General features: G+C 38.6%; 48 protein-coding genes and 2 pseudogenes (2 of these 50 cut by a window edge). 17 read left to right on the top strand and 33 right to left on the bottom strand.

Annotation, left to right across the window (positions count from 1 at the left end):
* Nucleotides 1–1071: the 5' portion of an S-layer homology domain-containing protein gene (locus tag J7I80_RS05740; protein WP_214736491.1), read on the bottom strand. It extends 264 nt beyond the left edge of the window; the window shows 1071 of its 1335 coding nt (coding positions 1–1071); the start codon lies at nucleotides 1069–1071; the stop codon falls past the left edge of the window.
* 420 nt (nucleotides 1072–1491) lie between these two features.
* On the opposite strand from J7I80_RS05740, the gene istA (J7I80_RS05745) reads away from it, so the two are divergent.
* Nucleotides 1492–2877 carry an IS21 family transposase gene (istA, locus tag J7I80_RS05745; protein WP_214736493.1) on the top strand — a complete coding sequence of 462 codons (1386 nt, stop codon included), beginning with the start codon at nucleotides 1492–1494 and terminating at the stop codon, nucleotides 2875–2877.
* A 1280-nt stretch (nucleotides 2878–4157) separates the two neighbouring features.
* On the opposite strand, the gene J7I80_RS05750 is transcribed toward istA (J7I80_RS05745), so the two are convergent.
* Both J7I80_RS05750 and J7I80_RS05755 read right to left on the bottom strand, forming a co-directional pair.
* A complete protein-coding gene (locus J7I80_RS05750) occupies nucleotides 4158–6728 on the bottom strand; it encodes an Ig-like domain-containing domain (protein WP_214736495.1) in 2571 nt (856 codons plus the stop codon).
* 1102 nt (nucleotides 6729–7830) lie between these two features.
* Nucleotides 7831–9300, bottom strand: a complete 1470-nt coding sequence (locus tag J7I80_RS05755) for an ATP-binding protein (protein WP_214736498.1) — start codon at nucleotides 9298–9300, stop codon at nucleotides 7831–7833.
* 350 nt (nucleotides 9301–9650) lie between these two features.
* Here J7I80_RS05755 and J7I80_RS05760 point away from each other — a divergent pair, with 350 nt between their 5' ends.
* The 3 genes from J7I80_RS05760 to J7I80_RS05770 all read left to right on the top strand — a co-directional run bounded on the left by J7I80_RS05760 (nucleotide 9651) and on the right by J7I80_RS05770 (nucleotide 13447).
* On the top strand, nucleotides 9651–11216 hold the full coding sequence (locus J7I80_RS05760) for a helix-turn-helix domain-containing protein (RefSeq protein ID WP_214736500.1): 1566 nt from the start codon (nucleotides 9651–9653) through the stop codon (nucleotides 11214–11216).
* Between the two features lie 238 nt (nucleotides 11217–11454).
* Nucleotides 11455–11979 (top strand): hypothetical protein, encoded by a 525-nt coding sequence (locus J7I80_RS05765; protein WP_214736502.1) that lies wholly within the window; start codon nucleotides 11455–11457, stop codon nucleotides 11977–11979.
* Nucleotides 11980–12098: 119 nt separating this feature from the next.
* A protein-coding gene (locus tag J7I80_RS05770) for an IS3 family transposase (protein WP_214736504.1) occupies nucleotides 12099–13447 on the top strand; the annotation gives its coding sequence in 2 pieces (ribosomal slippage) (nucleotides 12099–12543 and nucleotides 12543–13447; 1350 coding nt in all).
* 84 nt (nucleotides 13448–13531) lie between these two features.
* Here J7I80_RS05770 and J7I80_RS05775 read toward each other — a convergent pair.
* The 5 genes from J7I80_RS05775 to J7I80_RS05795 all read right to left on the bottom strand — a co-directional run bounded on the left by J7I80_RS05775 (nucleotide 13532) and on the right by J7I80_RS05795 (nucleotide 16784).
* Nucleotides 13532–14437 (bottom strand): tyrosine-type recombinase/integrase, encoded by a 906-nt coding sequence (locus J7I80_RS05775; RefSeq protein WP_214736506.1) that lies wholly within the window; start codon nucleotides 14435–14437, stop codon nucleotides 13532–13534.
* A gap of 162 nt (nucleotides 14438–14599) precedes the next feature.
* A complete protein-coding gene (locus J7I80_RS05780; protein WP_214736508.1) occupies nucleotides 14600–15361 on the bottom strand; it encodes a hypothetical protein in 762 nt (253 codons plus the stop codon).
* Nucleotides 15362–15378: 17 nt separating this feature from the next.
* On the bottom strand, nucleotides 15379–16239 hold the full coding sequence (locus tag J7I80_RS05785; RefSeq protein ID WP_214736510.1) for a tyrosine-type recombinase/integrase: 861 nt from the start codon (nucleotides 16237–16239) through the stop codon (nucleotides 15379–15381).
* 14 nt (nucleotides 16240–16253) lie between these two features.
* Nucleotides 16254–16565: a DUF6075 family protein gene (locus tag J7I80_RS05790; RefSeq protein ID WP_214736512.1), complete on the bottom strand. Its 312-nt coding sequence runs from the start codon at nucleotides 16563–16565 to the stop codon at nucleotides 16254–16256.
* A gap of 9 nt (nucleotides 16566–16574) precedes the next feature.
* A complete protein-coding gene (locus J7I80_RS05795; protein WP_214736514.1) occupies nucleotides 16575–16784 on the bottom strand; it encodes a helix-turn-helix transcriptional regulator in 210 nt (69 codons plus the stop codon).
* Between the two features lie 116 nt (nucleotides 16785–16900).
* Here J7I80_RS05795 and J7I80_RS05800 point away from each other — a divergent pair, with 116 nt between their 5' ends.
* Nucleotides 16901–17269: a helix-turn-helix domain-containing protein gene (locus J7I80_RS05800; RefSeq protein ID WP_214736516.1), complete on the top strand. Its 369-nt coding sequence runs from the start codon at nucleotides 16901–16903 to the stop codon at nucleotides 17267–17269.
* 347 nt (nucleotides 17270–17616) lie between these two features.
* Here the strand turns inward: J7I80_RS05800 and J7I80_RS05805 are convergent, their stop codons facing one another.
* From J7I80_RS05805 to J7I80_RS05820, 4 genes are all read right to left on the bottom strand, one after another.
* Nucleotides 17617–17979, bottom strand: a complete 363-nt coding sequence (locus J7I80_RS05805) for a P-loop NTPase family protein (protein WP_214736518.1) — start codon at nucleotides 17977–17979, stop codon at nucleotides 17617–17619.
* A 63-nt stretch (nucleotides 17980–18042) separates the two neighbouring features.
* On the bottom strand, nucleotides 18043–18333 hold the full coding sequence (locus tag J7I80_RS05810) for a hypothetical protein (protein WP_214736519.1): 291 nt from the start codon (nucleotides 18331–18333) through the stop codon (nucleotides 18043–18045).
* 256 nt (nucleotides 18334–18589) lie between these two features.
* Entirely contained in the window at nucleotides 18590–18898 is a 309-nt protein-coding gene (locus J7I80_RS05815) for a hypothetical protein (protein WP_214736522.1), read from the bottom strand.
* 4 nt (nucleotides 18899–18902) lie between these two features.
* On the bottom strand, nucleotides 18903–19070 hold the full coding sequence (locus tag J7I80_RS05820) for a hypothetical protein (protein WP_214736524.1): 168 nt from the start codon (nucleotides 19068–19070) through the stop codon (nucleotides 18903–18905).
* Nucleotides 19071–19528: 458 nt separating this feature from the next.
* Between J7I80_RS05820 and J7I80_RS05825 the strand changes: the two genes are divergently transcribed.
* Nucleotides 19529–20527, top strand: coding sequence for a replication-relaxation family protein (locus J7I80_RS05825; RefSeq protein WP_214736526.1), 999 nt, complete (start codon nucleotides 19529–19531; stop codon nucleotides 20525–20527).
* 301 nt (nucleotides 20528–20828) lie between these two features.
* On the opposite strand, the gene J7I80_RS05830 is transcribed toward J7I80_RS05825, so the two are convergent.
* Nucleotides 20829–21539 (bottom strand): hypothetical protein, encoded by a 711-nt coding sequence (locus tag J7I80_RS05830; RefSeq protein WP_214736528.1) that lies wholly within the window; start codon nucleotides 21537–21539, stop codon nucleotides 20829–20831.
* Nucleotides 21518–21706: a hypothetical protein gene (locus J7I80_RS05835; RefSeq protein ID WP_214736530.1), complete on the bottom strand. Its 189-nt coding sequence runs from the start codon at nucleotides 21704–21706 to the stop codon at nucleotides 21518–21520. Before J7I80_RS05835 ends, J7I80_RS05830 begins: the two co-directional genes overlap by 22 nt.
* A gap of 640 nt (nucleotides 21707–22346) precedes the next feature.
* Between J7I80_RS05835 and J7I80_RS05840 the strand changes: the two genes are divergently transcribed.
* From J7I80_RS05840 to J7I80_RS05850, 3 genes are read left to right on the top strand one after another with little or no spacing between them, the layout of a single operon-like run.
* Entirely contained in the window at nucleotides 22347–24128 is a 1782-nt protein-coding gene (locus tag J7I80_RS05840; RefSeq protein WP_214736532.1) for a YfjI family protein, read from the top strand.
* Between the two features lie 15 nt (nucleotides 24129–24143).
* Entirely contained in the window at nucleotides 24144–24563 is a 420-nt protein-coding gene (locus J7I80_RS05845) for a hypothetical protein (RefSeq protein ID WP_214736534.1), read from the top strand.
* A gap of 58 nt (nucleotides 24564–24621) precedes the next feature.
* Nucleotides 24622–25011 carry a hypothetical protein gene (locus J7I80_RS05850; RefSeq protein ID WP_214736536.1) on the top strand — a complete coding sequence of 130 codons (390 nt, stop codon included), beginning with the start codon at nucleotides 24622–24624 and terminating at the stop codon, nucleotides 25009–25011.
* A 58-nt stretch (nucleotides 25012–25069) separates the two neighbouring features.
* Here the strand turns inward: J7I80_RS05850 and J7I80_RS05855 are convergent, their stop codons facing one another.
* The 3 genes from J7I80_RS05855 to J7I80_RS05865 all read right to left on the bottom strand — a co-directional run bounded on the left by J7I80_RS05855 (nucleotide 25070) and on the right by J7I80_RS05865 (nucleotide 26905).
* Nucleotides 25070–25303: a hypothetical protein gene (locus J7I80_RS05855; protein ID WP_214736538.1), complete on the bottom strand. Its 234-nt coding sequence runs from the start codon at nucleotides 25301–25303 to the stop codon at nucleotides 25070–25072.
* 873 nt (nucleotides 25304–26176) lie between these two features.
* Nucleotides 26177–26680 (bottom strand): hypothetical protein, encoded by a 504-nt coding sequence (locus tag J7I80_RS05860; RefSeq protein ID WP_214736539.1) that lies wholly within the window; start codon nucleotides 26678–26680, stop codon nucleotides 26177–26179.
* A gap of 51 nt (nucleotides 26681–26731) precedes the next feature.
* Entirely contained in the window at nucleotides 26732–26905 is a 174-nt protein-coding gene (locus tag J7I80_RS05865; protein WP_214736540.1) for a hypothetical protein, read from the bottom strand.
* 161 nt (nucleotides 26906–27066) lie between these two features.
* On the opposite strand from J7I80_RS05865, the gene istA (J7I80_RS05870) reads away from it, so the two are divergent.
* Entirely contained in the window at nucleotides 27067–28452 is a 1386-nt protein-coding gene (gene istA, locus J7I80_RS05870; RefSeq protein WP_214736541.1) for an IS21 family transposase, read from the top strand.
* Nucleotides 28453–29019: 567 nt separating this feature from the next.
* Here the strand turns inward: istA (J7I80_RS05870) and J7I80_RS05875 are convergent.
* Nucleotides 29020–29370, bottom strand: coding sequence for a DUF3221 domain-containing protein (locus J7I80_RS05875; protein ID WP_214736542.1), 351 nt, complete (start codon nucleotides 29368–29370; stop codon nucleotides 29020–29022).
* 188 nt (nucleotides 29371–29558) lie between these two features.
* On the opposite strand from J7I80_RS05875, the pseudogene J7I80_RS05880 reads away from it, so the two are divergent.
* From J7I80_RS05880 to J7I80_RS23625, 3 genes and pseudogenes are all read left to right on the top strand, one after another.
* Nucleotides 29559–29843, top strand: a pseudogene (locus J7I80_RS05880) (sortase domain-containing protein); the annotation flags it as partial.
* A 252-nt stretch (nucleotides 29844–30095) separates the two neighbouring features.
* Nucleotides 30096–30896, top strand: coding sequence for a DDE-type integrase/transposase/recombinase (locus tag J7I80_RS05885; RefSeq protein WP_214736543.1), 801 nt, complete (start codon nucleotides 30096–30098; stop codon nucleotides 30894–30896).
* Nucleotides 30897–30962: 66 nt separating this feature from the next.
* Nucleotides 30963–31277 carry a Mu transposase domain-containing protein gene (locus J7I80_RS23625; protein WP_483297686.1) on the top strand — a complete coding sequence of 105 codons (315 nt, stop codon included), beginning with the start codon at nucleotides 30963–30965 and terminating at the stop codon, nucleotides 31275–31277.
* 463 nt (nucleotides 31278–31740) lie between these two features.
* Here J7I80_RS23625 and J7I80_RS05895 read toward each other — a convergent pair.
* From J7I80_RS05895 to J7I80_RS05920, 6 genes and pseudogenes are all read right to left on the bottom strand, one after another.
* Nucleotides 31741–32385 (bottom strand): annotated as a pseudogene (locus J7I80_RS05895) (right-handed parallel beta-helix repeat-containing protein); the annotation flags it as partial.
* 867 nt (nucleotides 32386–33252) lie between these two features.
* Entirely contained in the window at nucleotides 33253–36411 is a 3159-nt protein-coding gene (locus J7I80_RS05900) for an S-layer homology domain-containing protein (protein ID WP_214736546.1), read from the bottom strand.
* 551 nt (nucleotides 36412–36962) lie between these two features.
* Complete coding sequence (locus tag J7I80_RS05905) at nucleotides 36963–38051, bottom strand: glycosyltransferase family 4 protein (RefSeq protein ID WP_214736547.1); 1089 nt, start codon at nucleotides 38049–38051, stop codon at nucleotides 36963–36965.
* Entirely contained in the window at nucleotides 38029–39513 is a 1485-nt protein-coding gene (locus J7I80_RS05910) for an O-antigen ligase family protein (RefSeq protein WP_214736548.1), read from the bottom strand. Before J7I80_RS05910 ends, J7I80_RS05905 begins: the two co-directional genes overlap by 23 nt.
* 177 nt (nucleotides 39514–39690) lie before the next feature.
* Nucleotides 39691–40404 (bottom strand): WecB/TagA/CpsF family glycosyltransferase, encoded by a 714-nt coding sequence (locus J7I80_RS05915; protein WP_214736549.1) that lies wholly within the window; start codon nucleotides 40402–40404, stop codon nucleotides 39691–39693.
* Nucleotides 40405–40422: 18 nt separating this feature from the next.
* Nucleotides 40423–41700, bottom strand: a complete 1278-nt coding sequence (locus J7I80_RS05920; RefSeq protein WP_214736550.1) for a nucleotide sugar dehydrogenase — start codon at nucleotides 41698–41700, stop codon at nucleotides 40423–40425.
* 263 nt (nucleotides 41701–41963) lie between these two features.
* Between J7I80_RS05920 and csaB the strand changes: the two genes are divergently transcribed.
* The 4 genes from csaB to J7I80_RS05940 all read left to right on the top strand — a co-directional run bounded on the left by csaB (nucleotide 41964) and on the right by J7I80_RS05940 (nucleotide 46421).
* Nucleotides 41964–43073 carry a polysaccharide pyruvyl transferase CsaB gene (gene csaB, locus J7I80_RS05925; RefSeq protein WP_214736551.1) on the top strand — a complete coding sequence of 370 codons (1110 nt, stop codon included), beginning with the start codon at nucleotides 41964–41966 and terminating at the stop codon, nucleotides 43071–43073.
* Nucleotides 43074–43323: 250 nt separating this feature from the next.
* The gene (locus tag J7I80_RS05930) at nucleotides 43324–44499 is read left to right on the top strand and encodes a glycosyltransferase family 4 protein (RefSeq protein ID WP_214736553.1); all 1176 of its coding nucleotides are present in this window, start codon (nucleotides 43324–43326) and stop codon (nucleotides 44497–44499) included.
* A 144-nt stretch (nucleotides 44500–44643) separates the two neighbouring features.
* Nucleotides 44644–46164 carry a murein biosynthesis integral membrane protein MurJ gene (murJ, locus tag J7I80_RS05935; RefSeq protein WP_214736555.1) on the top strand — a complete coding sequence of 507 codons (1521 nt, stop codon included), beginning with the start codon at nucleotides 44644–44646 and terminating at the stop codon, nucleotides 46162–46164.
* Between the two features lie 83 nt (nucleotides 46165–46247).
* Nucleotides 46248–46421, top strand: a complete 174-nt coding sequence (locus tag J7I80_RS05940) for a hypothetical protein (RefSeq protein WP_214736558.1) — start codon at nucleotides 46248–46250, stop codon at nucleotides 46419–46421.
* A gap of 200 nt (nucleotides 46422–46621) precedes the next feature.
* Here J7I80_RS05940 and J7I80_RS05945 read toward each other — a convergent pair whose 3' ends face one another.
* The 9 genes from J7I80_RS05945 to J7I80_RS05985 form a co-directional block, all read right to left on the bottom strand.
* A complete protein-coding gene (locus J7I80_RS05945; RefSeq protein WP_214736560.1) occupies nucleotides 46622–48613 on the bottom strand; it encodes an S-layer homology domain-containing protein in 1992 nt (663 codons plus the stop codon).
* Nucleotides 48614–48843: 230 nt separating this feature from the next.
* Nucleotides 48844–49839 (bottom strand): C40 family peptidase, encoded by a 996-nt coding sequence (locus tag J7I80_RS05950; RefSeq protein ID WP_214736562.1) that lies wholly within the window; start codon nucleotides 49837–49839, stop codon nucleotides 48844–48846.
* A gap of 515 nt (nucleotides 49840–50354) precedes the next feature.
* A complete protein-coding gene (locus J7I80_RS05955) occupies nucleotides 50355–52274 on the bottom strand; it encodes a S8 family peptidase (RefSeq protein WP_214736564.1) in 1920 nt (639 codons plus the stop codon).
* Between the two features lie 132 nt (nucleotides 52275–52406).
* Entirely contained in the window at nucleotides 52407–53828 is a 1422-nt protein-coding gene (locus J7I80_RS05960) for an N-acetylmuramoyl-L-alanine amidase (protein WP_251027624.1), read from the bottom strand.
* Between the two features lie 350 nt (nucleotides 53829–54178).
* Nucleotides 54179–54535, bottom strand: a complete 357-nt coding sequence (locus J7I80_RS23260; protein ID WP_214736589.1) for a DUF3221 domain-containing protein — start codon at nucleotides 54533–54535, stop codon at nucleotides 54179–54181.
* Entirely contained in the window at nucleotides 54531–55046 is a 516-nt protein-coding gene (locus tag J7I80_RS05970; protein ID WP_214736566.1) for an immunoglobulin-like domain-containing protein, read from the bottom strand. The genes J7I80_RS23260 and J7I80_RS05970 overlap by 5 nt, the downstream gene beginning before the upstream one ends.
* Nucleotides 55047–55058: 12 nt before the next feature.
* The gene (locus J7I80_RS05975; protein WP_214736569.1) at nucleotides 55059–55559 is read right to left on the bottom strand and encodes an immunoglobulin-like domain-containing protein; all 501 of its coding nucleotides are present in this window, start codon (nucleotides 55557–55559) and stop codon (nucleotides 55059–55061) included.
* A gap of 109 nt (nucleotides 55560–55668) precedes the next feature.
* Nucleotides 55669–57369: a DUF4855 domain-containing protein gene (locus tag J7I80_RS05980; protein WP_214736571.1), complete on the bottom strand. Its 1701-nt coding sequence runs from the start codon at nucleotides 57367–57369 to the stop codon at nucleotides 55669–55671.
* A gap of 242 nt (nucleotides 57370–57611) precedes the next feature.
* On the bottom strand, nucleotides 57612–57671 hold the 3' end of the coding sequence (locus J7I80_RS05985) for a hypothetical protein (RefSeq protein WP_214736573.1). 315 nt of this gene lie beyond the right edge of the window; the window shows 60 of its 375 coding nt (coding positions 316–375); its start codon lies off the right edge, out of view — the gene reads right to left on this strand; it ends in the stop codon at nucleotides 57612–57614.

Consider the following 57671-nt stretch of genomic DNA (forward strand, 5'->3'; position numbering starts at 1 on the left):
TCTACCGTATCCTCCATCATAATAACCTTCCCACTTTGTAGGAGTTCCATAGTGATTCATAACATTTTCAACTCTTACATCGTCAACTGAAAATTCACAGCCATTTAAATATCCTTCACTTGCAAGTTCGATGAAGTGTTTATTCAATACGGACTTCGTAATATCTTCTTGTGCACCTACTAATATTTCATAATTATATGCTTCCTCCCAATCATAGCCATTAGGGATAATTTTAATATACCCTACGCCATTCTTAATTGGGACAATCGTGTTTTCATCTTCATATTCAAGGATTACACCATTGATTAAAATACGGTCCGAACCATTATTTAATTTATTTAGTTCAATTTTTTGACCTGTTTTTAAAACAAAAAGCTTACCATTATGATAATTAGATTCTACTTTTCCATTTGAAATACTGTAGTTAATTTCAATTGGATCTACATTTGGTATCGTAACTTTAAAATCCGGATTAAGTGCTCTAGCCAAAAATGCTGAGAATTCTGCTCTTGATAGTTCCTTATTGGGACGGAATGTCCAATCACTATAGCCCTGAGTAATCCCTGCAGCCACAATCTTCTGGATTGATGAATATGCAGCAATACTGGAAGAAACATCGGAAAATTGCACGTTTTTCTTTTCTGTAAGAGCAAAAGCTCTATCGATAAAGATAGCCATTTGACCGCGAGTTACCTCTTCATTTGGACGGAACGTTCCATCAGTAAAACCTCTTATTATTCCTTTGCTAACCGCAGAATCAATATACCCCGAAGCATAACTTTCCTTTGGAACATCCTTGAATGACCCTTTTCTTTGAGTGCCATCTAGATTCAGAGCACGACCGATCATCGTAGCCGCTGCTGCTCTTGTTACTTTTTCAGTTGGACGAAAAGAACCATCAGCGTACCCACTAATGATATTTTCTTCAACTAAATAAGAGACTTCCTGGTAAAAAGTTTGGCCAGCTTTCATATCTGAAAAAGAAGCTGCCTGTGTTATTTGACCTGGAATACTTACAAGTAAAAAAGATAATAAAAGCATAATAGATATGTAGTATTTTATCTTATGCAATTTTTTCCACCTCCTATTACTATTATAATATCATTTCCATTTGTTTTAAAAGTTGTTCTTTTGTATCAGTAGCATAGGGACGGTCTCCTGCTTACTTTTTCTGCTCTCCAGACCGTGAGAAGTGAGCACAAGAACCGTCCCTTTGCTTACGGGATTAGTCCCTGTGTCGTGACAGAACAATAAATTCGATGAGCAGCAAACGTAACCAAACGTACTTTGCTTCAAACTATTTCACTTTAGTAAAGCAAAACAGCAATCATCCGTTTTCCACAAATTTCGTAACCTGAAAGTACGTCCCCTTGCACCCATTCAACAATTAGCCACTAATAGATAAAGAAAAATCACACTTACTTGCCAATACATTCCATATACTATAACTTATTTACTAGTTTCATAAATTAGTAGATGGAGATGGTATAAATGGCATTATCACGTACGAAAGAATCACAAATTCTTGATCTCATTCTGGCAGGTCACTCTCAGCGAGCTATTGCTGCAAAAGTAGATGTTTGCTTGGCATCTGTTAATCATCGTGTTCAGTTATTCAAAGAAACAGGGTCTACAAAGCTTACCTCGTCAAAGCGTAAATCCAGATATGAGCCAATTGAAGAGTTGACTAGGCAACGCATTCGTTATTTTCTAGCAGTTGAAACCAAAAGGAACAAGTTCACAGTTGATCAATTACATGAAAAATTGCTTGATGATGGATTTCCTATTAAAAAGACAAAAGCAAAGGAATGGATTCGGTTAGAACGAAATCGACTAAAAGAAAGTTATCTAGATATCTTTCATGAGGCTGGCCATATGGTTCAGTTTGACTGGGGGACAAAAAAGATAAAGATCAACGGTAGGAGTCGTACAGTATGCTTTGCTGTGTTTGCTTTTCCTTATAGCAACTATCGCTATGTGCATGTAACAGAAAGAATGAATGGACGTAACTTTGTAGAAGCATTTATTGCTTTTACCAAACACATCGGTGGAGTCTATCCTGTTCTTCTGATTGATAATATGAAAATTGCGGCCCATCATAAAAAGTATCGCGATCAACAACCACAACTCACTGCATTATTTCAACAACTTGAACATCATTACAATTTGGAAGTGCGACTATGCACCCCATACCGCCCTAATCAGAAGGGAACTGTAGAAAATGCAGTCAAAACTTTAAAAACGCACTTATTTGCTTATCAAGCAGATTTTGTGTCTCTTAACAAATTACAAGAAGAAATACATAAAATCTTCAATCTTTTAAATGGAAAGAAACATCACGAAAAGAGTGATAGGATTATCAATCTACTTACACACGAAAATCGGTATAAATCGCCTGTTCCAAAGAAACATATGGCTTATTTCCAAGAAGAAATAAAATGTGTAAGAAATAATACGCTAGTTGCATTTGATGGTAACTACTACTCTGCCCCAGAGGAATACAAAAGTGAGAAAGTAATCGTCCGATATACAGATCGTATAGTCAGACTTGTTACGTCAGATGGGAAACAAGTCTTAGCTAAATATTCACGATGCTATGGAAAGAACCATAAGAAATATCGGGTATGGAATATCCTCAGTAAGTTGCAGCATAAATCAGACGGTTTTGACCAATCAAGAGAAAAAAGGCAAATGCCAAAATGGTTAAAAGTAATCTACGAAAAAGCATTCGAAAAACATGCGGATGAGTTCTTCGTCTTTATAGAGTTAATCCAAAACGTGAAAAAGAATACGGTCAAGCGAATGCTAAAATGGCATCATGTATTTAAGAAGGACTTAACCATTGATTCTGCTATTGAATTTGTTTCAAGGTGCTAACAACCTTCCTTGTTCTTTGACAACTCAATAATTTTTTAAAAAAATTCTTAATAACTCATCGCCCCCCCTTTTTACCCTCAATATTTTTCCTAATATTCCGTTACTTTAAAATAAAAAAAAGACTAGAAGAGTCTCAAATTTGACCTTTCTCGCCTTACTTTGTTCTACTTTTATTTGGACTAAGTGTTCTAGTTTTCTAAAAATTTGTCCAAGATATAAGAATCAACTTGTTTTCGCTTATTACCTATTGTCAGTGTGACGAGTACCGACATGTAACCATATATGGTTAAGATAATTTATTGGTTAAATTGGCAACTGATTCTTTTTTGTTTTCCCTATTACAAATGACTTGCACTTTCCGTTTAACCATAAACAGTAAAGAAAAAATTGAACATGCACGTACTAGTTAATTTTTATCTGAGCTATTCTATGCTGTTCATTATGTTCTGTTTCTTTCGTCTCCATGTACCGAAGATTATACAATCCCGGCATAATGACGATATGCTTTCTTATCATTTTTGCCACCTCCTTACTCCATAGATTAAAAACCTGGTGCTCTTTTTACATTCACACCATAAAAAAAGCATACGAATCCACTCAATTAATAGGGTGGTTTCGTATGCTAGTGTTTGTATTAAAACTAAATAAATATTCAGGAATAATTATTATTTTTAAGGGTATATTATACCATTTACCCATCAATCCATCCTGATTTTAAATCCTTTAGAAGTAGGAATTTAATACTGGTCAGGATAATCAAATAGAATTTTACCAGGGAAATCGATGGATAATAAGATCTTAAATATAGTTAATGAATTTATCATATAATCAACAAAACCTTTAACTAATACCACCTTTTTTCACCTTCTTCCTAATAATTATTCTTTGGTTGTTGATAAGTGGACAGCGGCTGCACCAACACTACTTATTACATCCGCCTCCCTTCCTCATAGAATTACTCCATATTACTATGAGACGCGAGAACCGTCCCGATGTCCTCCCTGGCCATCAGCAAACTACTTTACTTTATAAAGAAAGCAGAAGTCGTCCTTTTTACACAAATTTCGTAACCCAAAAGAAGCAAAAGGTACGTCCCCATGCTCTTAAAATCCTAGTAAAAGTAATCACGTCAACTAAAAGGATCACTTCATCGATTCCCCAAAATTTTTGAGAACTATCCCCGGTTACCACACAAAAAAGCTGCCCCTCAGTTTATCCGAAGGGCAGCTCAGGTTATCTAACCCTATAAGGGTAAGACCAGAATTTCAAGTAATTTTTGATTACTTAACAAATTGAATAGTAGTATCTTCAGCAATTGCTTTAAGGTTTAGATCCTCAACGCTTCCAGCTGAAGCATCGTATGTGATAGTAGTTAGTCCGCTATCTAGATCTGCACCAGTCATATCTAGAGTTAGTACAAGAACGTTGTCAGTACCAGTTTTAATAGCTACACTATCAACAGTTGGGTCAACATCTGCAAGATCAGTGTCACTATCAGCAATGCTCCAACCTAATGCTAATGCAGCTAAGTCGTCAGCATCACTAGCAGTGCCGTCTCCATCAATATCTAAGTTTAGAGCTTCGCTAAATGTAATTTCGATTGTACCATCTGCAGTTACATAACGAGCATCTAATAATGATGGTGCAGCATTTGTTTTTGAAGTTCCAGCAAATTGAGCTGTGATCGCATCAGATGCAACACCGTTCATATTTACTAAAGCATCATCAGCAACAACCAATGTATATACAGTTCCTGCTACAAATTTTTGTGTAGCTGCATCTGATGAATCAAAGAAGAAAGTTGCCTTTGTTCCAGTTGCATCAAGTTCAACAGATACCGGTGCTCTGTCAGCAGTTAAGTCAACTGCAAAGTCTGCAACATCAAGAGTTTGAACTTTCTTATCGAAAGTAACTTCCAAAGTATCTTGGTTAGTTGCCACTACCGCATTTACTTTTGGAGCTGTTGTTGTGCTTCCTACACCAGCAAATGAAACTGTTTTGTTGTAGTTTAATGTAGCAACACCAAGCTCATCATAGATGCCAGCTTGTAATTCTAATGAATAAATCTCACCAGATGTGACAGCGCCTGTTTGAAGGTATACAGTTAAAGTTCTTCCGTCTTCAGATAGTTCAAAAGTTGCGTCAGAAACATCTACTGCATTTCCGTCAGCATCTTCAATTACTAGATCATTTGCAACAACAAAGTCGTTAGCACCTGCATAGTCCTCTAGTTTAACTGCTTCACTGAAGTTAACTTTAATAGTTTTATTGTTGATTGCAACAGCAGCTGAAGCTTCAGGAGCAGCATTCGCAGCAGAAGAACCAGCAAATTGTACTTCATCGTAGTTAGCATCGACAGATACACCAGCTAAGTCATTGACACCAGCAACAACAATCTTGTAAATAGTACCTGAAGTGAATGACTCCGCATCATCCCACTGTAGAAGGACTGACATCTTATCTGCAGTACGCTTTACAGCAGTTGGGTTAGTCATACCAGCAACCGCACCACCAGCTGCAGTAGTTAATGTGAAATCACTAGCTGCTAATCCAGTTGTAGAAACTTGCTCGTTAAATGTAACACGAACTGTATTCTTGTTTACTGCTACAGCAGAAGTAACTCGTGGAGCAGTTGTATCAGTTGATCCTTGACCTGCAAATTTGATTTCATCAGCATCTTCGCTGATTGCATTTCCAGATTGATCTGTAACGCCAGTTACATCAACTGTGTAAACCTTTGCGTTTTGTTGTTTAGTTGTAAGCACTACAGTAACACCGTCAGCTTGTAACTCAGCTTTCAATGCATATCCTAATTCGGTACCAAGATTGTAGTTTTGAGGCATATTTGCAGTTTTAGCATCTAACTTTTCGCTGAATACGATAGATACTGATTTACCTGCATTTCCAGATGTTGCAGAAACTAGAGTTGGTTTTGTTGTATCTGCGCTTAGGCCACCAAATTGGAACTCATCCTTAGAAGAGTCGATAACGTTTCCGAATACATCAGTTACGTTAGCAACAGACAATTTGTAAATAGTTCCTTCTGTTTGTGCAGTTGTAGTTAATGTAACGCCAGTTCCAGCAGTGTTCAATTTCGCAGCAGTTACTGTCAATCCTGGAATTGAATAGTTTGCTACATTTTCAGCTACTGCTTTATCTAACTTTTCATTGAAAGTTAAAGATACTTTTGTGTTTGTTGTTGCTACAGCACCTAAAAGTTCAGGTTTAGAAGTATCAGCAGCAATACCACCGAATTGTGCTTCGTCATAATCAGTGTCAACAGTGTTACCATCTTCATCAGTAACATTTGTTACAGTTAACTTATAGATAGTACCTTCTGTTTGTGCTGAAGTTTTAAGTGTAACTTTTGTCTTATCATCTGCATCAAGTTCAGCAGATACAACAGTTAGTCCTGGAATGCTGTAGTTAGCAACATTCTCAGCAGAAAGTTCTGATACTTCTTCGTTGAATTTAACTTCAACGTGGATATTTGAAACTGCTACTGCGTGACCAACACGAGGTTTAACAGTATCTTTCGCAATTCCACCAAATAATGCTTCGTCTTTAGCAGAATCTACTACATTTCCGTTCAAGTCTTGAACGTTAGTAGCAATTAGCTTATAGATAGTACCTTCTGTTTGTGCTGCTGTAGTAAGGATCACTTCATTTTTAATGCTATTTCCATCAGCATCTTTTTTGTACTCAGCAGAAAGAACTTGAAGTCCTTCGATAGAGTAGTTAGCAATGTTCAATGCAGTTGCATTTACATCTTCGCTGAATGTAAGAGCAATTTTGTTGTTCTTAGTTGCTACAGCAGAAGTTAATTCTGGGTTTACAGAATCAGCTACCATACCAACAAACTTAAATTCTTTTCCATCAACAGTTAAAGTGTAAACTGCAGCAGGAGTTTGAGCAGCTGTTTTTAATTCAACAGTTTCACCATCTGCAGAAAGTTTAGCTTCTTTAACTTCCAGAACTGTACCAGCAGCATCTTTGATAGAGAATACATCTTTGCTTACTGATTCAACAGCTTCTTCAAGTGAAAGTTCTACAACTGTATTAGCAATCGCACTTACACACCATGAACATTACATTTTTTTACAGGCGTATTTTTCATTTGGCTCTAGGCGTTGCTACACCTGATTTTTTGCTGAGTTAATAAATTATCTAAGCTCATTCGACCTATGAAAATAATTATAATTGTAAGTAAGTAAAATAAAAGGTTGTTTTCCCTCTTTATTTGTAGACAAAAACTATTACTGTCCTTCACCTTTAAACCTTTTTTTAAAATAGGCCATTCAAAATGCATAATGTTTATCCCTACTCCACTTGATTTTAGTGTATGTATATCATGCCAGAACTAAGTTCCTGTTATACTGATGCAATTTATGTCAAACTACCGCTTCCTTGCGTCAAGTTGCACCCTATTCGCGTCAAGCTTCCACTAGTTCGCGTCATGTTGCATATTCTTCGCGTCAAGCTTATTCTATCCCACGCCATGCTCGTACAGGACTTGTCAGATGCTAAGCCCCTATATTACTGGTGCAGTTGGGTCAAGCTTTCACTAGTTCGCGTCATGTTACACCCTCTTCGCGTCAAGCTTATTCCATCCCACGTCATGCTCGTACAACTCCTGTAAGATGCTAAGCCCCTGTTCATAAATAATTCAGTTCGGGTCAAGCTTCCACTAGTTCGCGTCATGTTACACCCTCTTCGCGTCAAGCTTATTCCATCCCACGTCATGCTTGTACAGGTCCTGTCAGATGCTAATCCACTGTCCATAACTAATTCAGTTCGGGTCAAGCTTCCACTAATTCGCGTCAAGCTCCTACTAGTTCGCCTCATGCTAATCACTTTATATATGAATTAACTTAGCCCTCTCTTAATAACCATTACATACATACTCAAAAGAATTTTTAAAAAATAAAGAACCCTACAAATGATTGCAAGGTTCTAATCAGAGGATTCTTCTCCACTATTCAATATATAATGTAAATTTGGGTCCTTTTCAGATGAAGCTATTTTTTTTACGAACTTTTTTTCCTCTAATTTTTTAAGAATTTTACGTGCATATTGAGGGCTTTTTCCTAACGCCTCAGCAAGTTGTTTGGTTTTTAATTTATCTTTTCCATAAGCGATTTCCAAAGCTGTTTTTTCATCATCCGTTAAAGTTTTCCAACTTCTATTGATGATTGAAGAAATTCTCTCTTCTCTTCGCTGCCTTCTCATTATTATGTTGTTTTTTAATGTAAGAATCACTGAAGAATTTGTTTCCTTATAAATTGGCGGATCTAGGAAAAATTGCTCCATGTCACTATAAATCCTCTTTACACCTTCATTTAATTCTCGTACCCAGCCAAGTTCAGATAAAGCACGAGCAATCTTTGGGTTTCTTGAATATCTTGTGTATTTAATGTTTTCAACACTTACTATGTTCGGAAGTTGACCGGGACTGTGGATTTCTAACCTGTCGTCAAACATAAATACTTTAATATCATCACCATGAATGTTGTAGGCTCGATGTGTAATAGCATTAATAACACCTTCTTGCCATGCAAATGGAGGATATTCTGGGACAGTAATAAATTTACCTACATTTTTATCTAATGCAGTAAACTCCCTCAATTGTGTATCAATAAATTCCTTTGATTCATCAATTAATTTAGGAATAGGTGCTTCAAACAATTTTTGTTTTGAAATATTCATTGATGTGCCTACTTCAGCCTTTATTCCGTCATAACGGAAAAACCTTAATTTTGCACTTGGAACATATGCAGTTGGATACTTTGCAAACATTAGGACCCCAGCAACTGTTAACTTTAGTTCTCCATTTATATTACGTAAAAATCCTCTTGCTAGAAGAAGTTCCTCAATTGACCCTTTAAAATCAAGGGTGTCTTTATAATTCTCTAATACTTCCTTATCAAGATTATCTAAAGCACAGTTTTCAATAATCTGATCTTCATACAGACGACTACCTTTGTCATATTCTAAATCTACCCTTTGGTCAAAACTAAGTTTTTTGGTTTCGTCTCCGACCCTTAGAAAAACCTCATCTGCTTCAGTTTTATGAACTGTATCTATGCTTGGTTCTATATGTATTAATATTATTTCATCTCTTTTCCCATTATCTTTTATAACTTCAATTTTTTCATGTTTAAAGTTTACAGAAGGAAAACACTTTTCAAACCCACATTGAATAAGATCATTTACTTTTGTATTCCCCTGTGAAAGCACCCCTTGAATCTTTCTATCATCAATACCTACTGCGATTAATCCCCCATCTGCATTAGCAAAACCTACAATTGCTTCTGCAAGCTTTGGTATTTTTATACTTGCGGACTTTCTATCATAAAACTGGTTTTCGTTTGTTTCTAATAAAAACTCTAATGTTAATTTTGAATCATATTTCGAAAATCCCATGCTCTTTACCTCCTTCCTTCTTGAATAAGTTTTTATCTTAAAACGCATATTTTGCCTCATTATTTATAATTATATATTAAGCATTACCCTTTCATTATCCTTCATTAAAACAAAAACAGTCAAAAAAGGGCAGAAAACTACATTTTTTCCTCAATGGTACTAATGCTCTCCTGATGTATGTTTTTTATTACCTCTTTATAATTCCTATTATCTCTTACGTGATAGTAATTAAGCTACCAATTCACCGGTATTCTGATCGTTTCAAGTTAAAAATTCGAATCCTATATACATATCCTACATATCACTACACAAAATACACCTAAATATTTTGGAAAGTAGTGTTAATGTAGATGCTTAATATTAATTACTCTTCTTTAGAAAAATATTACATTTACCCTCAACATATTAACAAATATGGATTCAAAACGCATTTACACGATATAGATCACATTGTTAAAACAAATCCCGATCAGTTTTCCTTATCACTGACAAAAAAATATCTTTATTTTATTATGCCCATTTGTGGTCATCCTGAGAAAATCAGCTTATATGAGCTAAAAAAGAGAATCAAAAACAATCAAGATGAAAAGCTTTGTTGCCGGATTTGCAGACTGCTAATTGATTCAAAAACCAACTATTCTGCCTTAGCAACACTATATTCAGTTAATAATAGTAAGCCACTCAGCCAGATAAAATCCCGTAAAAATTCAATTACTTTTATATGTCCGATTTGTTATCAAGAAACAACATATAGTGAGTTCCGTTGGGTATTAAATGGATTAAGGGAAGGAAAATCCTTTAAGGAATTTTGTAAAAGAAAATGCTTTTCAATAGGAGAAAAACACCCGAAAATCGTTGATTTGTGGGACGAAGAAAAAAATAAGGTCAGTATATTTAAAATACCCGCCAATGATGAAAACTTATATCATCGTAAGTGGTATTTCAAGTGTTCAGTATGTCAAAAAACGACTGAATCCCCTACAACTGTTAATAACATTGTTAAAAACTCATCTAAGTGTTTAAAGCATAAAATTTCCAAAAGCAGCTCTTTCCCTGAACAATCGATTTTTTTGTCTTTTACCCGATGTCTATCAAAATTCTCTTATATTGAGGTTACCAATAAATATAAGTATTACCGTAACCATGAATTTGATATTTTTATACAGCTAAGGATTAATAATAATATTTATCTTTTCGCAATTGAATACGATGGTCCTCAACATATAAACAGAATACTAAACGACATAGATAAAAATACATATGCCGCCAACAATAATATTTATATAGTGCGAGTTAGAGATGCAAAATTAGCAAATATAACCTTAGAGAATTTCAACAATATTATTCAACGTAATAGTAATGACAAGGGTGAACTTAACGAGGTAATTCCTAAATTATTGGACAAATTTATTGAATGGTTGTCGTCATTAAGTATTGAGGTTAAGGCGTTTAATAAAGTTAAAAAATTAATTGAACAGGAAATGAAAAATGTAGATGTATTAAAAGATGAAAATATTATCTTTGAACAATCCAGTGATTCTTTTAAGAAATTACTTAAAGACGATCCCAAATTAAATATTATATTCAATCAACTTAGACAGGATATAAGGGCTGAATTGGCTGATGTTATTACAACTACCGAACAGGATATTAAAAGAACATTTGTTTGTCGAGACTGTGGGAATCAGTGGGATCAATATGTTTTCGTTGTAGTAAAAAATTTTCTTAATTCTAAGAATGGAGCTACTGGATGCCCCTTTTGCGCTAATAAAAGCGAATGGCAGCTCAGTGAATTAAAAAGAAAGGCATTATTATTAAAAGACGAAGGATTCACACAAAAGGCCATAGGAGCAATGCTCGGAAGAAGTCAATCGACTATTTCTAGTTGGCTAAGTAATAATGAGAAAATTTCTTAATAAATGGTATTTTTAAAAAATGGGGGATAGTATCGTTCAGTACTAGATACTATCCCCCATAGAACCTTATTCCTAAACCTACCCATCTTTTGGTCGATAGATATAATATACACTTATTGGTAAAATTACAAAAATAGCTGAATAACCTTATATCTATCCTATTCGATTATCAAACAATAGTGGATTTGAAAGGAATAGAAGATTAAAAGTGCAAAACAGCGAATACAGGGGGATTACAATGGGTTTTTTAAGTAGATTTACTACCATATTATTCGGATCCAAAGAAGACGAAATTGTTAGAGCCAAAAAAGAGGTTGCTTATGCCACAACTAAGCAGCTATATCCAAAGGAAGCAAAGGCTGTTGAGGACTTAGTTAAGGGACAATATGAAAAAGCACTTGAACAAATATTATATACGATTGGTAACGCAATCCGGCACCATGCCAGACTTTCTAATGCTGAACATATTAAAAACAGTGCTTTTATGGAAAGATTTATAGAGGATTATGGTTTTCAATATTTCATAAATGGAGTTTCGCTAGGTCACCAAACACAAGCAGGAACAGCTGATGTTAAATTCCAAAAGGAAATCAGTTTATTAATGGAGGAATTACATAAACGTATGATGGAGGATGCCTTAAAGTCCTTTTCCTCTCAAAAAATAGCTGATTGTTTTTCCGCAGGTGCAAAAACTGCAGCAGACTCCGGTTTTCAAACTGGTGTTTATACATATAATAATGGATATGTATTAGCTGAAAAGTAAAACAAAGGATTACTTATGAAATTTACAACCTTAATTTGTAAATGCACTAAAAAGACACCGCCACTGAACTGCACCGAAATTGTTAGACACAAAACTAACAATGGAGGTGCAGTTTTTATATGGCCAAATTTACGTTTGAGGATAAATTATGGGCAGTAAAGGAATATGAAAAGGGAATATTATCATTTCGGGATATCGGGAAACAGCTGGATACTGGTCATAAACCAATTCAGAAGTGGTTCAAATTATATCAGTCACATGGAGAAGATTCTTTAAGAAAAAGTTATACAAACTATTCGGCTGCGTATAAAATGGAGGTACTCAAATATATGGACGACCATTGGATATCTCTAAATGAGGCTGCAGCGAAGTTTAAAATACTCGATCCCTCCACCATCCTTGTCTGGAGGAAAGCCTTTGAAACAGGAGGAATGGACGCCCTATTACCAAAGAAAAAGGGGCGACCTGCCATGGCTAAAGAGAGAAAAAAGAATAAGTTGACCGATCAAACGAATGAATCGCTTATCCAAGAAGTTGAACGTTTACGGATGGAGAATGCTTATTTAAAAAAGTTGAATGCCTTGGTTCGGGAACAGGAAAAATTACCACGAAACTCAAAGCGCAAGTAATTTTTGAACTAAGGAATGAATATAAAGTCGCTGATTTAATTAAAGTTGCAGGCATTCCAAGAAGCACTTACTATTACTGGACTAAGCACAAAGACCGCCCAGATAAATACGCAAAGGCAAAAGAAGCAATAATAGAAATTTTTCATCAACATAAGGGCCGTTATGGCCACCGGAATATAAAAAAGGTGTTGGAGAAAAGAGGCTTTGTTCTTGACCCTAAGACTGTCCTCAAGCTAATGAATCAGATAGGAATCAAGTGCCAGGTTCGTATGAAGAAATATAAATCCTATCGAGGAAGTACAGGAAAAGTTGCCCCCAACGTTATTAATCGAAATTTCAAAGCTGACAAACCAAATGAGAAGTGGGTAACGGACGTAACCGAATTTAGTCTTTTCGGACAGAAACTCTATCTATCTCCTATTCTTGATTTGTACAACAGTGAGGTGATCACTTATACAGTTCAATCTCGTCCCTCTTTTAATTTAGTAGGTGACATGCTTGAACAGGCTTTGGAAGTTTTAAAACCAGAGGATGAGTTAATCCTCCACTCAGACCAGGGATGGCATTACCAGATGAGTAAGTACCAGAAGACGCTTAAGGAGAAAAACATTATACAAAGCATGTCCCGAAAGGGAAACTGTCTCGATAATGCAGTTATTGAGAACTTCTTTGGCATACTTAAGACAGAACTCCTATATCTACAGGAATTTGAAAGTATAAATCACTTCATAGAAGAACTACACGATTATATTTTTTACTACAATAATATTCGCATGAAGGAAAAATTAAATGACCTGAGTCCAGTAGAATACCGAACTCAGGTTCAACAAGTCGCATAATAAAGTTGTCTAACATTTTTGGTTCACTTCACAACGTTGGTGTCTTTATTTGATTGAATAGTATTTCTCCGAAATCTCACTTTTCTACATCTTCCTCAACGCTTCAACCTGTTCCTCCTGTGAAGATTCCACGTATATGGCTGTCGTCTGAATACTTTCGTGTCGGGCCAGTCGCCTAATAATCTCAATAGGTGTTCCAGCATTAGCCAAGTTCTTGCAAAAGCTATGGCGAAATCGGTGGGGAGTAATGTTTTCCATGTGGGCCAACTGAGCGTATTTTACCAGCATCTTTTGTATACCCCTCTCAGATAAAAATGGGGATCGTTCTGAAACAAATAGTTGAGAGGAATCTTTATGTACTTTCTTTTCTAGGCTTTTCCGATATTTTAACCATTTACGCAAATTGCGCGTATGTTTCTGGACAAGCAATACGGCCGCATACTTATTTCCTTTCCCTTCACGTATGATGACTTTAAAGTCTCTTTCTTTGGCTTGTATGTCGTTCACTTCCAATGAAGTAACTTCATGAACCCGAAGTCCTGAATACAGCAATAAATCAATAATTGCCAGATTGCGTAGCCGTTTAAACTCATTGCGCTCCAACTCTACATAGCTAAAAAAGCGGTTCTGTTCTTCTTTAGTTAGCCATTTTGTTTGTTCGGTACTGCTGTAAAAATCCACTTTTTCGATTTTAATCCGCGTCATCGGGTTATCTTTTATAGTGCCTTCAGCTAATAAAAAAGCAAAGAAAACCTTTAAGGCAGCAATATATTTATTGATTGTAGCGGGCTTTCGTTTACACTGATGTTTTAAATAACTTGAATATTCCTTAATGTCAATTGGACGAGTTTCTTCTATTGTATATTCTCCATCCCGCTGCTGTTTCCACTCTAAAAAATGGGCAGTTGTCGTTCGATAAGACGTAATGGTTTTATGGTCCTTTGCTTCCTCATATAAATAATGGACAAAGGGATTGAGATAGTCCTGCATAGCGGCCTCCTATATATAAAATAATTATGCGAACAATCCGTAATAGGCGATTAAATAATTCTACGACCAATAATAAAGCTATTTTAAACTGACTTATCATAGAATGGTTATTCTACGACCAATTTTTCTATGTAATCTAGAAGGGAGCATTCCCTTCTAAAGTTATCTACTCAATAAAGTATCAACTTCATGTTTGTATCCATACTTCCGGAAGAAATCAATTATAGCTGTTTCGAGAATCTGACGTTGAGTAATATTTTTTTCATAACTGAAGTCTTCCAATAGTTGATGCAATAAATGACTCAATTGTACCGATTTTGTTTTGGCAATTCCAGAAACTAAATAACGTGGTACTTGATCAACAATTGGATCTTCTGCTACTCCTATCTTTTCATATAGCGTTTTCACTAGAACAAGTAATTCATCGTCTTTCTTTAGTAACGGTCTGGCTTTCGTACTTTCATTATTTGCACCTTCATTAGATGATGAAGGCTTAGTTGGAAATTCCTCTATATTTTCAATTCCTGTTTTACGAACGTAATTACCTAAATCTTGATGCCATTCGTAACCTCTGTTTGTCATATACTCGGCTAATTCTCTATGATCTGCAAATCCGTATTCTTGTGCAATTGTTTTGGCATCACTGTTATCCTTAAACGCTTGGATGATTCGAGATGCTTTCCCTTTATGAATATCGTCTTGTTTTATTTCGCTCTTTTTAATACGTGTTGTTACTGGCTTATAATTCTTCTCTTCCGAATCCCACGTGAAATTCCGTCTACGCATATACATATCAAGGGATCGGTAGTCTCGGTGTTTATATTTTACTGCTAATTCGTCTCTTGTGATTCCGTCTGATAAACTTCTAATAATTTCATTGACTCGTTCATCATAAATTGGCATGTTTTCTGTTGCTGTACTCATGATTTTTCTTGTCCTCCTTATAATTTGTTAACTGCCTCTTGTAATTCGTTTTCATTTAACTGTAGGTATACAGTCGTTGTTTTGATAGATGCGTGGCCTAGTAATTTTGAGATGGCAAAAACATTTACACCTTTACGTAATAGGTTTGTCGCAAAGCTTCTACGTAGGGCGTGGCATGTGACGTTTTTGTCCCATCCTAATTCTTTCACTGCGCGGTGCAGCTCGTTATTGATATAGATGGCTGATAATTTTCCGGTTTTCTTCGTTGCCAGTAAATAGGGTGAATCATTTGACTCGCGAATTTCTGCAATATACTCTTCCAAGTATGGTTTGAACGATTGGGCAATGGGGATATAGCGTTGTTTTTTTCCTTTCCCATTTGCTAATAAACGATTTTGTTCGAAATCAATATCTGACAATATTAAAGTTCGTGCTTCCTTTACTCGCAATCCTGTAAAACTTAACAGCGCGACTGCGAAACGGATGATTGGATGTTCAATAGCGGATAACAGCTCTTCAATTTCTTCCTGAGTGAGTGCTACCTTCTTTTCATCCATCACTTTCACTGGATCAACCTCTGTTGCAGCGTTAAATTCAACCCAACGTTTTTTCACCGCATAATTTAAAAATGAGCGGAGGCTGAATAAATAACGATTTCTGCTTCGAGGGGCAAGTTCGCGTTCATCGAGCAAATAGTACATATACTCTTCTACATCGTCTGCCGTAACGTCCTCCACATAAATCGCTGTATTGTACACATCTGTCATATAGTGATTAAACAAACGTAAATCTTTTAAATAGCCTTTAATTGTTTCTTCGCTCATACCGTGCGTAATCATATATTTGTTAAATAGTTTTTGTCCTTCTGTAAAAAGCATAGGTGTACTCCTTTCTATATTACTTTGAATCGAATTTTTATCGCTTCCATGACGAGACATTTATTTTGTTGATCTAAATAATCAATATCGTTTAAATCTAGCTTATTTGGGATACCATATAGGTGAAATGCTAGCTTTAAAATGAATTTTTCGCTGGATGACCACTGTTTGGAAGCCTTTTTTAGTTTTTCCACTTCGAGAATGTGTTCCTTTAAATTTATATATTCATCTGTTAAATAATTTTGTAGTTTGCTATGATTAGAAAAGATGTATAAAAGAGAATCGAGATACGGATCGTTCATTGGTACGGTTTGATGCATCGTCATTGTTCCCCCTTATTGAATAATGAACAAGTCTTCAAATGTTAGTTCTAACTGTTCTGCAATCCGCTTAGCAACAATTGGACTTGGATTCTTTTTATTGTTAATAATCTGGTTGAAATAGTTTTCGCTCATTCCAACTGATTTTGAAAAGTTTCGTTGTGAAAACCCTTTTTGAATTAGGATCATGCGTAGTTGTATTGGATCTTTGACGACAACTTTCATTCTTTTGTCAGCTCCTTTTATAACAATAGTTATTTTTATTTAACTTTTGTAATTATTATATCTACCTTTGTTTGCTTATGCAATCAATAGTTCAATTCGAAATAGTTGGTGATTATATGGAATCAAAAGAATTTGGTGAATATCTTCGTTCCTTGCGTAAGCGTAAAGGACTCACCATTAATCAATTAGAAGAACTTTCTGGTATTAGTAATGCGTATATTTCACAGATTGAGACTGGGAAAAGACGCACCCCTTCGCCAGAGATTCTTCAAAAGCTTAGTAGCCATTTAGGTGTTTCTCATGAACATCTCATGCAAAAAGCGGGTTATATGCAAAATACTGTTGAACATCACTCTCCTTATGATTTGCTGCAAATTTTGCAACAGGATGAGGTGTACTTCAGTGGCATCAAGCTTTCGCCACAGCACTGTAAGCTATTGCGAGAAATACTTAAAGAATTTGTTAAAACTTCAAAGGATACATAAAAAGGGAAAACCACCAACAGAGGATCAGCATACCTAGTCAAAGGTGCTGCTACTCTTACTATTGGGGTTTTCCCTTGTATCGTTATATGAAATTTCTCAAGAATGCCTGTACACACAATACTTTAACAGCAACCAGTTCTCTTTTTAAGAGCATTGAACACTTTTTTCTCAAAAATTTTTTATGGTCAATTGCTTGTGTTTTGCTGTTGTTATTAAAACGATACCATCACATTTTTATATTTTAAGAGGTTTGGCAAACTTTTTTTTGAAAAGATTTTTACGTTCCTTTTCATTTGCTTCTCTTAATAAACACAACTTTATCACAACCTATTTTCTATTCGAATAGGTTATTCAAAAAACATTTCGGCAATTTGATCGTTTTCCTTTTTGGAGAGTAGTCTTCGAACGCTTTCTTCAGGCATTGATACAGGAAATGTCATTTTTTCGATTCGACTTTCGATTCTCCCGGCTGGATATTTTGTACTTAATTGAGCAGTGGGAATGTTAGATGTGATAATCGTTAGCCGCTTGTAATTCATTCGTTCTTCAAGTATTTCTATTAAAATTTCCTCTGACCACTCTGTCGCTTTTTCAACACCAAAATCATCAAGGACTAGTACTTCTGCTTCTTTAAAGGAGGCCAGTAAGTCGTAAGTTGTCGTCTTAGCGGTTGGATGGAATGTTTTCTTAATTTCACTTAACAGATTCACTGATGAAATATAGAGCGGCTGGATATTGTACTTTTGAATGAGTGCATTCGTAATACTAATAGCCTAATGGGTTTTTCCAGAGCCTTTCACATTACTATAAAAATATAAGCCTTTTCCCAGCTCTTGCAAGTCATGGTATTTTCCCACGAAACAAACCGCTACTTTTTTCGCATACTTTGCCTTATCGACATTGATCTCATCCGTATAAACGGTAGGATTGAATTCTTTCACTGTCGCCTTTGCATAGTCATCAGGGATTCGAGCCGATTGAATTTTACGCATGAGCTGTCTTTGTTCCAAACAAGGACAGATGATGCCAACTGTTGAATGGTCCTCCTTTACCACAACAATCAATCAGCTGCCGTCACACTCTTGAAAAGACATTTATCAGAAGTCGCAGTCAGTCTCCCAGTCGGTATTTTAATCACTACTCGTTTCAATTTTCTCGGCTGCATCATGTTCGCCTCTGTGCTTTTACTTCCTTGTTAAAATTTATTAACTATTGTTATATTAAGTATAAACGATTACACACTTTTTGCAAATGAGAGTTTGAAAATTAAAAAATCCCCAACTGTTAAGCTAGTAAACTAAAAACAGTTGGGGACTCGGCTTATTCATTTGCTGTTGATGATAATTTTACCTTTTCAATGATTGGTTCATACTTCTCTACAAATTCAAGAAGGGCAAGAGAATGTAATAGATGAATCGGTAATTTAGTTTCTGATGCAATCTGCTTGAAATTTGCATCAATCTTTTTGTCTGTCTTATAAGCACGTGTGACAGATTCGCTTTTTGGCATTTGCATAATGGCAGTAAAGAGATCCACACCTTGCTTGTTCACAGTAGCCACCTTTACTGTCTCCCTTTTCTTTTCTAGTCTACTCACTCTTCCTTTTCTCGTAATATCAATGTCAGTCACCTTTTTATTCGGATCCCCCTACATAATCCCAAATTCCGCTTGCATCCTGTCGGTAATCAAAATCTGCAAGTCGATTTTCTAATGTCCTTTTTGCTAATCCATACTGTATGCTAAGCTCCCTCACATCTATCTTCTCCGTGTTTAATTTTTCAACTAATTCTTCTGGTGTCATCTTGACTGCTCCTTCTTTTTATTTTTGTTTATCTAGCATTTGAAATAGTATAGCTTCGGTTTTATTCGGTTTTAATAGGTAAACTAAAAAAATAGTTTGATTACTTTGTGTGTTTACCTTGATAAACCCAGCTACAATTCTCTAACTATCTAAGTAAAAAATCTTATTCCCACAATGACGGTTCGTACTCATCAGCACCGATACAAAACCAACTTTCCCTCTCATCTAGAAACCTCGTAATTAGCAGATACAATGATTTATGGAACACCTAAGTAATGAACTTCATACGGCACAAATGGAGGCTTTTAACCTGATTACTTCGGAAAGTGGATTACTTGCAGGTACGGCAACGATTCACTCCGCTTTTTATAAGCCGACTATATAAGCGAATGAAGCCTCTGAAAAGGTGTTCAATTTCAAAGACCATTTTTACCACCACAATTAAAGGAGAAATCAAGATGACAGATAAAATCATATTAAAAAAAGGAAATCGTCAACGGTTAGAACTGGCTTCCAATGACCTTCAAATATTAGTCTTTTTAGAGCAACAAAGAATGCTGACGGTTCAACAGCTTTATCAAGTGGCGACAATTCTGTTTAAGCAGGAGATGCAAGAATACAGTTTTAAGAACCGCTTGCGAAAATGGGAAGAGTATAAATTAATTCGAAGTGATTTTTATAGCAATGGCTTTGAAGGAGAACGGTTTAAATATGTGTATATCGGAAGCAAGGGAATTGATTTACTTATCGAACAAAAGATGCTTGATCCATCTTACGCTAAGCAGAAAATTTATAAATTCAATCAGAAGAAAAATGTGATTCACTATCTAGCGACACAGCAGGCTACATTGAATATTTTATTTTCGTTAAATAGAAAGATGATGACTTCCCTTGATGGAAAAGTGAAAAAATATGGAATGATATATAATGAGAACCTTTTCTCCCATTCTCCTGCTGCTTTTCCCTATGAAGAATGGATACCCGACACGCGAAATCTCCATCATCAAAATCAAGGTGCTTATCATTCCAAAATCGCCAAATATATGAGTCAAAGCAACTCCAGCAGTCAGCAATCTGGTAAAACCATGACGATTGTGAAGCCAGATTGGATCATCCGTCTAAAACCTAGCACAGAAAAGGAAATCTTTATTAATATCGAGTTAGACACGGGTACTGAACAGATTGACACAATAGTCGAAAAGGTATTTAAATATGCCTTATTAGCGAAAAACAATCCATCTGAGCATCATTTTATGTGCATCATTATCGCAGACGATTCCTTCTCTAGTCGTTCACGATTTGGGGATGGCATCAAGAGATCAAAGAATATTGTCAAACGAATACTAACAGATGACCTCGTAAAGAAACGAATCAAAGAGACAAAACTCATTCCACTCGTCAAACCATTAAAGTATGCAGATCGTAATCTCGTGCAGCTATTGAGAAAATATTCATAGATTGAAAGTTTCATTCAGTAAACCTTTTCTTACCACAGTAGTCATTCCATGTGTGAATGGCTTACTTACATATCGTCAAGGTAAACAATGTTCGTAACGAAGATTAGATACCATTTACAATCCTTTACTATCAATACCCAATACATTTTTGGCACAAGAATTTTTCCTATGGTAACGAATGTTAGACACTATAAAAAATGACCCTTACCGTTTATAGCAAAGGTCATCATGCAAAGCTTACTCCATTACCAATTGATGCTGAGCAACAAACTGATCAATCATCATACCTATTTTCCTATTCTCAAAATAGGAAATTCGCAATAACAAAATCCCCTGTGTCATTGCAGTAATCATCTTTTAACTGATCCTTCCTTTTCCGATCTTCAAATCCTTCGTCACCACCATAAATCTCAACCGCTTGAAAATGACCATGCCCATCGTATTCAATTAAGAATTGTAATTGTTCTTCAGGCGAAAACACCGCGAAATCAAATGGAAGTGGATAACGATCTCGACAATCTACAAAACGATATTGTGTCTTAAAATGCCACTGTCTTCTTTCTAACTCTTTTCTTACTAACTTTTCACCATTCGATTCCCCGTCACTACATAAACGACAATAGGGATGCACTAACATATTTCGAGCAGCAGATAGTTCAAACGTTTGACCACATTCATTGTGCTTAATTTTAATCGGATGATAGGCTCCCAAATACTCGCTTACAACCTTAAATGCATTATCTGAAATCGCTTTTAGTTCCTCTATGTATTGTTCGGTTGTTTTTCGCTGATCTTCGCCTTTATGTTCAAGATAGCAATAACGACAACGATTGCCAGCTAAAAACTTTGACCTCGATATCTGAATACGATGACTACACGCATGATGAATCATTGCCACTGGTGTATCTGTATTTTCATATTCGCCTATATTTTTATATTCCTCTCCTACTAAATCAAGTACTTCTCGTTCAAACTGTTCTTGTGTAATTTTTAGATTACCTGCACAGCACATCGAGGACAGCGAGAACCAGCAAGAAAACAACTAGGGATTGCGTTCCACGTATAGCCACTTTCATGTTGCATCTCAATTGGATGATCAATCAGCTTATATTCTCCTACCACCTTATACGATTCGCCTGTCAGTTCGTAAATATGCTCTTTAAATTCCTCCGTAGTCATCGTATATCCCCTATTACACTTTGGGCATCTTCTACCTCCCAAAAACTTATTAGGTGTTACAGGATAAACAAATCCACATCGTACATGCTTCATTGCCAATTTATTATGAGCCATCACATATTCACCTAACACTTCGTATTCCTCGCCAACAAGTGAAAATACCTCTTGCTTAAATTGTTCAGTTGTTTTTCTTATTCCCATTCCAACAACAAACACCTCTAACATCAGGTTATATTTTAATAACTATTGTTATTTTAATAGATTCACTATCATTTGAACATTGAAAGACTATTTTGTTTGCCTCTCTATTATCGTTTGTTCTCTTTTTTCTCACATTTTTTTATCAAACCTATTCAAATATGAAAATCTGAAGATAAAATGATTTTCGCATTAGATGATGTTTCATTTAATGGATATGTTTTAGGGGATTTAGGTTTTGTTAGGGAAATGGCTATCCCCATTGAAAACATTGTTGCAGCAAGCGTTTTGAGTTATTAGGGGGTTTAGGAAGGCTTGGGATCACTTCTCTCCATCACTGAAAAAATTTTTTTCAATAAAAAGTGATGGAAATGTATTCGAATAGCAAAAAACCACTGCTATCATATTTAAGATTTTCAACCAGAAAGGAAGGTTAACACTTATGAATTATGAAGACAACATACCAGTATTTAAAATGGAGAGAATCGAAGAGGAAAAGGCGGAAATGCGAAAAAACGTGAAGCAAACGTCACTGGGTTCTGGGGGAACATTATTCCATGATGTTCTTTCAGCCTTAAACGAAAATGAAAATTCTAAAATGAATCACAATGAGAACGAACTAGAATGGGATATTCCCATCCCATTTAACACGTATGCCCTTCCCGAGTTTGATAGTGGCATATTCCCTCCAACGATAAAAGAAATGATTGATTCTGTAGCTCATTTCACCCAAACCCCCGTAGACTTAGCGGCTTTTTGCACATTTGGGGTTCTTTCAACTGCTTTAACGAACAAGTTTATTGTCGCGCCAAAGGAGGGCTGGAAGGAACCGTTAAACACTTTCACAACAGTGTTACTTGAATCTTCTAATCGGAAATCTGCTGTATTCAATGCGATGACTGAACCTGTCTATTTGTATGAAAATGATCTTATCGATAAGATGAAATCGGAAGTGGAAAAGAGAAATGCAGAGCGGGCAGCCTTAGAAAAACGGATTGAGAAACTTCAAAATGATTATGGTAAAACAAACGATCCGGCAATCAAGGAAGAAATCAGAGAAGTGGTGACTGAGCTAGAAAAAATCCCTACATTACATTTACCATCTTTGTTACTTGATAATGCTACGGAAGAAATCATTGTCGCTAGACTAAAAGAAAATGAGGAAAAAATAGCCATCATGTCGTCAGAAGGAGACTTATTTGAAAAACTTAAATTAAAAGGTAAAGACCATGATAATTTAGATGTGTATTTAAAAAGTTATAGCGGCGATCATCTTCGTGTAGACAGAGTTACTAGGCCCACTGAGAGACTTGATAACCCATTGCTAACGATTTGTATATCAGCTCAACCTACTGTGATTCAAAGTATGCCAGCTAAAATAAATGATCGTGGATTGATTCCGCGTTTCCTGTTTTCCATACCACAAGATTTTATGGGTTATCGTGATATTTTTGCTTCTCCCGTTCCAAAAGGTACAAGGGATCGCTATATGGCATTAATTAAGAAAATGTTGAATTTCTCTACACAGAAACCTATTGCATTAACCTTTGATAAACAAGCGGAAGACATATTTTTAAAAATGAACGCAAAAGTAGAGGTGAACTTTCGAGAAGGAGGAACATTAAATGACTGTTTAAAGGCATGGGGAGGCAAATTAGTCGGACAACTGGTGAGAATTGCAGGGCTTTTACACGTTTCTACTTATGCAGAAACAGCTACATGCGCGGAAGATATCCCAACAACGATTGATATAGAAACGTTGGTCAAAGCCGTTCAACTAAAAGATTATTTTATTGCTCATGCGGAAAAAGCGTTTGGCATTATGAACCAAAATCAATTACTCGTTAATGCGGAGTTTTTATTAAAGAAGGTACTTGAAAAACAAGAACTCATAATTAGCAGACAGGACATCTGGCAATTAACGAGAAGTAGATTTAAGTTAGCAGAGTATTTTAATCGGGTCTTATATGTACTGGAATCCCGTTCTTATATTCAACGTGTACTCGGTGGGAAACTTGGTAGAAAAGAATTTTTTTACGTAAATCCTTCATTGTTTCAACTAATGAATTTTGACCCTAATCCACCTAATACAGCGCTACCAATTGAAATTAAAGAGAAAAAAGAAGGGAGACCTAGAAACCTAGCCGTTCCTAATCTCCCTAAAAACAAAACTGAAAATAAGCCTATAACACATGATACAACATTGCATCAAAAATATAAATAAAGTAGTGCAAGAACAATGACCATCACTGAAATTCTATATTATCTTGACCTTCACGATATCGACTGTTGGGTAGTGGATGGAGAAGTTTATCTCGACACAAACAATTCTATCCCACTACCAAATATCGATGAAATAAAAAAGAATTTAAAATTAAGAATACTCAACAACGAGTTTGCTAAAAGCCGTGGCTGGCTGGTTGCTCATTTTGGAGAGGTATACCAATATCAATACAGCTTAAACGGACATCTGTTGATCGAACGAAATCCAGATGAAACAGTAGATGTCTACCGTTGTAGATTTGATGTCAGCGGCAAGGCTACACATATAAAAGGGTTAAGTGAAGGCATACCCTTTTCTGAAGCTTACCAGAAAGCACACGCATTTTTAGACTGGTTTTATTTGAATAAGCCTCAATTAACACGAAGACGGTATTAAAACTTGTCTAGGAAGTTTTGTCCTAGACAGCTAACACACCATAGGAGGAAATAAAAAAATGATTGAAGAATATATGTTACATCAAATGATTGATAATTCGATTGATTATCGCATGAGACAAAAAATTATCGGTTTAAAATATGATGACTTGAGCGGTTTTCAGTCTCACGAATTTTTCGGGAATGATGGAAAGCTACTCAATTATGTGTTGGACAATTTAAATTGCTTTCACTCACATTATGAAGTCGATGTAGATGAATTTGAAGAAAACCACTTATTTTATTGGGAAGTCATTGATGATCCCATTATTCCCTATATTATCGGCATTACACCTGAATTCTATCGTAAAACAGTCATCCAAAATCAAAAAGGGTACATCACGCTTCACTATTATTGGAATGCAGATGGAATAGAAAGATGGTATTTACATTTCTTTCACTTAGAATAAATAAAATGAAAGGAGCGTGGCGTTACTACAGCCATGCTCCTTTTTTACATTGTTAGATCTATTCCCACTTCTGAATACTCATCATTTGTCCTTGTGGTAAAATAAATCGGTCATTTTCATCAAACTTTAAAGTCCCCACCGATTGAAACGTATACAACGTCTCTCCTGCTTTGATCGATTCTTGAAAACGAACCTTTGCGATTGCGTGCGCTTCTTCTAATGACAACGCATCAATCACTGCTATTTTCTCATCTCTTTCACCTGTAGAACGAACAACATCATACTGTTGCATTAAAATCCCTCCATATTGTTTTAATATAAAAAAACACCGAAACAAATGTCAGCAATAGTTTCGCCAAACATCCATACCGATGATTTTTACAAAAATACTTCGCCCAAAAGGCAGTTAGATTAATAATTTTTAAAAGAAAGTTTAAAAAAAGATCTTATACTATTATTCTACCTTCAACATCCCTCTTTTTTAACCAAGTTTACAATCGAAGGCTTTTTATTTTTTCCTTGAGCCGTTATGATGAAATAAGATAGGTATTCATGGAAAGGAGAAGTACTGGATGAAGCTGTTACTCTGTTTGCAATATCACGATATCTTTAACCTTGCCTTAGAAGAAAAGGCATGTGGATGCGGATGAACAAGAGGCAAATATATGGACCAATTACATGCAACCTATTCTGGTGAACATGCCATTCCTTTAGGCTTTACTAACACATCGCTCATTATAGCCATTCAAAAATCAACCTGCAGACGGTTTAGGAGAGTTATTCACCGCTTTTGTCATTCCAAAAGAATGTGCAACCTTGTGAAGCTAGATGAAGATTTAGATTGATATCATTTGAAGTAAAAGAGAAAGATGAGGTTAAATAAGTGGACTTCAACAAACTAATGCTATACGCCAATATTCTAGGAATCTGCCTACCAGTAGCCTTAACATACGTGATGATTGCCAATCTAATTGCTGGACTACCCATATATCCATATACAATTGTAGGTTTGGCTTTTGGTTATGCAGTCATGATTAAACGAAATGTGTTGTTTCACGAATTATGGAATAAATGGTTCAAGAAGGATAAATAATAGCCCTAGTTTCATCTTCAAAATCGGAACAAGGGCTACATTTTTTGAAATCCTAAAACATTTTCAATAAATCTATTCATAATCATCAGCACGAATCTTTTTGTACTCTGCAAATTCCTTCTGCAACTTTTCTAAAGAAGTTCCTTCCAACAATTCTGCTTTAATGTTCTCAATGTAAGTAGGTGATACTGCTAGTGCTTCAGCAATTTCATCAACTGTTTTATTTAAAAGGATTAATTTACTTACCGCTATAATATTATCTACCATCTCATTTTGGCGATTATCATTTTTATTTTTCTCCGTTACTTCTTTATGCACTTTCTCCATTTCAACTATCGACTCTAAAAATGATTCCCATTCGGTATCTTCGAGATAGAAAAAATCAAGGTAACTGGAATCCACTTCCTTACCCCAAAAGTCCTGTTCCTTCATTTTTCTTTTTCCGTATCCTTCGTTTTGTACTGTGTACATATGTTGCAAATTTGAAATAAGCTGGTTAAATCGAACGTCGGGTTGTTGCAGCCAGACGGTGTCGAGCAATGACAAGATCCTTTGAATGCGGGCTTTTTCTCTCATGTTTAGTTCCTCGTCTCTTTTTTTTGATTATTATAGCAAAGAAAAAAGGAACTAAGCATGAGAGCCTATATTCCTTTCTAACTCTTCCCCTGAATGATAATGTTTGCCTTGATCAATCTTACCTGTATAGTCTACATCATCAACTGTTATTGATATCACCTGAAATGTACCCGAAGCTCCAATACGTTCAGCTGTCTCATAATCTGCCTGAATCAAAATCACCAAAAGATACCTCCTAATTCATTCTAACTTCACATTCATCATAACCAATCAATCAACAATTAGCCACTATTAGTTATAGAAAAACCCCAAATCGCTTGCCAATACATTCCATCTCCTATAACTTATTTACTAGTTTCATAAATTAGTAGATGGAGATGGTATAAATGGCATTATCACGTACAAAAGAATCACAAATTCTTGATCTTATTCTGGCAGGTCACTCTCAGCGATTTATTGCAGCAAAAGTAGAGGTTTGTTTAGCTACTGTTAATCATCGTGTACAGTTATTCAAAGAAATAGGTTCTACAAAACTTACTTCATCTAAACGTAAGTCTAGGTATCCGCCAATTGAAGAAACGATTAGACAGCGCATTCGCTATTACCTAGCAGTTGAAACAAAAAGGAATCGATTTACAGTCGAACAAGTACATGAAAAATTGATAGACGATGGATTTTCTATTACAAAATCAAAAACAAAGGAATGGCTACGTCAAGAAAGGAATCGTTTAAAGGAGAGCTATCTTGATATTTTTCATGAACCGGGACAAATGGTGCAGTTTGATTGGGGAACAAAGAAAATAAAAATTAATGGCAAGAACCGTACCGTATGCTTTGGAGTCTTTGCATTTCCATATAGCAATTACCGCTATGTGTATGTCACAGAAAAAATGGATGGCCGTTCCTTTGTAAAAGCATTTATTGACTTTACCAAACACATCGGTGGAGTCCATCCTATTCTTCTAATTGATAATATGAAAATTGCAGCTCGTCATAAAAAATATTGTGATCAACAAACGCAACTGACATCATTGTTTCAAAAACTTGAACAACATTACAATATAGAAGTTCGACTTTGCACCCCTTATCGGCCAAATCAAAAGGGAACAGTAGAGAATGCAGTCAAAACTTTAAAAACACACTTATTTGCTTATCAAGCAGATTTTGCGTCTCTTAATGAATTACAAGAAGAAATACATAAAGTCTTCAATCACTTAAATGCAAAGAAACATCATGAAAAAAATGATACGATTATCAATTTACTTAAACACGAAAATCGGTATAAATTTCCTGTTCCAAAGAAACATATGGCTTTTTTCCAAGAAGAAATAAAAAGTGTAAGGAATAATAGTCTGGTTGCATTTGATGGTAACTACTACTCCGCTCCAGAGGAATACAAAGGTGAGAAAATTATCGTCCGATACACAGATCGAACAATCAGACTTGTTACGTTAGATGGAAACCAAGTCTTAGCTAAATATACACGATGCTATGGGAAGAACCAGAAAAAATATCGTGTATGGAATATATTGAATAAGTTGCAACATAAATCAGACGGTTTTGACCAATCAAGAGAAAAAAGGCAATTGCCAAAATGGCTAAAGCATCTATACGAAAAAGGGTTCAACAATAAAGTTGATGAGTTCTTTTTCTTTTTAGAGTTAATCCAAAACTTGAAAAAGAATACGGTCAAGCGAATGCTAAACTGGCATCACGCATTTAAGAAAACCTTGACGGTTGATTCGGCACTTGAATTCGTTTCTAGGTACTAACAATCACTCATCTGTTCCTTGACAAAATAATTGTGCTTTTAAAAAATCGCAATTTTCTTCTCGCAACCCTTTTTTTATCCTTTTGTATTTTCTAATTATTCAGTCATAATACAGTAAGAAAAAAGACGAGAACAGTCATTTTTTTGACCATCCCCGCCTAGTTTTGTTCTATTTTTAATTGTCCATGTGTTCTGGTTTGGAAAAACCTTATCCACCTCCCTTAATTATCATCTTTTACTTCTTTTTTATATTTAATCACAATTCCATTTTCAAACACAATGTACGTGTCACTAAATGAATCTAGTTTACATTGTAAATTCAATGTTATAATTATAATGACAAAGATATTCTTCCTACTTCGGAACAGAGTCGAGTCGGCTTTGCATTAGGAATATCCTATATGGTTCCCTGAATCATATAGAGCGTTACATTTGATTATTGCTACAGTCCAATTGCATGATCAATGAAGAAAGCTCCTCTGATCAGGGAGCTTTTTTTATGAAACTTTTCATGTACGGAATAATTACTCAAAAAGAGATCCAAGCATTACTTGAATCCCTTTTGATTCTATTCGTCTATAATCTTCACTTTTTTCGCACTCACTTTAGGAGGTAAAGATTCTTGCGCTGGGCCAGAGTATATGACCTCAACTTTTTTCCCAACCTCGACCTGTTCATATGTTTTTTTATCGATATAAAAATTCATACCATTATTATCTATGGAAGCAAGGTCTATTAATTCATCTATTGATTTGTTTTTTAATTCACTACTATTTATATTCTTTATAACTAGCATAATATGGCCATTTTCATTTAATTGCTTTTTAGAAACAACAGTCCCAGTAAAGGTATACTTCTCCGAACAAGCAACTAATAATATACAGCAAAAAATTGTTAAAATAAAGAGCCTCCTGTTCATCTAACACCTCCGAAAACGTTATTAATTTGAAACTTTAATGTCTGTAGAACCGGTATAAATAGTAAATCGTGATGTTGATGAGGAATATTTATCGGTAATATCCCAAATCCTTGTGAAAAATCCATAGGTCCAATCTCCACCCGTTGGGTTTTCTCCCCCCATAAGTAGTTTGTGCTAATATAGATAATGATACAGTTTTCCGCCAGCTTGGCAATGTTGGCTAGGATGATTTGCTCGTTGTCTCGACAGATGCAGGAGAATTCACGTACAAGGTAAGAAAAGTAAGCATTGTTGATGTTGATGACAGAACAGTGATCGTTCCTAAACCTCACGCCATACTAACCGTCACCACCTGGTATCTCTTTGATTTCATTGGCGATGCACCCGAGCGATATATCCTTGTTGCAGATTTAATTGAAGAACGAGCAGGGGTTCTCCTGCTCGTTTTTTTGTGTCGGCCCGGTGAGAAGTGATCACAAGAACCGTCCTCATGTCCCAATTCTCATTTAATTCTTTTTACTAGTAAATTTATTAAGGGTAAAAGGATGCATCGACAAAATCTCCCAAAGCACTTGCTAATACCTACCATTTCATCTACAGTATTTGATAGTTTTTAACAAATTCTGTAGGAATGTACGCCCCTTCCACTACAATCAACAGGATGTTAAAAAAATCACCATTGGGCTTTAATAGAGCCGAAAACTAAAGAACTGGAGATGGTAATCATGGTATTATCACGTACAAAAGAGTCACAAATTCTAGACCTCACGCTTGTAGGGTATTCCCAAAGAGAGATTGCTAAACAAGTAGATGCTTGTTTAACAACTGTTAATCATCGTAGTAAATTATTCAAAGAAACAGGCTCAACTCAATTCGTTCCTCAAGAAAGAAAATCTAAATATGAGCCAATAGAAGAAATGGCACGGCAACGAATTCGTTTTTATCTAGCAATAGAAAAGAGGAAGAGTAATTTTACTAATGAGCAATTACATGAAAAGTTATTTGATGATGGATATAGGATCAGTTTCTCTAAGGCAAAAGAATGGATTCGATTGGAACGTAATCGGTTAAAAGAAAGTTACCTAGATATCTTCCATGAACCCGGGCAAATGGTTCAATTTGACTGGGGAACGAAAAGAATAATAATCAATGGTATGAATAGGACCGTCTGTTTTGCTGTCTTTGCCTTGCCGTATAGTAATTATCGCTATGTGTACGTGACCGAAAAAATGGATGGTCGCTCATTTGTTAAAGCTTTTATTGCATTCACAAAACATATAGGCGGAGTTTATCCTATACTGCTCATTGATAATATGAAGATTGCGGCACGTCATAAGAAGTATTGCGAAGAGCAATCACAACTTACAAAGCTCTTTCAACAACTTGAGATTCATTATGGTATAGAAGTAAGGCTTTGTACACCTTATCGACCAAATCAAAAGGATACCGTAGAAAATGCGGTTAAAACATTAAAGACTGAGCTTTTTGCACATTACTCAGGCTTTGCTTCTCTTGCTTACTTATAAGAGAAGATACATACAACCTTCGAGCGCCTGAATGCAAAAAAACACCACGAGAAAAATGATACTATCATAAATTTACTTCAACATGAAAATCGCTTAAAATCCACTGCGCCTAAGAAACATTTCGTCTATACACAAGAAGAAGTGAAATGCGTAAGGAATAATACCCTTGTATCTTTCGATGGCAACTTCTACTCCGCACCAGAAGAATATAAAGGAGAAAAGGTCATCGTTCGATACACAGACCGTATCGTTAGACTAGTAACCTTAGATGATGAGAATGTACTAGCGAAATATTCGCGATGCTACGGAAAAAAACAAAAGAAATACCGAGTATGGAACATACTTAGTAAGCTTCAACATAAATCTGACGGTTTTGACTAATCACGAGAAATACGACAAATGCCAAAATGGTTAAAAGTTCTTTATGAAAAAACATTCAAAAATCAAGGCAATGAATTTATTGTATTTTTAGAGTTAATTCAGAACTTAAAAAAGAATACGGTCAAACAAATGCTCAAATGGCATCAAGCTTACAATAAAACTCTATCGATTAATTCTTCCTTGGAATTTATATTGAGGTGTTAATCAACACCTCTTTGCCCGTTCTTTGACAATTTCCTTTAAAAAATATTCTATTTATTCTCACATCCCCCTTTTTTACAATCATAAAAATTCATAACTTTCAGTTATTATAACCTAAAAATAAGGCAAGAACGGTTATTTCCCCACCATTCTCGCCTTATTCCGTTCTACTTTAAATTGTACAAGTGTTCTAGATTGATAGAATTTTGTCCACTGAAGCCAAACCCAAGCTTATCTAAGTCTCCCAAATAGATAAACCCTATTATGGTTGTAGGACTACAACTTCTTTACCGCTTGCAACACCAGTAAACGTATTGTTAGTCTGGATAGCTGTAACATCAGCAGCCAATGTTCCATTAGGAACAGAAATAGCATCTCCAGCTGAACCATCGCTTAATGCTTTAGGGTTACTAATTGTATTAGAAGAAATGCTTACATCCGCAGTCGGTGCTTGAGAAACATAAATACCATGCTTAGCATCATTTATGTTATTACCTGTTACAGTAGCATCTGTATTAGCACTATCAATTAGGATTGCAGTCCATAAATTGCTAATTGTATTACCTGTAATTGTAATTTCAGCATTGCTGTTACCTGTAATATCACTAATTCCAATTTCGTCAGAATTATTACCAGTGATAACATTGTTTCTAATGACTACACCAGTAACGTCTCCAACCATAATTCCATAAAACCAACCTGGGTAGAATTCTGACGGAGTAATAGATGCATTCTCAATAACCACATCGTTTGCACTGATTTGTAGTCCTTTGCTTAAAGAATTTCCATTACCATCAATAGTTACTGTACGTGTGATATTAACATGACTAGAAAGTGTAACATTTCCGTTTAGAATCACTTCATTGATACTAGAATCTGCTAGCGCAGCTAAAAACTGTGTTTCATTTGTTACTACAGCAACATCGCTATTCCCGACTTATACTGAATATTTCAGCCTTCGTTCCGGGCCTACACCGTGCGTGCGCCTTTCAGCGCACACGGCGTGCTATCAATAGTTCAATTCTCCCTATATAAGTTTAGTATATAACAATACTAAATACCTATATAAAATCCAAAAAATTGAACCAATCATTTCTGATTGGTTCTATTTTGTTTTAAGAACGACATTATTTGGGGAAATAATTCGTCTAGAGAATCTACTACTGACTGCATCCCTTCGCTCCCATCTGTTTTGCCCTATTCCCTATGTTACCATAGAGGTTTAAACGGCAGATGATCAACACTACTACGGATGCGCCGCCATCCTGCTAGCTTCATTGGTGCTAACCCACCTCTTCTAGCAAGACTTCAAACGTTCCATTGGTACCATCCCTCTTTTTGATGACCTTAGGTTTCCACTATTCAGGAATGAGAAAGACCAGGTTAATAGTTAATTCGCTGATCCCCTATAAACCATTTCAGATTTAAGGATGCACATTAAACTCCTAGCTATTCTTAATGTACACTACCTCACCCTGCCTAAACATGGATTCGTCTCCTAACCATAGCCACCTTTTATGGAACCCCGCCTCAACTTTTATGAGTACGACTTCACCTGACTTCATCCCTTTGGCATGTTAGTACCTCACTGGATGCAGGAGGATTAGGTACATGCCCCTAACTATTTAGCATGTATAGGAATTTCACCTATAATATGGTAACAATAGTTCAAAAAAACACCTCATGAATTTAACCATGAAGTAAAGCATGAGGTGTTTTTTGACTTTTTTCACTTACAAAGTAAGTTTATAAAGTAACGTTTCGTTTATTTTTATTAAGGAGTAACTACTGGTGCTTCTGTTAAAGCAGTTTTAGTCTGCTTTGCTTCAAATGCTTTAATAACATTTTCTGCAGCATCATCTAGATAGTTTACTGTAGTCTTTGTAGCAACAGAGAACTTAGTTCCATTTAGCTTATCTAGTGTTGCTTTATCTGCAGCAGTGAAAGTAACTTCCAGCTTAGAATTATCCGTTCCATTAAGGGCAACTGTATAATCTGTACCAGCAACATAAACTTTACCGTTAGCATCAGTTAATACTAAGTCAGTAGCAGCTAGAGTATGCAGTGCATCAAGATTCTCATCAAAATCAACTGTGATAACTGCTTGAATATCAGAAGTACGTGCTAGTGTGATTGGATCTACAGATTCAAGTTCAGGTGCAATAGCATCTGTTACAGATCCAGCTGCAACTGCTGTAACGCTTGTTAGCTTTTGACCTGTGATAGTTTCTAATTTATTGTCAACGATAGCAACTGACATTTTGTCTAGCTCAGTAGTAGACTTGTTAGCTAAACTTTCTTCAGCTTTAACAGTTACTGTTACATAAGTCTTGCCATCTTTAACTTCTACTTTATCAATAGCTGCAACAGTTGTTTTAGTAGTGTCAGCATCACTTCCATCAACTTCGATTCCATCAGCAGTTACAGTCTTAAGTTCAGCATTAAATACTAACTCAAGTTTGTTCAAGCCAATAGCTTCAGCAGTGAATGTAGTTGGTGCAGTATCAGCAGTTATTACTTTATCTGTAGATAATGCAGCATTTACATTACCAGCAGCATCAGCAATACGACCCATTGTAAGTTCAGTAGTTCCAGCTGTAACAACAGCAGCAGGAGTTTCACCACGGTATTTAACAGTGATTTTAACACGCTTGTTGTCTGTGCCGAACAATTCTACTTTATCTCCAGTTGCAAGTGCAGCTCCACCAACAAGGTAGTTATCTTTGTTAAGTGCAGAGTTAGCACCAGATGTAGCAACTGCTTCTGGGAATGTTACGTAAATATATTGTTCCTTAGCAGCTTCGTTAGTTACAACTTTAGCTGTTACTGAAGCTAGGTCAATAGGTGTTTTGTCAGTAACAGTGAACGGAACTGTTACAGCAGTGATTTTGTTCTTAGATAAAGATGTATCAACTGCATCACTTACTTCAATTGTGTAAGTTCCACCAGCTAATTTAGAGCTTAGGTTCAATGTAGCAGTTAACTTCTCGTTATCAAAAGCTACAGGAGTAGCGATTGTTTGAGAAATAGCTTTACCCTCAGAATCTTTGATGGCAAATTTTGCAGTTGCAATGTCAATTTTCTCTGAGAAAGTGACTACTACTTGGTTTTCAGCTTTAGCTTCAACTTTAGTTACAGTTGGAGCTACTTTGTCTGCAGATACAGTAGCTTCTAACTTAGTATCAGAAGCGACAGCATTGCCCCACATGTCTACAACTGGTACGTCACCAACTGATTTTAATACAGTTACTGTTACATTACCTTCAGGTAAGATGAAGTCTTGTGTAGCAGCATCTGAATCAGAGAATTTAAGAGTGAATTTCTTGTTGTCAGTTGTTTCAACAGCAACTGGCTTCCAAGCAGAGTAAGTGTGGTAGAAGAAGTCCTTTGTAAGCGCAGCTCCACCTTTTTGAGTTACAGCTTTATCAAATTCTACTACTACTTCGCTTTGTGAAGCAGAAACCAATTCCACAGTTGGAGCAGTTAGGTCTTTCTTATACTCTAAAGTGAAAGTTTTGCTCATTGCAGCAAAGTTAGCGTAGTCAGAGTATCCACTTACTTTAACTTCGTAAGATCCTTCAGTTAATGAAGAAGCGCTTAATTTTACAGTTAATGTGCGTCCGTCAGTAGAAAGCGTTCTTTCAGCAACACCATAGATACCATTGTTGATTAGTACTTCAGGAGATACTGCTTTAACTGGCTCGCTGAAATTCACTTCAAATGTGTTAGGACCAGTTAGAGTGATAGATTCAGCAACAGGAATAGTAACATCTGTAACATTTACAGTTTTTACAACATCTTCTTCAAGAGCTACGCCATTTTCAAACTTAATTGATTTCTTTGCAGTAACTTCCACATCAGATTGTTGTGCTACTTCTGTAGTTAAAGTTAAAACAGCTGTCTTATTGTCCTCAGAAAGAGTTACAGCTGCTACTGTATTATTTTTAACTGCAAAATCAGTTGTTTTCACATCTGCTTTTGAAACAGCATTATTGAATTTTACAGATACTTCTTTAAGGTTATTCGCACTTACACTCTCAACTGCAGGAGCTACGAATTCAGCTTCAGCAACTTCAACTGTAAGAACTAGTTCTGATACATTACCATCAGCATCTTCTGCTGTGTAAGTGATTGTGTAAGTTCCAGCAACTTTTGTATCGATAGCTTCAAGCTCATTGCCTTCAGCGTCTGTGATAACAGTAGTAACGTCAATGTCTCCGTCTTCAGTGTCAACAGCTGTTACTTCAGGAACAGTGAACTCTGCACCGTTTTCAAGAGCGATTTCTAATTCGCCTTCGTAGTCGAATTCAGGTGTGCCTTCAACAGGTAGTGTGTCAGCACGGAATAAGAAGATCGCGATATCTCCACGCTTGATATACTCAGAAGAACCGAAAGTATCTTCAGTTTTACCTTGAGTGATACCGTATGCATAAAGTCCATCGATGAATTCAGCCCACTGGCCTTTGTCTTCGAATGGAGCTTCTTCTTCAGAAACTAGGCCGTATGCGTTTGAAAGCAATTTAGCCATTTGTCCGCGAGTAAGGTAGTCGTTTACTCCGAATTCTTTAGAAGATTTTCCGTCTAGGATTCCTTCTTCTTTAAGCACAGAAACATATCCATCATAGTAAGTTCCAGCAACGTCTGCGAAACCAGATGGAGCTGCTTCTTTAGCTGCTTCTTCAAGACCAAGAGCTCTTGTTAACCAGATAGCTAGTTCGCCGCGCTTGATGTTGTCGTGAGTTCCGAAAAGCTCTTCTGTCTTTCCGTTTGTGATGCCTTTGTCAAAAAGGTAGTCAACTGCCTCTTTGTACTTTGGTGCTACATCTGTGAAGCTTGATGCAGCTAGTGCAGCTGGAGCTACAGCTGATGCAACTAGAGTTGCTGTTGCAGCAGTAGCTACAAACTTGCGGTAAGACTTTGGTTGGTATGCCATTTTGTGTTTCCTCCCTGTTTTGTAAATAAAGTTTTCTTGTTGCCTCCGGATTGGTAAGATCCAGATTAAACGTGTTGTAAAGTTTTATAGTCTATCTCCTCTGCCAACCTTTTGTCCTGAGTCCGTTTTCACTGTCTATGTATTACGGAAAATCATAAACTCTCAGACTATAAAATTCGACAGACGAAAATAGTTTCACTATACATGTACACTATTTTACCAAACTTGGTTGAGATTTCAACCTTTTTTTACAAATTTCTACCTATAAAATATTTTTTGCTAGTAAATTAGCAAACACATCCTGTTTGTGTGCTATTTACCAGCCACAACACTTTTTCATTATACTACTATTATTCTGAATATGGAAGATTTACCATGGAAGATTATTGTCTAATTAACATAGTAATTGTTTCCAATAATCTAAGACGGAATTAGCAGGATAAAAGTTTCATCTAATGCTAAAAATTTTTCCCAAACAAAAAACATGCAGGGTTCCCTACATGTTTTTGGCCCACAAAGATATAACTATGAGTGTATCTTCGGGAGTATGCTTAAATTTTTTTGTAAGTTTCTTCAGTGCTGTTTGCCAGCTGGTCGATGGAATAGAGCCTGGATGCTTTTTCGTACATGTTATCCCCGAGTTCTGGAAGGTTCGTTGTTTTGTACGCTTCGGTAATGGCTCCTGCCAGTGCTGCTGAATCTTTGATTGGCACGACCCAGCCCAAGGATGGATCGGAAATCAGATCCTTCACTCCGCCGACATCGGTGGAGATAACCGGTGTATGCGCACGAGCCGCTTCGAGGATGACTAGCGGAAAGCTTTCACTATATGAAGCGAGTAACTTGATATCTGAAAGGCACAGATAGGAATGGACATCCTGCTGGAAGCCAAGGAAGCGGACGTTTTCGGTTAACCCCTTGTCTCGGACTTCGCGCTCGAGGTCTTCCCTTTCCGGACCGTCACCGATCAGCAGAACTTTTACGTTTGGCTTTGTTGCCAACACTTTTTTCAGTGCTTCGAACACGACAGTGTGTCCTTTTATCGGATGCAGCCTTGCGACCATGCAGATGACAAAATCATCTTCTTTTAGTTGAATCTCTTCCCGTGACAGCTTGCATTCCAGCTGTTCGTCAAAGGAAATGCCATTATAGACCGTGGTGATTTTTTCAGCCGGCAGCCCGAAGCCGACAAGCATTTGCTTGAAGCGTTCAGAAACGGCGAAAAAATGGTCGATCTTTTTAATGACAGTCATATTGATCGTTGTGAAAATTTTGCCTTTGATGCCACCCTTGATGAAATCCTGGGACGGATCGCTGTGGATGGTGCTGATCCATTTGAACGGAGTCGTCTGCCGTACGAAATAGGCAAATAAATTGGCGCGCGGGCCATGTGTTTGGACAATTGAAATCTGATTGTCTTTGATCGTTTGTTTGATTTTACCGATAACGGAAAAATCGTAGCGGGAGGACTGGCCGTACATGATGACCGGAATCCCCATTTGCCTTGCTTCTTCCGATAGCTTCCCTTCCTGGAAAACTCCGAGGAAGACTTCTGTTTCTTTCAGGTTCTTCAATAAAGAAAGCAGGTGGTTTTTGGAACCACCTGTTTCTCCGCCGCTAATGAGATGAAGGACTTTCATTTTTTCCCCACCCTTTATAATTGATGCCGTGCGTGATGGCTGCGAGCATCATAAAGAAATAAGTTGTGAATGTCTTGTCTTCCCAGATATTGTAGAGAACGCCTACGACATAGACACCGGTCAGGACAGCAAGCACAGCCGTTGCGAGGCTGGTGTCTTTCCGCTTTTTCCAGAGGAAGAAAAGCATTCCCAGAAGGAAGACTGCGAACAGGATGACACCTGCAACCCCTGTTTGGGCGATGATCTGAATATATTGATTATCTGAGTAGATATTGTTCTCAATTCCATAGTCATCGTAGATAGGCGAGCCGTTGCCTTTTGCCGCGGAGTCACCGAAGGTTGCGAAACCCGTACCGATTACTGGGTGATCTTTGAAAATTTCAAAGCCTTTATTGACGATGAAAAGACGTCCGGTTGTTTTACTCAGCTCAACGGTGGACATTTCGAAAGTTTCCTTCATGCGTCGTTCTTCATCGGAAGGCTCATCTTCTTCTCCTGGATCTTCAGGAGTTACATTGCGTTGGATATTCTCACCAACTCCAGCATTTTTAAAATAGTTCGTCGCTTGTGTCACAGGAATGTTGATTAATATGATCGACAGAACTGCAGCAACAAAAAGTTTGCCTGTGCGCTGCCAGTTTTTCGAAACAGCCAGGTATACGGCCAGGGCAATGATAAATCCAATCCATGTACCCCTCGAGTATGTGAGGGTGATGATACCAAACATCAGAATCATCCCGATATTGAGGATGAGCTTTGTTTTGCCCGCGACAAATTGCTTTAAATAAATCGTGAGCATGACGGCTAATGATAGATACACTGCCAGTACGTTCGGATTGTCAATCAGTCCGTAGATGCGGACGCGGTTATTATAGGAAAGCGAACGGCCGACCCATTTTTCCGGCATCAGATAGGAACGGAGCGACATTTTTTCCACAAGTCCATGGAGACTGAGGAGTATTGCCATAATAAATGTCGTCCAAAGGAATTTCAGGATGTCTTCCTTTGTGATATCAAGACGTTTTACAACGTAGTAAACAATGTAAGTAATAACGAATGCGCGAATCTGGAAAATGATGACTCCTGGTTCAACGCCTGTGATGAAAGCTGATATGGCTCCGACTGCAAGGAAGCCGAAGAAGGCCCACTCGAAGATTTGGAACTTGAACAGACTTTTGAAGTTGCCGGTGCGAATCGCTGTAAATGCCACATTTGCGAACGTGGCCAGGATGATGAGATCTCCGACTATTTTTAATGATGGGTTGATTTCTATTAAAAATGGTCTAGTCGGGAAATACAATAGCAGCATTAAAAGTCCATTTTTAGGTGATACAAGAGCATATAGAGCTAAAACAGCTGCTGCCCCAAGGCCTGTAATCGTGCCGGGGAACAACAAAGCCACTACGAGAACCGGCAGGGCAATAAAGATGAACGGAAAATCTCTCCAGGTTAACGAGTTCATTCGAAAATTCCTTTCTCGTGCTTAATCGACATAGATGATATAAGTGCAGGTTTTTGACGAAATTTGTCTGACTTTTTAAATTATAAACAGGTTTTGCTTGTGTTTAAAGTAGTATTTACAATTTTGGGCAATTTAAAAGGCTTGAATAGTTAGTTCAAGCCTTATTTTGGTTCTGTATTATTTTGCGGTCAAGATCCTTGCAAGGAATTTTGGCAATGCGAGCTGGCGCTTGAATCGCTTTGGTTCTTTTAATAGGCGGTACAGCCATTCGATGCCGAGCTTGCGGAAAAATAATGGCGCGCGCTGGACTTTTCCTGAGAAGACGTCGAAGCTTCCGCCGACTCCCTGGAATACTTTTACGTTAAGCTTGCCCATGTTCTCGCGGATCCACAGCTCCTGCTTCGGGCTGCCCATCGCGACGAACAGCAATTCAGCTCCTGAAGCGTTGATTTTATCGACAATCTTGTCATTATCTTTTTCATACCCATTTTCGTAGCCGGAAATCACAAGGCCCGGGTATTTTTCTTCAAGCTTTTGCTTCGCTGTTGTGACGACCTCTTCTTTTGCGCCATAAAGGAAGACCTTATGATTTTCCTCGGCGGCAAAGCGGATCAGCCTGTCCATCATATCGACACCAGTCACGCGGGAGGAAATTTTGCCGCCCTTCATTTTCGAGGCAAGCAAAATTCCTACTCCATCCGGAATCTGGTAGGTTGATGAATTGATCAGCTGGCGGAGCTCTTCATTTTCTTCAGCGGCCATGACCTTTTCAGGGTTGACTGCGATTATCGTGGATTGCAGGCCTGCCTTCATTCGTTCACGCAGGTCTGCAATGATTTCTTCGTAATTATAAGGCGAAACATCGACGCCCAGGTAATTTTCTTTTTTCATGGCAAGTATCAAACCCTCTTAGAGCTGGATTGGTTTCAGTCCTGACAAATCACCGATTCTGTACAAAGTAACATAATCGTTATCAAGGTTCGTGCAGTTCTTCGTATCGAAGACGACTGGCGACTTCATTTTGGAAGCGACAAGTTTGCTGTCCAGCGTCTTGAATTCATTGTGGTCAGCCAATACGACGGCAACATGGGCTTCATTCAGCGCATCCTCTAATGAAAGAAGCGGGAATGTAACCTGATCCTGCTGGACATGAGGGTCATGGGCCACTGTTTCGAAACGCGGGTTTCGGGCCAGCAGTTGATAGATCTCGATTGCAGGGCTTTCACGCACGTCATCGATGTTTCCTTTATAGGTTAAGCCGAGTACAGCAATCTTCGGCTTTTCAATCTGGACTGTCAATTCTTCGATTTTTTCTGCAACGAATTCAGGCATTGAATTGTTGATATCGCGTGATAGCTTGATCAGCACGGATTCATTTCTTGCTTTTTCAACGATGAAGTATGGGTCAACTGCCAGGCAGTGTCCGCCAACTCCTGGTCCAGGCTGGTGGATATTGACGCGCGGATGCTTGTTGGCAAGCTCGATCACGTCATGGGCATTGACGCCTAATTTTGCACTGATTTTAGCGAGTTCATTGGCCAGGGCAATGTTGACATCACGGAATGTGTTTTCCATCAGTTTGGACATTTCCGCTGTGAGCGCCTCGGTTTCAATCACGTCTCCCGTAACGATGGCGCGGTATACGTCTGCAGCCTTTTTAGCAGCGACAGGAGTCGTTCCGCCGACAATACGAGTGTTTTCGATCAACTCGATCAAGATGCGGCCTGGAAGCACGCGCTCAGGGCAGTGTGCAAGGAAAATGTCGTTTTGCACGTCGTGTCCTGCCTCTTGAAGGATTGGTGCGACGACATCATCCATCGTTCTTGGCGGGATTGTCGATTCGACAATGACCACATCGCCTTTTTTAACGAAAGGAACGATCGCCTTTGTTGCGCTGATGACATAATCCACATTCGCAGTGTAATCGTGATGGATTGGTGTTGGCACGGCGATGATGAATACATCCGCTTCCTCGGGTGTGAGGGATGCGCGAAGCTTGCCTTTTTCAACGGCTTCTTTAACGAGCTCCGGGAGCCCGACTTCTTCAATTGTTACATTTCCATTATTTAAAGAGTTCACTACACGTTCGCTGACATCGACTCCGACAATATCATAGCCGGCTCTTGCAAAGATCGCAGCGGTTGGCAGTCCGATATAACCTAATCCAATGACACAAATCTTTTTCATTAAAAGGACCTCTCTTTTTAAGGCAGTTAATTATAGGTATTTATTGTGATTTTCTGATCAATCTAGCTTTAATTTCTAACATAGTATATCAAATCTTGTCAAACCATGCACCCTTCAACATTGAATGGTTTCGTTTATAATGTTAAAATATTGTTTAGCTTTTGGGTGCTTTCGATTTCGTTCGGCACCTTCTTTTTTTTACAGCTTATTACGCTTATGTTTTACCAACGCAATACTTTCTATATTAAGGAGGAGCAACTTCTTTGAAAATTGTCATCTCAGGATTTTATGGCCTCGGTAATACTGGTGACGAAGCCATACTTGAATCCATTGTCGATAACTTGCGAGAGCATTTAGACCAGCCAGAAATTACCGTATTCTCTTTATCACCGGAACAGACCGCAAAGGAACATAATGTCAAAACCGTGTACCGCGGCTGGCGCCATGATTTTAAAGCTAAGGTCAATGCTTTGAAGGAAGCTGACCTGCTGATCTCGGGCGGCGGCGGTTTGCTGCAGGATACATATCCTACCCGCTTTATTTTCGGGCCGCTTCCGTATTATCTGTTGATTGTCTTTTTGGCCAAGCTAGTAGGGACGAAGGTCATGTTCTTTTCCCAGGGGATTGGACCGGTAAACTCAACATGGGGCAAGATTTTAATGAAAGTGTTTGCCAATATGGCAGATTTCGTGACGGTCCGTGACCAGTTCTCGAAGGACCTGCTGCATAAATTGGGCGTTAAGCGTCCAGAGACTGTTGTGACTTCTGACATCGTGTTCGCTTTCCATCCGAAAAAGGATACAGCCGCGATGGACAGCCTGCAGCTGGAGCGTAAGGATAATCTTGTCGCTGTTTCTGTACGTCCATGGTTCGAAAAAGTAAAGCAGTTTGAGCAGATTGCGGAGATCCTCGATAACTGGATCGAAGCCCGCGACATCACGCCGGTGTTCGTGCCGATGGAAGGCCATCACGACGACACGGCAAGCAAAAATGTGCTGAAGCATATGAAGCATGCTGATAAATGCCATATCCTTGGCACGAATTTCACGCCTAATCAATACTTGAACTTCATCGGCGAATGCCAGATCACGATCGGCATGAGATTGCACGCATTGATTTTCTCGACGCTGACAGGCGTGCCGCATATTGGGTTAAGCTATGACAAAAAGGTCGAAAGCCTGCTCAAGCGCAGCGGCATGTGGCAATTCTCCGCCGTGCTTGAAGAAATGAATGTCGAAGAATTAACCAAGAACGGTTTAGAGCTGTTGGACAACAGGGAAAAATACAGCAAGATCGTTGAAGGCAACGCCGCAGAAATGCGCGTCGAAGCCGTTCGGAATGTTGACTTGCTGAAAGAGAACTTTGGTAAGTAAGCAGAAAGTGAGCAGAGGGACGGTTCTTGTGCTTGAAATGCCGGGAAAATGTTAGCAGAGGGACGGTTCTCCTGCTCTTTTCCTGGAAGTCCATTTAAGCACAGGGACGGTTCTACTGATTGATTTTGTAAGTTAACATGTTCAGGAATTCTGTGACATTTGACTAGTGTATATTATAGTAGGAATTTTTTATTAGGCAGATACTTCTAGAACTATTTTTCATCGTCAAAATAACCCAGGAGGTGCAATTATGAAAGTTCTTATTGCCACCGCTTATGACTATCCGCACGCTGGCGGGCTATCTACACACGTTGCGACATTAAAGGCCGGACTCGAGGAGCGCGGACATGAAGTTGATGTCCTTTCGTTCACGGATGTGTCTCCAGTAGTACGTAAGATGTACGCACAGGGGCCAAGCTTTGTCATCAACAAAGTAAAAAAGGGCCGTGGAATCCTTTGGAGCCATTATGCACGTAAGAATCTGCTGAAGGCTCTTATTTTAAAAAATAAAAACAAGAATTATGACATCATCAATGCCCAGGATCCTTTCACGACCCTGGCTGCTCTGGAAACGGGAATTCCTGTTGTTTCGACTGTCCATGGTTACATGGCTTTTGAAGCTGTCAGCAAAGGCTCGATTGATGAAGGCAGTCCGGAAGCAAATGAAATGCAGGAAATCGAGATCAAGGCATACCAAAACACCCGTAAGATCATTACGGTTGACCAGCGCCTGAAACAATATGTGAAGGACGTATCTGGTGTTGACGGGTTTGCGATCCGCAATTTTATCGATATTCACGGTTTCAAGCCTGATAAGGATCGAAAAAATGCGCTCCGTGATCAATACGGTATCTCCCGTGATGAAAATATTTTGTTCGTGCCGCGCCGCCTGACGAAAAAGAATGGCGTTATCTATCCGGCGCTTGCGATGCCTGCCGTGCTGAAGGAGTTTCCAAACACAAGGTTAATCTATGCAGGAAGCGGCGAGGCGTTGTCAGAAATCAAGAAAATTGTTGCTGAAAATGGACTTGAGGACAGAGTTGACCTGCTTGGTGCCGTTGCACATGACAAGGTTAAGGACTATTATGCACTTGCCGATGTTGCGCTTGTGCCGAGTGTCCACTCTGCCGGTGTGGAGGAAGCGACTTCGATTTCTGCGCTTGAAGCGATGGGTTCTGGTTCACCGCTGGTTGCCTGTGCAGTTGGCGGCTTGAAGGAAATCATCGAGGATAAAGAAGATGGTTTGCTCGTTGAGGAGAAGAACGTCCAGGAGCTTGCGGAAGCGATCATTTTCTTGTTGAAGAATCCGGAAAAAGGCGAGGAATTCGCCGCGAAGGCTCGCCAGAAGATTGAAGAGGAATACTCTCACCTTGCTGCGGCTGAGAAATACGAGGAAATCTATTTGAGCGCTTTAGGTCGTAAATAGTTTTTTGTGAGCATGATTACTGATATGATATAGTTTGAAACTAGTAAGGCGGGCATTGTTTCGCCTTACTTTTATTTAGGCTGTTTTTTAAATGACGGATCGAGCTTTGATGAAAATTCTTTTATAGAAAGTGACTGAAATGATATGGCGGGATTGAAAAAAACGGCCATTTGGATCACCCTCCTGGCTCTGGTCCTTAAGCTGTCAGGTTTTTTGCGGGAAAGTATCATTGCCAAAGAGTTCGGAGCAAGCGAATACACGGATGGCTATTTGCTGGCTTTTTCTTTCATTACGCTCGTTGTGGCGATGATCTCCGGCGGGTTCAATAACGTATTCCTTCCTATGTACATGCAAAAGCGAAAGGAAAGCCCGGAGGAGACAGAGCGGAATGCGAACGGCATTTTGAATGGCACTTTTTTAGTATTCCTTGGTGTGACCCTCGCTGGTTATTTCCTCGTTCCTTATATTGTGCCGCTGATCTATGGCAATATGACGGAGACGACCGAAAAGGTTGCTGTTGAAATCACTCAATTCTTTTTCCTGTTCATGAGTTTGATTGCGGTGAATGGGATTCTTGAGTCTTATTTGCAGGGACGACGGGTGTTTGTGCCGACGCAGGTTTCTAAATTGCTAGCAACCTTGATGGGTGCGGTTTTTGCGCTGTTATTCTCTGATCAATGGGGAATCTACAGCTTGGCATATGGTTTTATTTTCGGAACCTTCCTCGGAATGGTCATCCAGTTCTTCTTCCTGTTTAAGAACGGGTATAAGTGGCAGCCGACTGTTAAGGTGGAAAAAGCTTTTGGTTCGGCTTTCCTTGTCCTGCTGGCACCGGCGTTATTGAATTCGGTTGTTGGTCAGATTAATATGTTCGTGAATAAGTCGTTTGCTTCGGGCACCGAGAGCGCCGCTGTTACCTACCTGAACAACGCTTCCTTGTTGGTGAGCATTCCACAGGCGATTTACGCGACAACCGTGGCGGCAATCATTTTCACATTATTGTCTGATCAAGTGGACAACCACAAGAAGTTTCAGGGCACTGTGTTCATGGGCATGCAGATCACGCTTGTTACGCTGCTGCCGATTGCGGTCGGGCTGCTGCTTGTTGGCAAGGAAGCGATCTCATTTGTTTTCGAGCGTGGTCGCTTTACCGCAGAGGATACACAGAATACGTATGTTGCACTCGTTTACTACATTCCCTTGATTGTTACGCAGGGCTTGCAGTACATTGTGTCCAAATCGATGTACGCCCGCGGCAAGACGGCGATTGTGCTGAGGATCAGTATTACGACGATCGTCTTGAACCTTATCTTCAACTGGATTCTTGTAGGACCGTTTGGATATCCTGGGCTTGCGCTGACGAGTTCACTTGTGTCGATTTACTATTTGGGAGTATCGACGTTTGTCGTCTATAAGGATTTTGACCGGGAAGAGCGATTAAGGTTGGCTAAGCTGTTCGCGAAGGTCATCCTGCCGACTGTAATCATGGCAGTTCCAATTTATTTGATCAAACAGTTCACAGCGATTTCCGAACTATACTCACTCATTCAGCTAGGCATTTTGGTGCCACTAGGGGTAGTGCTATATGCAGCTGGAATTTACTTCTTCTATCGAGAAGGCTTCAGACAGCTGCTCGGGATACTGCGGAAGAAGAAAGCGTCTTGATATTGATATTTGTTGTTTTAACACAGTAAAGCGGTGGGGGTCAGACCCCCACCGCTTTACTGTACTAAAAAGGGAGTGTTCTAATGACTATATTCTATATAACAGTAGCCGGCATTTTAGGATTTATCTTTCTAGGGCTGCCTGGGGCAGTTATAGGTGGATTGTTTGGAATTGTGTTTGGTGCTAGTCAGTCCAACCATAAGAGAATTGTTAAGGTGGAAAAGGAATTGAACCAGCTGAAAAACAATAATCAATAGTAAACTTCCTGAGGTACACCCTCACCGAACGGATTCGATATTTTCCTCCAAAATAAAAAGATTGCAGTTAGACTCGATATAAGAGAGTTTAACTGCAATCTTTTTTAAGGCACATTATACCCTTTGTGTTTCTTATCCTAACTTCCCATTGTACCCTGTTGAAAAAACAAGCAGTAGAACCGTCCCTCTGCTCACTTTTCTCACTTTACTAGGGGCAGATCTTTGATGAGGTCGGAACGGATGTATACTTCGTTTTGGGTTGTTGAGTCGGACATGATTTTGAACCAGTAGTAGCCGTCTGTATGTTTTTGTGATTCTAGGATTGCGACTGGTAATCCTGCGTATTTGTTTGTATATGCTATTGCAGATTCTACTCCTGGGTTGATTCTTGCATTTACTCCGTCAACTGTTGTTTCACCGATTCGGTATGCGTTTGCTGAACGGTCTTTCTTGCCTAGGAATTTATCTACACGGTGCATATGCCCCGCAATTTTTTGTCCCCAAAAAGGATCTGAAGCGTATTTTACGTTGAAGCCTCGTGCTTTGTTACCTGTTATTGCTCCATTCGCAAATGAACCTGTAGGACTAATATAATTTTTGTTAAGATAACGGTTCGCCAAAGCATCAATTGCTTCTTTAGGCGAAGCGAAAAATTCAGCTGCATCTGTATTTCCATCATACGCTTTAATACCGAAAAGGTTATTTCGTTCCAAAGCATACTTGCTCATTCCAAAGTCACTTTCATGCATAGCTAAACCCAAAATCAACAGGGCATTGATATTATGCTCTAATTCAGCACCCTTGAGATATGTTCCGATTTCTCTAATTTTACTAACCTTTGTTGCGTCTTTGTATCTAGCATAGTTAGTTGGGTTCGAAACATATAATGCCTCTTTTTCTGCCAGGACATTGTTGATATATAGGTTTAACTGTTCTGCTGAATAAATGGAATCAGTCCTTGCAGGCAGGTAATTGAAGTATTGATATCCTGTGCCGACAGCTCTTCCATTCAAGTCAGTATATTGTCCGCCATCCCAGCTATAATACTTCTGGTCTTTAACAAGGAAACTTGGTGCAAATCCCATTGTATATGATACGTATGTTTTTTTGACTGGATCAAAGATAGAGTGAACCAATTCGCCATTGCCATTTACAGAGTAATAGTTTCTTCCTTCTACCAGCTGAAGTGGAACCAGTGATACCTCTTCATGCTTAACGTATACCGTCTTACCAGCAAGGAGCACTTTTACATAATTCTCTGTTGCATCCAGATACTTCATTTCCTGTCCTGCAGGTAAATAAGTTATAGCAGATTTTAATGAAGAATCCTGATAAATATATGTGATTGATTTTCCTAGAGCCGGTTTTGACCATACAAGACCTGTATTCATTTCAACTATTTGTTCATTAACAGTAACTACTTGATTGTATGCTGTTGCTGCGCTTTTTGCCGAATCGAAGGAAGAATATGTCTTCGTACTGTACGTTAATTCACCAGAAGGTAGGATTGTTGCCACTTTATAACCTGCCGCTCCATCTTCACCTGGTTCTTCAGGAATCTTCGCTTCTTCCATTTTGTTTAGCATTCTGTAGATAAATGCTGCGGCTTCCTGGCGTGTAGCTGTTTTCTTTGGCAGGAACTTATAGGTTCCATCTCCATTCGAAAGACCTTTTATAATACCATCTCTTGAATTCTTTGCTACTGCCATTTTAAAAATATCATTAATTTCATTCGCATCCGAAAAACTAAGTACTGCTTCGTCGCGATCGATTTGCATATAATTGAAAGCACGATCAATCATTGTCGCAGCCTGTTCTCTTGAAATTTGGTCATCAATCCCAAACTTTGTAGGAGTATAGCCCATAATAATTCCGGCGCTGGCCGCACTATTTATTCCTTTTGATAATGGGGATGAAAGAGGGACGTCAGCAAATACTGGAGTACCATCTGGTAAATGGAGAGCACGTGATATAAACGTTGCAAACTGCCCTCGAGAAACCTCCAAATTCGGCTTATAAACCCCTTCACCAAACCCCTGCATAACTCCCTCAGCAATCATCGCACGCATCTCTGTCTCTAAAGTGGACCCTGTTATATCGTCTTGCGCAAAAGCCGTTGGCTGATGTATCGTCAATAAACTTCCCATTGTCAAACCGAATGTCAGGATGAGCTTGCCAAATTTCTTCCTCATTATTCTCCCCCTAGTTGTTGTTTGTCTTTTTGACAACATTCTCTCTGATTCTACCAATTCATTTACAATTTTAGTAGATTTTCTGGTGATTTTTTTAAAAAATGGTCGTAATTTCCCGGTTTATAATTATTATCTGTCTTAATATCGGTCTATCAACTTATGTTTTTAGAAAAATACAGCAAAAAGGCTTATAGAAAAAGCTGGGATTCCTCCCAGCTTTTTAACTCTTACTAGTATGCCGAATTATAGATTGCGGCTGCGAATGTGGCTCTTGTTGCTTTTAAAGAAGAACCATATTTGTCCCCAGCGAAAATTGACGTCTTGTCGATTTGTTTCATGATTTGGATGGCATCATAAGCCCAGTATCCCGGCTCGATATCCGTATAGGCAACACTTGCTGATTGAATCCCTTGATGGCTGAGCTTGAAGGCTCTTTGGACGATGGCAGCCATTTCTGCTTTAGTCATATAATTGTTCGGTCGGAATGTGCCGTCTGCAAATCCTCCGATTACTCCCGCTTCCCTGATGGCAGCAATATCTGCCGCAAATTGATAGTTTGCCGGGACGTCGCTGAATCCTTCCAATGAAGTAGCTTGACGTTTCAGCACACGATTGATAATAGCAGCAGCTTGTCCTCTTGTCACAGGCTGTTCTGGCTGGAACGTGCTATTGTCGATTCCTTTAATTACATTTTGGTTACTCAACGTCAAGACAGCTTCATAAGCCAAATGTTCCTTAGGTACATCCTGATATTCACCAGGCTTTAATACTGCTTCTTTTAAAACTCGCTTTGCTCCGTAAAATTTTGGTCCCCAATAAGAGCTGTCCAGTGAATCAATTTTGATTCCCCTGCTCGTTGTAGCACTTAAGAATTGGTTGTCTCCTATGTATATACCAGAGTGTGTAACCCCTGCTTTATTATATGTCTTTTCAAAAAAAACGAGGTCACCAGGCTGAAGGTTTGCTCTTGAAACTGGCTCCCCTACATTATATTGATCCGCAGATATACGCGGCATATCTACACCAATCTCATCATAGACATATCCAATGAATCCTGAGCAATCAAATCCGCTTGGAGTCGTTCCTCCGTAAAGGTATGGGACTCCTATGTATTTTTTGGCAATCTCGACGATTTGCTCCTGCTGTGTTGCTGCCATGGCTGATTGGAATGGAAGAAAGGATACTAGTAATGTCGCTAAAATAAGCCGGGTAACAAACTTCTTCATTTTTACACCTCTGCCTCGTTGTTTTTTTGTTACAAATTATCAGAATTTGGTTCTATGTGACTATATTAGCAGAATTATAGTGTCATGACTTTTACGATTCTATTACAATTCTTTAACATCAGGTTATAAGGTCGTTATTTCGGGTAAAATACCTAATTATATCGGTTGGGTTTGGGAGATGTTTAGCTTTTTGGTAATAAAAACGTAATATTTATGCCATTTGTTACCGCTCGACAAACTTCGACACGTTTCGATATAATTATAGTACGTTAAGATTTTGGTTGGTAATCCATTTCGGCGCACCAACAAGCCATTTGGCACCGGATTGGTAACCCGGCGTCCCGACATTGATCTGGTAAATCGATGTCATCATTCGACAATCCCTGTCGAAATAAAGAAGCCGCTCCCTGATTGTTTAAAGGGAGCGGCTTCTTTATATTTTGGCTCAGTTAAATTTAACTGTTGAATTTCGTTCAATGCGCTTTGCTTTCCACTAAAAAATCAACATTGGGACATTATTTCAAAGCACTGTTATTCGCTTTTGACAGGAACACCGAGTAATTAGACCTCAGCATTTTTTCATTTGGTTTAAAAGTACCATCCGCATAACCAGAAACGATTTTTGCAGCTGCTAGATTGTAGATCTGCTGGTAGCCCGACATGCCAGAAGGCACATCCGAAAACCCTCCAACAGGACCCGCAGGAAGATTGTATGCCTTAGAAATCATGATGGACATTTCTGCACGGGTAACACTGGCGTTGGGATTGAAAGTGCCATTCCCAAGTCCGCTGATGATTCCTCGCTCTACAGCGGACTGTATGTAGCCTGAAGCAAAGCTGCTGCTTGGGACATCCGTGAATTTTGTTGATCTTTGTCTGCCATCAAGTTTCAAGGCCCTGCCCAGCATTGTAACTGCTTCTGCCCGCGTTACATAGCTTGCCGGCTTCAAGTAGTTCGATGCATCCCCTTTTAAAATCCCCTCTGAATAAAGGTACATCATATTCCGGCTGTACCATGCTGAGTTTGTGAGATCTGGTATGGCCGGGCTGTTCAATGACACATCCACTATCGAGGCCGTCTGTTTTACCCCGTTCAGCCATGGATATACCAAATACTCGAGACTGCCTTTTGCTCCATAATCCCTGAAAAATTGACTGGATGCTTTCTCAGCAATCAGTTTTCCTCCCCTGTAAATAGAGTAGGATTGATATTTTTCCAAAAGCGGCTGCATGTTCAATTCAAAGGAACCTTTTCCATCTGCAGTATAAGTGATTGGCAGCTGTGGAGTTTCAACCGGGGCAGTATCTGCCTGCGCAATTCCAAATCCATAAAATCTATCCCTGCCAGCCGTTCCAAGGTCCCTGGCATTCTTTTGTAAAAGAGAGCGGATCTGTTTGTTCGTGTATCCTGGGTATTTTTCTTTATAAAGAGCAGCAATGCCTGCGACAAACGGGGCAGCCATCGAGGTGCCGCTCATGGTTCCATATCCACCTGAAGGAATCGTTGAGTAGATTATTTCTCCGGGAGCAGCAATCTCCACTTCATAACCCGTTGAGGATGTAGAGACCCTGCGATTACTTTTGTCAACTGATGAAACCGCCATTACACTTTCATATTTCGCCGGATACATCACCGTTTCATCTCCGCCGCTGAATGAGCCTTCATTGCCGGCGGCCGCAATTACAAGGATGCCATTTTGGTTAGCTTTGTCGACCATAGACTTGATTCCCATATCAGAGTATGGTGTTGTCAGGCTCATATTAATGATATGGACTCTCTGGCTGATCGCCCATTCGATTCCAGCCATGATGGTGGAAGTGGTCCCATTCCCTTCGCCATCGAGAGCTTTAACCGCAAAAATTTCAGCCCCCGGCGCCACACCGACTATCCCTACATTATTATTTTTCGCAGCAATGATCCCCGCAACATGTGTCCCATGTCCATTTTCATCCAAGAAGGATTGTTTACACGCATCCTGGCTTATGGACTCATCCAACGTGCATTTCCCAGCCTTTACAGTGAGGTCCTCATGCGCTGAGTCAACACCTGTATCGATGATGGCCACCTTTACTCCTTTTCCGGTTAAAGTAGAAGGTACCTTTGCTTTCAAGTTTAAATTAGTATGGGCCCATGGTGTAAGTTGCCCGCTTGTCTGAAAGTGGTTCTCCTTGTGATAACTTTTTACTAAGCCCAGGTTTTGGAACTCTTCCAGTTTTGCCTGTTTAATATCTACTGCTGCCGCACCAACCATTTCGAATATTTGAATGATGTCGCCGCCACTATCTTTTATCATTTCCAGGGAATCAACATTTTCATAGAATACTATATACCGCCCTGGCTCTTCACCGATTTCTGCTGCAGCTGCAAAGGCTGACGGAACGAAAGTCAGAGCAATCAGAGCAACCGATAATAATAATCCAATACATTTTCTCATGCAAATTCCCCGTTTCTTTTTATAAAGCCCTTGTCAGCATGTGCAAAGGAGCGATATTTCGCCAAATATAGAGGAAAAGGAGTCTATTAGCAGACTCCTTTCCCAATGATCATAAGTTCATATTATCCTATTTTAGTTTACATTGCTATATAGATAGGAAACGTTGTAGCCTTTCGCCTTATAGTAATCCAGGATTCCAAGGTACATTGCTTCCGCAGCTTCCTGACGCCACCATGATGAAGCAAGCTTCGGGTTATCAATGGAGCTATCGATGAAGCCTAACTCAACCAATACAGCTGGCATTGTGTTTTCACGGATAACATGGAAATTACCATGGTCAACGCCGCGATCCACCAATTTCCAGGCCTCAAGTAAGCGAGTTTGAATTTTCTGGGCTAACAGCTTGCTATCTGCGGTATAAGGATTTGTCGCAGCTGAATTGTAGTAATACGTTTCCGTTCCATTAGCTGTAGCATTGAATGCGTTAGCATGGATACTGATGAAAGTATCGGCCCCCACATTTTTCGCAAAGCTTACGCGCTCAGCCAGTGTCAGGTAAACATCTGTTTCTCTAGTAAGCTTGTAAGAGAACGGTGTTTTTGCAAGCAGTGCCTTCAGTTTTAATGAAGTATCAAGGACGACTGCTTTTTCAGTTATTCCATAACCTGTTGCACCAGGATCCTTGCCGCCGTGACCTGGATCGATCACAATCATTTGTGAAAATAATGGATTCGGGTTAGAGGCAGGCAATGGCTTGTTCATAAAGTCAGGATAAGTTCCCGCTAAATAATATCCATGTACAAGTCCTTCTACGTTTCCTGAACGAATGAATACCCAATCTCCTACTTTATAAGAAGCCTCTACTTGAGCGCCGTCAGGCAAAGCGTCAACTTTATCGAAATTTGTTGATGGGCCTGTTCTGACATTCAGCGTGTCACCGCCCGCATTGACTTTTAGATCTCCGCCAAACTCTTCTGTTGCATTAATACGGTATTTATAATTGATTGCTCTTGCTAAAAACACAGAAAAGTCAGCTCTGGTAATTTGAAGCTCATATCCGAAGTTACCAGGAGAAATCCCCTGAGCGATCCCTTTATCCATCAGCATTTTCGCAGCTGCAATGGAATCAGAGTAGCCGCCATACAAAAACGCCCGATTAATCAGAACAGCCATCTCACCGCGCTTCACTGGCTGGTCAGGACGGAAAGTGCCATCATTGTATCCGGTGATGATATTCTTTTCTACAGCAGATTGAATAAAGCCTGATGCAAAACTACTGCTATCCACGTCCCTGAACATTGTCACCCGCTTTGTGCCATTCAAGTTCAGCGCACGGCCAAGCATCGTAGCTGCTTCAGCACGAGTCACAATCTTGGTAGGGTTAAAATACCCCCCTGTTCCATTCACTATATTTCCATTGGCAAGGTATGTAATCTCAGCATAAGCTCTGTGTGAACTTTCCAGATCATTAAAGGATACAGCTGCTTCTGAGCTTTTTGCTGTCATTGGCAGAATCAACAAGACAAGTACAATCATGGAGACAAATTTCTTCAAAATCCGCCTGCTCCCTTCGTCGTTTTTTTTACATTTTATCACATGGAAGTGGTGCCTGAATCATCCAATTTATCTAGATAAAGGTGCTTTAGGTGTAAAAAATTAGGAGGTGAAAGGGAGAGTTGTTGATATAACAACGTTTACAGCTTTTAGATTTGGAATAAATTACATGTTTCAAATCAATTGATTTTGGGGAAATAAATAATTTTGGATGGATTGGAAACTCTTATGAGACAGATTTACAGAATTTTCATCAAAAATCGCAACTTATTATCTATTAATCTTTCGTTGCTAGGTGTCTTTTTTACTAGCATGAAAAATCCGGAACGATAAATAGCTCGTTCCGGATTTTAATTGAGTATGAGTAAAAATGCAGCTTCATCTGAACCAGGCAGTGAAGCATCCCCTACACCATCAGAAAACACCTTCACTTTTTGCCCAACCACTAGCTTTCTTGTTATGAAGGAAGGAATCATTTTGGTGTCATAAAAGGTTCCTTTGAATTTGTAGATTTCTTTCAATTCCTCTTCCGTTTTCCCTTGGATGTTTTCCTCCGAGTCCCTAACCAGCCAAATATCTTCATTAGATACGCTGATTATATAACCGGTATTTATGTGATTGGCTTCAGTGAAAATGAAGGCAGAAATACCGAGGAAGGCGATTATCCTGTGATAATTAGTGTTTTTTTCATATCGTGCCCCCTTAATTTTTCGCGCCTACAGTTATAGTGTGGGCCAGAACTAGATCTTGTTGGCCTTTCTCTTTAGCCTTCAGGACTTTTAACAATCTATATTTTCCTTCCTCAGAAATCATTTCATCCAACATTTTGTTATTAATTTTCTGATGGTAGCCCCCATTAGGGCCAATGTATTCTGTTCTTCCTTCAAGAGATGCTTCTTTCGGGAATGGAACCTCATACCAGGCACCGTCAATAAACTTTTCCACAGTGTATTCAGGACTAGATAAAAAAGTATGGGAGCCATTATTGTATATTTCCAGGAACGAAAATTCAGGAGCCGGTTTAATCGGATGCATCATCAGGGCTATTCTAAGATTGTTCTGCTGATCCTCACTCGTCAATTCTCTGTACTTTGATTTGATTTTTTGATCCGTTGCAACCTTTGTTTGCAAGGGTTCGTTCTGAGAAATGGGTTCTTGCTGTGATGTACAACCGGTTAGTAATAGAGCTCCTGTCAGCAAAATGGCAACTCTGTTCATATCTTTCCTCCTCTACCCGTCGATGGTTAAAGTAAGAGCTAGTACAACATCCTTTTGGCCTTTTTCTTTGGGCTTCAGGACTTTTATCAGCCTATACTTTCCATTTGTATAATATTTTTTGTCGAATACATTATTGATCTTTTGATGATATCTTCCTCCTGGCCCAATATAAGCGGTTTTTCCAACGAAATCTGTTCCCTCAGGAAGAGGCATCTCATACCAGGCTCCATCGTGAAGTTTTTCTATCATAAATTCCGGACTTACTAAATACGTTTGTGAACCATTATTGGAGATTCCCAGGTTTTCAATAGGAGGTGGAGGTAACATTAGGTACATTTCACCTGCCATCACTATTTCTTTGTCTTCATTGGTTAATTCACCGTACTTCGATTTGTTTTTTTGAACTGAAGCCGCACTTATTTCTTTGTTACTATGTTGAGAAATGGTTTCTTGATAAGGTTCACATGCGGTTAGCAAAAGCATTCCTGCCAGTAAAATAGTGAATCTTTTCATAGATATCCCTCCTACCTATGAGTAGACGATTTTTTACAGAAAAGGTTTTAATGTTTTTATAAAAGTGACTTTTTACCCAATAAAAAAAGCAAGGTGACGGGCACCTTGCTTACTGTTCAACATTAGGTTGATTCTTATATGCCAGGCTGCTCAACAATTGGTACGCCTGGTAATACGAAGGCTGATCTGAATATTTCACCATGCGGTCCACCATCCCGATTCCCTGGTAAAAAATAAGGCTTTGCCCCGGGAGGTTATATCGATGAGCCATTTCGATGTATTGTTTGAAATTTTCTATACCAGCATCTATTTGGTGCGGACCGTACTGATCAATTTCAATATTGATCCCGCTTCCGTAAATCTGCGCGTTCAGAAATGCCCTGTGCAGACGGGCTGGTGTGTCGGTAAGCTTAAGCCTGAAAGCATTTGGCTGTAGATAGGCGCCATCAAAGCCGTAATTTTTCCAGCGATCGAAATTGGATGAAGTCGCATGAGGAGAATAGATGAAGCTCATTCCCTTTTTATGGATTTCCTCTGAAATCTTCGTCACCAAAATCTCATCCTGAGGATGTCCCATTGTTTCACTCATCCAGTAATAGCCTTTAAGTTCCAGGTTCGAAAATTCAATAAGCCTCCAAAGCGTCTCAACCTGATCCATATACCAGCTGGCTAACTTCTGGCGCTCGTCCATATTGTTAGGATACACCTTGCCGTCGACACCAATGAAATCCCCGGTCATTTTTGGATAAGGAATGGAGATATAGACATTGGCTGTTTTATTAACATTTTTTGCTGATTCATTGAGATTATTAAGGACTCCTTCGTCAGCAAAGGTATGGTTCATATACCACCACCAGTCCATATAATTCGAATCATTTTTGGCGTGGTAGCCGAACTCTCCCCCCGGATAGCTTCTGCCCAGAATGATAAAGGTATCGAACAATGTATCGGTACCGCCATCGGAGGTAAGGTATGATTTAAAGTATTCGGGTGTAAAAATGTTTGTGTTTTCTGCTCCATTATAAATAAGTGCTCCATTTTGGATGCCGGTCTTTTCGAGCTTGCCCGGTTCCTCTGAGTAGGTAACCAGTGTATTGCTAACTGGATGTACAGTCGCTTTTGGATAGTTTATCGCAAGATTGATTGCTTCTTCGGCATTTCTCACTGTATGAAGAATCTCACCATCCTGTTTGACGGTATATTTTAGCGGCTTGCTGTAAATCCGGGAAAGGAACACCGAGAATTGCAGACGGTTCACTGACAGGTCAGGCCTGAAGGTTCCATCTCCATACCCAGTTGTAATGTTATTCACTGCAATCGCATCTACGTACTTATAGAAAGGATCGGTTTTTTTCACATCAGTAAAAGATGATTGGTTCTTGCCTTCATAGGCGAAGCCTACCGCCAGCACTTTGGCCATTTCTTTTCTCGTCAGCGGCTCATTGGGCTGGAATTTCTTCGCATTCAGGGTGAACATGCCTTTGTTGACTGCGTAGATTACCTCCTGATACCCTCTTGTCGAAGGATTCATATCGGTCGGAATCAGCACCGGGTTTTCAAGGACTGGGAGCTTCATTGCACGCCCCATCATAACAGCGGCATCCAGACGCGTGATCGTTTTGTTAGGAAGGAACTTACCGCCGAAACCCAGGATGACTTCTTTTTCGGTCAAAAATTTTATATCATGATAGGCCCAGTGGCTTTGGGGAACATCGCTGAACGTTGTGATCAATTTGGTCGCTCCTGCCTTGTTTGGTATGTAACCGAATAGGATGGCAAAGCTCAGAATTATGATTGTTACTTTTTTCATGGTGTATACCTCTTCTTTTACTGCGAATTTTATAGTCCAATAATGTATGTATCGTCCATACCTGTTAAATATTAACACAACTATAGGAGTTTTTCATGATTTTGCATGCAGCCTGTTGCGGTTTTTCATATAAAAAAGGCGGTTCAATAAGCTGAACCGCCTTTTTTATGAAATATATATGATTAAGTTTTTAACACTGAATGATGTGATGATACATTTATATTTCCAGCTCGGGCTGAGCGCTATTTCTTATATGTTTCGATAATGTATTTGGCTTCCATTTTACAAGAATAATCAAATTC

Source organism: Bacillus sp. ISL-41 (assembly GCF_018613235.1).
Lineage (GTDB): Bacteria > Bacillota > Bacilli > Bacillales > Cytobacillaceae > Mesobacillus.

Coding starts and splice junctions, on each gene's coding strand:
- istA (WP_214736493.1), top strand. CDS start 1,492: ATGGCATTATCACGTACGAAAGAATCACAAATTCTTGATCTCATTCTG.
- J7I80_RS05750 (WP_214736495.1), bottom strand. CDS start 6,728: ATGGTAGCTGATTCTGTAAACCCAGAATTAACTTCTGCTGTAGCAACT.
- J7I80_RS05755 (WP_214736498.1), bottom strand. CDS start 9,300: ATGGGATTTTCGAAATATGATTCAAAATTAACATTAGAGTTTTTATTA.
- J7I80_RS05760 (WP_214736500.1), top strand. CDS start 9,651: ATGCTTAATATTAATTACTCTTCTTTAGAAAAATATTACATTTACCCT.
- J7I80_RS05765 (WP_214736502.1), top strand. CDS start 11,455: ATGGGTTTTTTAAGTAGATTTACTACCATATTATTCGGATCCAAAGAA.
- J7I80_RS05775 (WP_214736506.1), bottom strand. CDS start 14,437: ATGCAGGACTATCTCAATCCCTTTGTCCATTATTTATATGAGGAAGCA.
- J7I80_RS05780 (WP_214736508.1), bottom strand. CDS start 15,361: ATGAGTACAGCAACAGAAAACATGCCAATTTATGATGAACGAGTCAAT.
- J7I80_RS05785 (WP_214736510.1), bottom strand. CDS start 16,239: ATGCTTTTTACAGAAGGACAAAAACTATTTAACAAATATATGATTACG.
- J7I80_RS05790 (WP_214736512.1), bottom strand. CDS start 16,565: ATGACGATGCATCAAACCGTACCAATGAACGATCCGTATCTCGATTCT.
- J7I80_RS05795 (WP_214736514.1), bottom strand. CDS start 16,784: ATGAAAGTTGTCGTCAAAGATCCAATACAACTACGCATGATCCTAATT.
- J7I80_RS05800 (WP_214736516.1), top strand. CDS start 16,901: ATGGAATCAAAAGAATTTGGTGAATATCTTCGTTCCTTGCGTAAGCGT.
- J7I80_RS05820 (WP_214736524.1), bottom strand. CDS start 19,070: ATGACACCAGAAGAATTAGTTGAAAAATTAAACACGGAGAAGATAGAT.
- J7I80_RS05825 (WP_214736526.1), top strand. CDS start 19,529: ATGACAGATAAAATCATATTAAAAAAAGGAAATCGTCAACGGTTAGAA.
- J7I80_RS05830 (WP_214736528.1), bottom strand. CDS start 21,539: ATGTGCTGTGCAGGTAATCTAAAAATTACACAAGAACAGTTTGAACGA.
- J7I80_RS05835 (WP_214736530.1), bottom strand. CDS start 21,706: ATGACTACGGAGGAATTTAAAGAGCATATTTACGAACTGACAGGCGAA.
- J7I80_RS05840 (WP_214736532.1), top strand. CDS start 22,347: ATGAATTATGAAGACAACATACCAGTATTTAAAATGGAGAGAATCGAA.
- J7I80_RS05845 (WP_214736534.1), top strand. CDS start 24,144: ATGACCATCACTGAAATTCTATATTATCTTGACCTTCACGATATCGAC.
- J7I80_RS05850 (WP_214736536.1), top strand. CDS start 24,622: ATGATTGAAGAATATATGTTACATCAAATGATTGATAATTCGATTGAT.
- J7I80_RS05855 (WP_214736538.1), bottom strand. CDS start 25,303: ATGCAACAGTATGATGTTGTTCGTTCTACAGGTGAAAGAGATGAGAAA.
- J7I80_RS05860 (WP_214736539.1), bottom strand. CDS start 26,680: ATGAGAGAAAAAGCCCGCATTCAAAGGATCTTGTCATTGCTCGACACC.
- istA (WP_214736541.1), top strand. CDS start 27,067: ATGGCATTATCACGTACAAAAGAATCACAAATTCTTGATCTTATTCTG.
- J7I80_RS05875 (WP_214736542.1), bottom strand. CDS start 29,370: ATGAACAGGAGGCTCTTTATTTTAACAATTTTTTGCTGTATATTATTA.
- J7I80_RS05885 (WP_214736543.1), top strand. CDS start 30,096: ATGGTATTATCACGTACAAAAGAGTCACAAATTCTAGACCTCACGCTT.
- J7I80_RS05900 (WP_214736546.1), bottom strand. CDS start 36,411: ATGGCATACCAACCAAAGTCTTACCGCAAGTTTGTAGCTACTGCTGCA.
- J7I80_RS05905 (WP_214736547.1), bottom strand. CDS start 38,051: ATGAAAGTCCTTCATCTCATTAGCGGCGGAGAAACAGGTGGTTCCAAA.
- J7I80_RS05910 (WP_214736548.1), bottom strand. CDS start 39,513: ATGAACTCGTTAACCTGGAGAGATTTTCCGTTCATCTTTATTGCCCTG.
- J7I80_RS05915 (WP_214736549.1), bottom strand. CDS start 40,404: ATGAAAAAAGAAAATTACCTGGGCGTCGATGTTTCGCCTTATAATTAC.
- J7I80_RS05920 (WP_214736550.1), bottom strand. CDS start 41,700: ATGAAAAAGATTTGTGTCATTGGATTAGGTTATATCGGACTGCCAACC.
- J7I80_RS05930 (WP_214736553.1), top strand. CDS start 43,324: ATGAAAGTTCTTATTGCCACCGCTTATGACTATCCGCACGCTGGCGGG.
- murJ (WP_214736555.1), top strand. CDS start 44,644: ATGGCGGGATTGAAAAAAACGGCCATTTGGATCACCCTCCTGGCTCTG.
- J7I80_RS05940 (WP_214736558.1), top strand. CDS start 46,248: ATGACTATATTCTATATAACAGTAGCCGGCATTTTAGGATTTATCTTT.
- J7I80_RS05945 (WP_214736560.1), bottom strand. CDS start 48,613: ATGAGGAAGAAATTTGGCAAGCTCATCCTGACATTCGGTTTGACAATG.
- J7I80_RS05950 (WP_214736562.1), bottom strand. CDS start 49,839: ATGAAGAAGTTTGTTACCCGGCTTATTTTAGCGACATTACTAGTATCC.
- J7I80_RS05955 (WP_214736564.1), bottom strand. CDS start 52,274: ATGAGAAAATGTATTGGATTATTATTATCGGTTGCTCTGATTGCTCTG.
- J7I80_RS05970 (WP_214736566.1), bottom strand. CDS start 55,046: ATGAACAGAGTTGCCATTTTGCTGACAGGAGCTCTATTACTAACCGGT.
- J7I80_RS05975 (WP_214736569.1), bottom strand. CDS start 55,559: ATGAAAAGATTCACTATTTTACTGGCAGGAATGCTTTTGCTAACCGCA.
- J7I80_RS05980 (WP_214736571.1), bottom strand. CDS start 57,369: ATGAAAAAAGTAACAATCATAATTCTGAGCTTTGCCATCCTATTCGGT.